This window comes from Escherichia sp. MOD1-EC5433 (genome assembly GCF_002966005.1).
GTDB lineage: Bacteria > Pseudomonadota > Gammaproteobacteria > Enterobacterales > Enterobacteriaceae > Escherichia > Escherichia ruysiae.
The window spans coordinates 1-57,671 of record NZ_PTRL01000012.1; the positions used below are offsets into that span (position 1 = coordinate 1).

Consider the following 57,671-nt stretch of genomic DNA (forward strand, 5'->3'; position numbering starts at 1 on the left):
ATTAAGCAGTAAGCCGGTCATAAAACCGGTGGTTGTAAAAGAATTCGGTGGAGCGGTAGTTCAGTCGGTTAGAATACCTGCCTGTCACGCAGGGGGTCGCGGGTTCGAGTCCCGTCCGTTCCGCCACCCTAATTAGGGGCGTAGTTCAATTGGTAGAGCACCGGTCTCCAAAACCGGGTGTTGGGAGTTCGAGTCTCTCCGCCCCTGCCAGAAATCATCCTTAGCGAAAGCTAAGGATTTTTTTTGTCTGAAATAACCCTCTCCGAAGTAAATCCTTCCACCGGCATCCTTGCCGGCCATTTTGATTAATACACATCATCCAGTACGTTAATTTTCAATAGATCGCGAATCAACGCATTTTTATCGCTATTTTGCAGCCATATGGCATAGAGCGGTCGTGAAAGAGTTGTGCTGTCGACAACGGTATGCAGTCCGCCTTTCTTACGTGCCCAACTCACCGGTAGCCATGTGCAACCATTAAGCATCGCAATCTGTTGCTGTGCCAGTTCAGCAGAACTGGTTGTTAGCATTGGAACTTCATCAGCACCGATCAAACCAGCCTCATGTTGTTGAAAATCCGGCCCCCATTCCAGACGGAGATAGTTAAGCTCACCTTTTAGCTTAGAAGGGGCACTGGTATAGAGTGCTAAAGTAAAATGCCCCAGTAACTGACTACTAAATTCATCCATTTTGGGTGCTTCAGTAGTAATAAGAAGATCAAGCTGGCGTTCATGCAACTGTTTTACCAGAGACTGCCGTTGGGCAATTCGCGCTTCGAACTGTAAGCCTGTATGGGCATCCTGATTTTGATACAAGCGTCCCAGCCACTGATTAAGCACACATTCCCACAACGAGGCGCTGGCACCGATAGAAAACTCATTATGTCGTGAGGTATGCGCTACCTCCTTACGAGCGGTCTGCCAGGTGCTCATGAGTGTTTCTGCATAAGGCAAAAGCTTTTCACCGGCTGCGGTTAAACGGATATTGTTTCTGTGACGGGTGAAAAGATTCACACCCAGCTGATTTTCTAGTTGTCTGATCCGAAAGCTCACTGCTGACTGGGTCAGATAGAGCGATTCAGCCGCTCGGCCAAAGTGACGCGTTCGGCTAACTTCCAGGAAAGTTTTTAACAATTCCGTATCCACAGTGCTCTCCGCAAAATTATTTGTCGTTATGATTTAAATGTTTTGTTTTACACTCTGTCAAGCGTAACTAATACTCCGCGCCATAACTAGCTCGGTCAAAGAATTAGGAGCGTGCAGGATGGCGGAAAGCTTTACGACGACTAATCGATATTTCGACAATAAACATTATCCACGTGGATTCTCTCGTCATGGTGATTTCACCATCAAAGAGGCACAACTGCTTGAACGTCATGGTTATGCCTTCAATGAGCTGGATCTCGGCAAACGCGAGCCGGTTACCGAGGAAGAGAAACTCTTCGTAGCAGTATGCCGTGGCGAACGTGAGCCAGTGACAGAAGCAGAACGCGTGTGGTCCAAGTATATGACGCGTATCAAGCGTCCAAAACGTTTTCACACTCTTTCCGGCGGTAAACCGCAGGTCGAAGGTGCTGAAGACTACACCGATTCCGACGATTAATAAAAAGGGCGAAATGCCCTTTTTTTACGTCAGCAGCTTTTGCAAATGGATGAGCAAACGGTCGATAGCCCGATAACTTACAGCCTCTTGTAAATGCTGACGTGTGATGGCGTCAGACTGATCAATATCAGCTATGGTTCTTGATACTTTCAGTAACCGCTGCCAGGCACGAATCGATAACCCCAGATGGATTAGCGTTTCTTCCAGCCACTGTGCGTCCTCGCTCTCAAGCTTGCAAAATTGTCGTATTTCCGGACTATCCAGCCAGGCATTCAGTTTATTCTGCCGCTTAAATTGGCGCTCTCTGGCGGCCATTACACGTTGTTTAACGGTGGCGCTGCTTTCCCCCTGAATGACCGCTTTGCTCAAAATACCGGGTGGCGGTAGCGGGATCTCCAGTGAGAGGTCAAAGCGGTCAAGAAAGGGACCGGAGAGTCGGTTGAGATAGCGCAGCGTTTGTTCCGGCGTGCAGCGGTTATGGTTCCCTTGATAATGTCCTGTTGGGCTGGGATTCATCGCCGCAACAAGCTGGAAACGGGCTGGATAGGTTATTTTTGCTCGTGTGCGTGAAAGATGGATTTGCCCTGACTCTATGGGTTCCCGCAAGGCATCCAGTGTACGCCGTTCAAATTCAGGTAGTTCATCAAGAAAAAGTACGCCGTTATGCGCCAGCGAAATTTCACCAGGCCCGGGAATTGCACCACCGCCCACCATCGCTGTTAACGACGCACTGTGGTGCGGTGAACGGAACGGGCGCTGCCGCCATTGTTTTTGCACTGATTCGGCATTTACCAGACTTAATATTGCGGCACTCTCCAGTGCCTCTTCATTGCTTAAATCTGGCAACAGGCCATTAATACGGCTGGCGAGCATTGTTTTACCTGTTCCCGGCGGCCCAATCAGTAAAAGGTTGTGTCCGCCAGCAGCAGTAATTTCCAGTCCTCGCTTTCCTTGCTCCTGACCCACAACATCACTGAGATCATGTTGTAATACACTGGATACGGCATCAGTTGATTTAGGACGTTCGAGAGAATGTTTACCTTCCAGAAACGCACAGACAGTTTGTAGATGATCAGCTATCAGACACCCTTCACCGTTAATTAGCCCCACTTCAGCTTCGTTGTCTTTCGCGACGATAATCTTTCTGCCTGACTTAATGGCTTCAGTTGCGCTGGATATTGCGCCTGGAACACCACGCAGAGCGCCCGTAAGCGCCAGTTCGCCCACTAATTCATATTCATCCAACTGATTCGCTGTAAGCTGTTCAGAGGCCGCCAGCAATGCAATGGCGATAGGTAAATCATATCGCCCTCCTTCTTTCGGTAGATCGGCAGGAGCAAGGTTAATGGTGATTTTTTTCGCCGGATATTCATATCCGCTATTGATAATGGCGCTGCGTACGCGATCGCGGGCTTCTTTTACCGTTGTTTCTGGTAAGCCCACCATTGTTAATCCTGGTAGACCTTTACTGATATGTACCTCAACAGTGATCGGGGGAGCGTTTACTCCCAGGGCGGCACGAGTATGAACAATTGACAGTGACATAAGTCCTCCTTAAGCCACCATTATGAACATAAGAGATCCCTGCTGTAGTCTGCGAAATTGTGTTATTTAGCGGCTGATTCCCGTTTATTTATGCAAAGTAATTTGAGTTGTATTAGTGATGGAATCACTCTCGCAAAAATAAAAAGCACAAAAAATAGTCACTCAAAGAGCGCGAGAATTATACGGAAATTGAATTTTTTTCACTCACAAATTTTCATATAAAAAACAATGGTTTTTATAGAAATTATTATGAGAGTCATAAGAATCGGATAAAAAATATCTTGTGCTATTCGCAAAATCTATGGTAACTCTTTAGGCATTCCTTCGAACAAGATGCAAGAAAAGACAAAATGACAGCCCTTCTACGAGTGATTAGCCTGGTCGTGATTAGCGTGGTGGTGATTATTATCCCACCGTGCGGGGCTGCACTTGGACGAGGAAAGGCTTAGAGATCAAGCCTTAACGAACTAAGACCCCCGCACCGAAAGGTCCGGGGGTTTTTTTTGACCTTAAAAACATAATCGAGGAGCAGACAATGAATAACAGCACAAAATTCTGTTTCTCAAGATTCAGGACGGGGAACTAACTATGAATGGCGCACAGTGGGTGGTACATGCTTTGCGGGCACAGGGTGTGAACACCGTTTTCGGTTATCCGGGTGGCGCAATTATGCCTGTTTACGATGCATTGTATGACGGTGGCGTGGAACACTTGCTGTGCCGGCATGAACAGGGCGCGGTAATGGCGGCTATCGGTTATGCCCGTGCTACCGGCAGAACTGGTGTGTGCATCGCCACATCTGGCCCTGGCGCAACCAACCTGATCACTGGTCTGGCAGATGCGCTGTTAGATTCCATCCCTGTCGTTGCGATCACCGGTCAGGTGTCCGCACCGTTCATCGGCACCGACGCATTTCAGGAAGTGGATGTCCTGGGATTGTCGTTAGCCTGTACCAAACACAGCTTCCTGGTACAGTCGCTGGAAGAGTTGCCGCGCATCATGACCGAAGCGTTTGATGTCGCCAGCTCAGGTCGTCCCGGTCCGGTTCTGGTCGATATCCCTAAAGATATCCAGTTAGCCAGCGGTGACCTGGAACCTTGGTTCACCACCGTTGAAAACGAAGTGACTTTCCCACATGCCGAAGTCGAGCAAGCGCGCCAGATGCTGGCAAAAGCGCAAAAACCGATGCTGTATGTTGGCGGCGGCGTGGGTATGGCGCAGGCGGTTCCTGCTCTGCATGAATTTCTCGCTGCCACAAAAATGCCTGCCACCTGCACGCTGAAAGGGCTGGGCGCAGTCGATGCGGATTATCCGTACTATCTGGGGATGCTGGGGATGCACGGCACCAAAGCGGCGAACTTCGCAGTGCAGGAATGTGACCTGCTGATCGCCGTGGGGGCTCGTTTTGATGACCGGGTTACCGGCAAACTTAACACGTTCGCGCCACACGCCAGCGTGATCCATATGGATATCGACCCGGCAGAAATAAACAAGCTGCGTCAGGCGCATGTGGCATTACAAGGCGATTTAAACACACTGTTGCCTGCGTTACAGCAATCGTTAAATATCGATGAATGGCAGCAATACTGCGCACAAATGCGTAGTGAACATGCCTGGCGTTACGATCATCCTGGAGATGCTATCTACGCGCCGTTGTTGTTAAAACAACTGTCGGATCGTAAACCTGCGGATTGCGTCGTGACCACTGATGTGGGGCAGCATCAGATGTGGGCTGCGCAGCACATCGCCCACACTCGCCCGGAAAATTTCATCACTTCAAGCGGTTTAGGCACTATGGGTTTCGGTTTACCGGCGGCGGTTGGCGCACAAGTTGCGCGACCGAACGATACCGTCGTCTGTATCTCCGGTGACGGCTCTTTCATGATGAATGTGCAAGAGCTGGGCACCGTAAAACGCAAGCAGTTACCGTTGAAAATCGTCTTACTCGATAACCAACGGTTAGGGATGGTTCGACAATGGCAGCAACTGTTTTTCCAGGAACGATATAGCGAAACCACCCTTACCGATAACCCCGATTTCCTCATGTTAGCCAGCGCCTTCGGCATCCCTGGCCAACACATCACCCGTAAAGACCAGGTTGAAGCGGCACTCGACACCATGCTGAACAGTGATGGGCCATACCTGCTTCATGTCTCAATCGACGAACTTGAGAACGTCTGGCCGCTGGTGCCGCCTGGCGCCAGTAATTCAGAAATGTTGGAGAAATTATCATGATGCAACATCAGGTCAATGTATCGGCTCGCTTCAATCCGGAAACCTTAGAACGTGTTTTACGCGTGGTGCGTCATCGTGGTTTCCACGTCTGCTCAATGAATATGGCTGCCGCCAGCGATGCACAAAATATAAATATTGAATTGACCGTTGCCAGCCCGCGTTCGGTCGACTTACTGTTTAGTCAGTTAAATAAACTGGTAGACGTCGCACACGTTGCTATCTGCCAGAGCACAACCACATCACAACAAATCCGCGCCTGAGCGCAAAAGGAATATAAAAATGACCACGAAGAAAGCTGATTACATTTGGTTCAATGGGGAGATGGTTCGCTGGGAAGATGCGAAGGTGCATGTGATGTCGCACGCGCTGCACTATGGCACCTCGGTTTTTGAAGGCATCCGTTGCTACGATTCGTATAAGGGACCAGTTGTATTCCGTCATCGTGAGCATATGCAACGTCTGCATGACTCCGCCAAAATTTACCGCTTCCCGGTTTCGCAGAGCATTGATGAGCTGATGGAAGCTTGCCGCGAAGTGATTCGTAAAAACAATCTCACCAGCGCCTATATCCGTCCGCTGATCTTCGTAGGTGATGTTGGCATGGGCGTTAACCCACCAGCGGGATACACCACCGACGTAATTATTGCCGCTTTCCCGTGGGGAGCTTATCTGGGCGCGGAAGCACTGGAACAGGGGATCGACGCGATGGTTTCTTCCTGGAACCGCGCGGCACCAAACACCATTCCAACCGCTGCGAAAGCGGGGGGTAACTACCTCTCTTCCCTGCTGGTTGGCAGCGAAGCGCGCCGCCACGGTTATCAGGAAGGTATCGCGCTGGATGTGAATGGTTACATCTCTGAAGGCGCAGGCGAAAACCTGTTTGAAGTGAAAGACGGCGTGCTGTTCACCCCGCCGTTCACCTCTTCCGCGCTTCCGGGTATTACCCGTGACGCCATCATCAAACTGGCGAAAGAGCTGGGAATTGAAGTGCGTGAGCAGGTGCTGTCGCGTGAATCACTGTATCTGGCGGATGAAGTGTTTATGTCCGGTACGGCGGCTGAAATCACGCCAGTGCGCAGCGTCGACGGTATTCAGGTGGGTGAAGGCCGTTGTGGCCCGGTCACCAAACGCATCCAGCAAGCCTTCTTCGGCCTCTTCACCGGCGAAACCGAAGATAAATGGGGCTGGTTGGATCAGGTTAATCAATAAATACAAAAAATGGGACGGCACGCACCGTCCCATTTACGAGACAGACACTGGGAGTAAATAAAGTATGCCTAAGTACCGTTCCGCCACCACCACTCATGGTCGTAATATGGCGGGTGCTCGTGCGCTGTGGCGCGCCACCGGAATGACCGACGCCGATTTCGGCAAGCCGATTATCGCTGTTGTGAACTCGTTCACTCAATTTGTACCGGGTCACGTCCATCTGCGCGATCTCGGTAAACTGGTCGCCGAACAAATTGAAGCGGCAGGCGGCGTTGCCAAAGAGTTCAACACCATTGCGGTGGATGATGGGATCGCCATGGGCCACGGGGGGATGCTTTATTCACTGCCATCTCGCGAACTGATCGCTGATTCCGTTGAGTATATGGTCAACGCTCACTGCGCCGATGCCATGGTTTGCATCTCTAACTGCGACAAAATCACCCCAGGGATGCTGATGGCCTCTCTGCGCCTGAATATTCCGGTGATCTTTGTTTCCGGCGGCCCGATGGAGGCCGGGAAAACCAAACTATCCGATCAGTTAATCAAGCTTGATCTGGTTGATGCGATGATCCAGGGGGCAGATCCGAAAGTTTCTGACTCCCAGAGCGATCAGGTTGAACGTTCGGCCTGTCCAACCTGTGGTTCCTGCTCCGGGATGTTCACTGCTAACTCGATGAACTGCCTGACCGAAGCTCTGGGTCTGTCGCAGCCAGGCAACGGCTCGCTACTGGCAACTCACGCGGACCGTAAGCAGCTGTTCCTCAATGCCGGTAAACGCATTGTTGAATTGACCAAACGTTACTACGAGCAAAACGACGAAAGCGCACTGCCGCGTAATATCGCCAGTAAAGCGGCGTTTGAAAACGCCATGACGCTGGATATCGCGATGGGCGGTTCTACCAACACGGTTCTTCACCTGCTGGCGGCGGCACAAGAAGCGGAAATCGACTTCACCATGAGTGATATCGACAAACTTTCGCGTAAAGTCCCGCAGTTGTGCAAAGTTGCGCCGAGCACCCCAAAATACCATATGGAAGATGTTCACCGTGCTGGTGGAGTGATCGGTATTCTCGGCGAACTGGATCGCGCAGGGTTACTGAACCGTGATGTGAAAAACGTGCTCGGCCTGACCTTGTCGCAAACGCTGGAACAATACGATGTCATGCTGACTCAAGATGATGCGGTGAAAAATATGTTCCGCGCTGGCCCGGCGGGAATCCGCACTACACAGGCATTCTCGCAGGATTGCCGTTGGGATTCTCTCGATGACGATCGCGCTAACGGCTGCATCCGCTCGCTGGAGCACGCCTACAGCAAAGACGGCGGCCTGGCGGTACTTTACGGCAACTTCGCGGAAAACGGCTGCATCGTTAAAACGGCGGGCGTCGATGACAGTATTCTCAAATTCACCGGCCCGGCGAAAGTGTACGAAAGCCAGGATGATGCTGTAGAAGCGATTCTTGGCGGCAAAGTTGTCGCTGGCGATGTGGTTGTTATTCGCTACGAAGGCCCGAAAGGCGGCCCTGGGATGCAGGAAATGCTCTACCCAACCAGCTTCCTGAAATCGATGGGTCTTGGCAAAGCCTGTGCGCTGATCACCGACGGTCGTTTCTCTGGCGGTACGTCTGGCCTTTCCATCGGTCACGTATCGCCGGAAGCGGCAAGCGGCGGTAGCATTGGCTTGATTGAAGATGGTGACCTGATCGCCATCGACATTCCGAACCGTGGCATTCAGTTGCAGGTAAGCGATGCCGAACTGGCGGCGCGTCGTGAAGCGCAGGAAGCCCGTGGCGACAAAGCCTGGACGCCGAAAAACCGTGAACGTCAGGTCTCCTTTGCTTTGCGCGCTTACGCCAGCCTGGCGACCAGCGCCGACAAAGGTGCGGTGCGCGATAAATCGAAACTGGGGGGTTAATAATGGCTGACTCGCAACCCCTGTCCGGTGCCCCTGAAGGTGCCGAATATTTAAGAGCGGTGCTACGTGCGCCGGTCTATGAAGCGGCACAGGTCACGCCGCTACAGAAAATGGAAAAACTGTCGTCGCGTCTTGATAACGTGATACTGGTGAAGCGCGAAGACCGCCAGCCAGTGCACAGCTTCAAGCTGCGCGGCGCATACGCCATGATGGCAGGTCTGACGGAAGAACAGAAAGCGCACGGTGTGATCACCGCCTCGGCGGGTAACCATGCGCAAGGTGTCGCGTTTTCCTCCGCTCGGTTAGGTGTGAAGGCGCTGATCGTCATGCCAACTGCTACCGCCGACATCAAAGTCGACGCGGTGCGCGGCTTCGGCGGTGAGGTGCTGCTTCACGGCGCGAACTTTGACGAAGCAAAAGCGAAAGCGATTGAATTGTCTCAGCAGCAGGGCTTCACCTGGGTGCCGCCGTTCGATCATCCGATGGTGATCGCCGGGCAGGGCACACTGGCGCTGGAACTGCTCCAGCAGGACGCCCATCTCGACCGCGTATTTGTGCCGGTTGGTGGCGGTGGCCTGGCGGCAGGCGTAGCGGTACTGATCAAACAACTGATGCCGCAAATCAAAGTTATCGCCGTAGAAGCAGAAGATTCCGCCTGTCTGAAAGCGGCGCTGGATGCTGGGCATCCCGTAGATCTGCCGCGCGTGGGGCTGTTTGCTGAAGGTGTTGCGGTAAAACGCATCGGCGATGAGACTTTCCGCCTGTGTCGGGAGTATCTCGACGACATCATCACTGTCGATAGCGATGCCATCTGCGCAGCGATGAAAGATCTGTTCGAAGATGTGCGCGCAGTGGCGGAACCCTCTGGCGCACTGGCTCTGGCGGGAATGAAAAAATATATCGCCCAGCACAACATTCGTGGTGAACGACTGGCGCATATTCTTTCTGGTGCCAACGTGAACTTCCACGGTTTGCGCTACGTCTCGGAACGTTGCGAACTGGGCGAACAGCGTGAAGCGTTGCTGGCAGTAACCATCCCAGAAGAAAAGGGTAGCTTCCTGAAGTTCTGCCAGTTGCTTGGCGGGCGTTCGGTCACCGAGTTCAACTACCGTTTTGCTGATGCGAAAAACGCCTGCATTTTTGTCGGCGTGCGCTTAAGTCGCGGCCTCGAAGAGCGCAAAGAAATTTTGCAGATGCTTAACGACGGCGGCTACAGCGTGGTTGATCTCTCCGACGACGAAATGGCGAAGCTGCATGTGCGTTATATGGTCGGCGGGCGTCCATCGCATCCGTTGCAGGAGCGCCTCTACAGTTTCGAATTCCCGGAATCGCCGGGCGCGCTGCTGCGCTTCCTCAACACGCTGGGTACGCACTGGAACATCTCGCTGTTCCACTATCGCAGCCACGGTACTGACTACGGGCGCGTACTGGCGGCGTTCGAGCTTGGTGACCATGAACCGGATTTCGAAACCCGGCTGAATGAGCTGGGCTACGATTGCCACGACGAAACTAATAACCCGGCGTTCAGGTTCTTTTTGGCGGGTTAATGGTTCGGCAAAATCTTCCAGAACGCTTCAATCAGCGGCTCATGTAGCCGCTTTTTCTGCGCACAAACGCCCAGCTCAAACGGCGTTTTCTCATCGCTGCGATCAAGAATCATCACGCGGTTACGTACTGGTTCAGGGCTATTATCCAGCACCACTTCTGGCAGCAGCGCCACGCCACAGCCAAGCGCCACCATTGATACCATCGCTTCATGCCCACCAACCGTGGCGTAAATCACCGGGTTACTGATTTTGTTACGTCGAAACCACAACTCAATGCGGCGGCGCACCGGCCCTTGATCGGCCATGATAAACGGCACCGTTGACCAGTCGGGCTTTTCGACTGATACCTGATTACGCACCGGGCAGGGCAGCGCAGGCGCGATCAGCACCACCGCCAGATTCTCCAGCATCGAAAATGCCACCGCACCTGGCAGAGTCTCTGGCTTACCGGCTATCGCCAGATCCGCTTCTCCGGTAACCACTTTTTCCATTGCATCCGCCGCATCACCGGTAGTGAGTTTAATCTCCACCGACGGGTGTTCCGCGCGGAAGCGATCAAGAATCGGTGGAAGATGACTGTAAGCGGCGGTCACCGAGCAGAAGATATGTAATTCTCCAGAGAGCGACGGCCCTTGCTGGTCGATGGTGTGGCGCAATTGCTGATACTGCAACAGAGTTTGCTGGGCGAAAACGCGCAGCTCTTCGCCCGCTTCCGTCAGCGTTACCGTGCGGTTATCGCGTACAAAAAGCGGTTGGCCGAGATCTTCTTCCAGCCGCTGAATCTGCCGTGAGAGCGTGGATGGGCTAACGTGCATCGCCCGTGCGCTACGGCCAAAATGGCGGCTTTCTGCCAGATGTAGAAACATTTTCAGGTCGCGTAAATCCACAGTCTTAACCCCCAGTCATGACGTTGCAGAAATTGCAATGTGACGTTGTGAATATATCAATTTCCGCAATAAATTTCCTGTTGTAATGTGGTGACATTCTCGCTCAACAGCGAACCGAACAATAAGAAGCACAACATCACGAGGAATCACCATGGCTAACTACTTCAATACACTGAATCTGCGCCAGCAGCTGGCACAGTTGGGTAAATGTCGCTTTATGGGGCGCGACGAATTCGCTGACGGCGCGAGCTACCTTCAGGGTAAAAAAGTGGTCATCGTCGGTTGTGGCGCGCAGGGTCTCAACCAGGGTCTGAACATGCGTGATTCTGGTCTGGATATCTCCTATGCCCTGCGAAAAGAAGCGATTGCCGAAAAGCGAGCGTCCTGGCGTAAAGCGACCGAAAACGGTTTTAAAGTTGGCACTTACGAAGAGCTGATCCCGCAGGCGGATCTTGTCGTTAACCTGACGCCAGACAAACAGCACTCCGACGTAGTGCGTTCTGTTCAGCCGCTGATGAAAGATGGCGCGGCGCTGGGTTACTCTCACGGTTTCAATATCGTAGAAGTGGGCGAGCAGATCCGTAAAGACATCACCGTAGTGATGGTTGCGCCGAAATGTCCTGGCACCGAAGTGCGTGAAGAGTACAAACGTGGATTCGGCGTACCGACGCTGATCGCCGTTCACCCGGAAAACGATCCGAAAGGTGAAGGCATGGCGATTGCTAAAGCCTGGGCGGCAGCAACCGGCGGTCATCGTGCCGGCGTTCTGGAATCCTCTTTCGTTGCGGAAGTTAAATCAGACCTGATGGGTGAACAAACTATCCTGTGCGGTATGTTGCAGGCTGGTTCTCTGCTGTGCTTCGACAAGCTGGTAGAAGAAGGCACTGATCCGGCATATGCAGAAAAACTGATTCAGTTCGGTTGGGAAACCATCACCGAAGCACTGAAACAGGGCGGCATCACCCTGATGATGGACAGGCTCTCTAACCCGGCGAAACTGCGTGCTTATGCGCTGTCAGAACAACTGAAAGAGATCATGGCGCCGCTGTTCCAGAAACATATGGACGACATCATCTCCGGCGAATTCTCCTCCGGCATGATGGCAGACTGGGCCAATGACGATAAGAAACTGCTGACCTGGCGTGAAGAGACCGGCAAAACCGCGTTCGAAACCGCACCGCAGTATGAAGGTAAAATCGGCGAGCAGGAGTACTTCGATAAAGGCGTGCTGATGATCGCGATGGTGAAAGCTGGCGTTGAGCTGGCATTCGAAACCATGGTTGATTCCGGCATCATCGAAGAGTCGGCTTACTATGAATCACTGCACGAGCTGCCGTTGATTGCCAACACCATCGCCCGTAAGCGACTGTACGAAATGAACGTGGTTATCTCTGATACCGCTGAGTACGGTAACTATCTGTTCTCTTACGCTTGTGTACCGCTGCTGAAACCGTTTATGGCGGAGCTGCAGCCTGGCGATCTGGGTAAAGCTATTCCGGAAGGGGCGGTAGATAACGCGCAACTGCGTGATGTAAATGATGCGATTCGCAGCCATGCGATTGAGCAGGTTGGTAAGAAACTGCGCGGTTATATGACGGATATGAAACGTATTGCTGTTGCGGGTTAAGTGTGCGCTGATGCCCTCTCCCACAGGGAGAGGGAGAAAACACTCAAGGCCTTCTCCCGGAGAAGGCCTTGCTGTTAGTTACGGTACAGCACCTTAATAATGTGATATCCGAACTGGGTATGCAGCGGGCCAGTCGGCTCCAGCACCGGACAAGAGAAAACCACTTTATCGAACGCCGGAACCATCTGACCCTGGCGGAATTCACCTAAATCACCACCGCGTTTGCCTGACGGGCAAATGGAGTGTTTCTTCGCCAGCTTGCCGAAATCGGCGCCGTTCTTGATCTGCTCCAGAAGTTCCAGAGCCAGTTTCTCTTCTTTTACAAGGATATGCAGTGCTGCTGCTGTTTTTGCCATGATCGTGCCTTGAATTAAAAAGTGTCAGTCAGGGAGAGGGGCTGGTACATATATGGCAAAAGCCCGGAAAATCCGGGCTTCGCAGGTCCCTCAAGGGGAGTAAACTTAGGGCCTCTATGGGCTACAGAGTCATTATCGAGGATGGTGATTTTATTGTCAATTTATGAGCGATATGGCATTGATTGACTTAATGACCGCCCTCTGTATGTCTGCAACCAATTCATGCGGCAAACATTGATTAAGATACCCTCTATAAGTCCTTGCTCTGTTTAATCGATTTCGACTGACTTGTTGTACCAGGTCGGCTTTGGCCCAACGTATCTGCTGATCAAAGAATTGCAGGTCATTGATAACATTACTGGCTATTTCAACATGCATTCCACGATTTAACTTGTCATGGTCGCGAGTGGTTGATAATGGAACGACGATACATGCATTGCCATTAATTTTTCCATTGAGCACGACAACCAGCCTGTTTTTTATCATCTCAGGTGGAATGCGGCCATCGTAATACGCCGTACTGATCTGTCCATTCTGGCTAACAGGATAGTTACCAAAGTTGCATTCCAGTATTTCACCAACCTTAGGGCTGAAATTAATCGCCACGAGTAAACCTCTCCTTAGTAAACTCTGAAAAATAATAACACAACGTTACGACCCGATATTTTCTAAGTCTAATGGATTCACGATGAATTCCGGTTTCGGCCTTTCCTCTCTGATTTAAACATCAGTCGTTATCCGGTTAGCGGTTTACACTCGGTCACATTCAAATGCGATTCTGCTACAATCCTCCCCCCGTTCGAAGATTGAGCAATACTCCTATGCGTCTAAACCCCGGCCAACAACAAGCTGTCGAATTCGTTACCGGCCCCTGCCTGGTGCTGGCGGGCGCGGGTTCCGGCAAGACTCGTGTTATCACTAATAAAATCGCCCATCTGATCCGTGGCTGCGGTTATCAGGCGAGACATATCGCGGCGGTGACCTTTACCAATAAAGCAGCGCGCGAGATGAAAGAGCGTGTCGGGCAGACGCTGGGGCGCAAAGAGGCGCGTGGGCTGATGATCTCCACTTTCCACACACTGGGGCTGGATATCATCAAACGCGAGTATGCGGCGTTGGGGATGAAAGCGAACTTTTCGCTGTTTGACGATACCGATCAGCTGGCTTTGCTCAAAGAGCTGACCGAAGGACTGATTGAAGATGACAAAGTTCTGCTGCAACAGCTGATCTCAACCATCTCTAACTGGAAGAATGATCTCAAAACTCCTGCGCAGGCGGCGGCAGAGGCAAAAGGCGAGCGGGATCGCATTTTTGCCCATTGTTATGGGCTGTATGATGCGCACCTGAAAGCGTGCAATGTTCTCGACTTCGACGATCTGATTTTATTGCCGACGTTGCTGCTGCAACGCAATGAGGAAGTACGCGAACGCTGGCAAAACAAGATTCGCTACCTGCTGGTGGATGAGTATCAGGACACCAACACCAGCCAGTATGAACTGGTGAAACTGCTGGTGGGTAGCCGTGCACGCTTTACTGTGGTGGGTGACGATGACCAGTCGATCTACTCCTGGCGCGGTGCCCGACCGCAAAACCTGGTGCTATTGAGCCAGGATTTCCCAACGTTGAAGGTGATTAAGCTTGAGCAGAATTACCGCTCTTCCGGGCGTATTTTGAAAGCGGCCAACATTCTCATCGCCAATAACCCGCACGTATTTGAAAAGCGTCTGTTCTCCGAACTTGGCTATGGCGCGGAACTAAAAGTTTTAAGCGCGAATAACGAAGAACATGAAGCCGAGCGCGTTACCGGCGAGCTGATTGCGCATCACTTCGTCAACAAAACACAGTACAAAGATTACGCCATTCTCTATCGCGGCAACCATCAGTCGCGGGTGTTTGAAAAATTCCTGATGCAAAACCGCATCCCGTACAAAATATCCGGCGGTACTTCATTCTTCTCCCGCCCTGAAATCAAGGATTTGCTGGCTTATCTGCGTGTACTGACTAATCCGGACGATGATAGTGCGTTCCTGCGTATCGTTAACACGCCGAAGCGAGAGATTGGCCCGGCGACGCTGAAAAAGCTGGGCGAGTGGGCGATGACGCGTAATAAAAGTATGTTTACCGCCAGCTTTGATATGGGGTTGAGTCAGACACTGAGTGGACGTGGTTATGAAGCGTTGACCCGATTTACTCACTGGCTGGCGGAAATCCAGCGACTGGCGGAGCGGGAGCCTATCGCCGCAGTGCGCGATCTGATCCACGGGATGGATTATGAATCCTGGTTATACGAAACGTCACCCAGCCCGAAAGCCGCCGAAATGCGCATGAAGAACGTTAACCAGTTATTTAGCTGGATGACGGAGATGCTGGAAGGTAGCGAACTGGATGAGCCGATGACGCTCACCCAGGTGGTGACGCGCTTTACTCTGCGCGACATGATGGAGCGTGGCGAGAGTGACGAAGAGCTTGATCAGGTGCAACTGATGACTCTGCACGCGTCGAAAGGGCTGGAGTTTCCCTATGTTTACATGGTCGGTATGGAAGAGGGATTTTTGCCGCACCAAAGCAGCATCGACGAGGATAATATCGATGAAGAGCGGCGGCTGGCCTATGTCGGCATCACCCGCGCTCAGAAAGAGTTGACCTTTACGCTGTGTAAAGAACGCCGTCAGTACGGCGAACTGGTGCGCCCGGAGCCAAGCCGCTTCCTGCTGGAGCTGCCGCAGGATGACTTGATTTGGGAACAAGAGCGCAAAGTGGTCAGCGCCGAAGAACGGATGCAGAAAGGGCAAAGCCATCTGGCGAATCTGAAAGCGATGATGGCAGCAAAACGAGGCAAATAGCCATTTGTCTTGCCTGGGGCTGGTTGGATTAGATGGTCACGGCACCGGAAAGCGGAATTATTGCCGGATAAGATGCGTCAGCATCGCATCCGGCACATTACACGTTAAAGCACTTCCAGCGGCCAGTGGACATAGCTCTGCCACTCAGTTTCCTGATCGATAATTTCTTTACCCAGCGGGTGCTGAGCCAGCCAACCTTGCGGCAGCGTCAGGGTCAACTGTTCATGGTTGGCTTGTAATGTAATCTCCGGCACTAAATCATCACGGCGACGGCTGGCAAAAATGATTGCCAGGCGCAGTAAACGGCAGAGTTGTTCCGCAACGCGCGGCGGTACGGCATTTTGTTGATGCAACGATGAGAGATCGACAGGATTCGTCTGGTTGAGTAATAGCGTCGCCAGCAGCTTTTTCTGCGCAGGCGTAAAACCGGGAAGATCCAGATTACGCACCAGATAAGCGGCATGTTGCGGCGCTTGTTTGAAATCAACGCTAAGGCCAATTTCATGAAGTTGACAGGCGCTGATTAGCAAATCGCGGCTAATCGCTTCAAGATGCCACTCTTTTTCTACCTGATCAAACAAGTTAGCGGCAACGTTGACCACGCGCTGCGCCTGATCAATATCAATCATAAAGCGGCGCTGAATATTACGCAGTGTACGACTGCGAATATCCTGCTCAACCGCCAGATGCAACATGCCGTAGACCAGGCCTTCACGTAGAGCACCGCCAGCCAGCGTCATACACTGAATATTCAGCTCGGTAAAAATAGCTATCAGGATCGCCAGACCACTCGGGAATACTAATGCGCGCTCCAGCGTTAACCCTTCAATCTCCAGCTCTTCCAGCCGACCGCAATGAATAGCGCGCTGTTTCAGTTGCTGCAACTTCGCAAGGGTAATGCGCTCATCCATTCCCTGCGCCATCATGATTTCCTGTAATGCTTGCACGGTGCCGGAAGCGCCAACGCACACTTTCCAGCCGTGATACCGCAATTCATCGGCAACCGGACGTAACACTTCGCGTGCCGCTTTTTCTGCAGCATCAAAATTTTCCTGCCCCAGATTACGATCGGCAAAATAGCGTTCCAGCCAGGTGACGCAGCCCATCGACAGGCTGAACAACGAGGTGGTTTGTGCACCCGTGCCGGTTACCAGTTCAGTGCTGGCGCCGCCAATATCCACGACCAGGCGCTGATCGGCTCCGCCGGTGGTGTGAGCAACACCCTGATAAATCAGGCGAGCTTCTTCTTCACCGCTGATCACCTGTACCGGACAACCTAGGATTTCCTGCGCTTTAGCAATAAAATCACCGGCATTGACGGCAAGTCGTAACGTCGCCGTAGCGACAACGCGAATTTGCGATGGTGGGATATCTTGCAGACGTTCAGCAAACAGGCGCAAACATTGCCAGCCGCGCTCCATTGCTTCATTAGACAGGGCATTTTCGCTGTTCAGGCCAGCAGCCAGACGCACTTTACGTTTAATTCGCGTCAGCGTCTGGATGCTTCCAGCCACCTCGCGCACTACCAGCATATGGAAACTATTTGAACCGAGATCAATAGCTGCATATAGCGACGAGGTGGAACCCATACTCTTCATCCTTCAATCTGTCTCTGCGTTGGCTGCATTCTTTCACCCAAATCACTTACTACAGTAAGCGCATCGGGATTCATTCTCTTGCCATCTTGATACAGTTTGAATGATTTTGAGTATGACATTATTTATTTAACCTGAACGACGACGATTACGTGGAGCGCCAGTACGACGCGGACCATTGCCTGTGCGCGGGCGCGTGAGGCGCAGCGGTTTTGGCAGATCGGTCATCAATGCGTCTGGATTGTATTTGCTTACCGGAATTGAGTGACCAATATAGGTCTCAATAGCAGGCAAATTCAATGCATACTCTTCACACGCCAGGCTGATAGAGTGACCGCTTGCGCCTGCGCGGCCAGTACGACCGATACGGTGAACGTAATCTTCACAGTCGTCGGGCAAATCGTAGTTAAAGACGTGCGTCACTGCCGGAATATGCAGACCACGAGCAGCAACGTCGGTAGCAACCAGAATATCCAGATCGCCACGGGTAAATTCATCAAGAATACGCAGGCGTTTTTTTTGCGCCACATCGCCCGTCAACAGACCGACACGATGGCCATCTGCCGCCAGGTGACCCCAGATATCTTCACAACGGTGTTTGGTGTTGGCGAAAATAATCGCTCTGTCTGGCCACTCTTCTTCGATCAGCGTTTGCAACAAACGCATCTTTTCTTCGTTAGAAGGGTAGAAAAGCTCTTCTTTAATACGGTGGCCCGTTTTCTGTTCCGGTTCCACTTCGATATATTCGGCGTTATTCATCTGCTCGAACGCCAGTTCACGTACACGGTACGAAAGCGTGGCGGAGAACAGCATGTTGAGGCGCTGGTTCGCTGGCGGCATACGGCGGAACAGCCAGCGGATATCTTTAATAAAGCCCAGATCATACATACGATCGGCTTCATCCAGCACCACCACTTGAATGGCACCAAGGTTAATGTGGTTCTGCTTGGCGTAGTCAATTAAACGACCTGTGGTGCCAATCAGGATGTCAACGCCGCTTTCCAGCACTTTCAGCTGTTTGTCGTAGCCATCGCCACCGTAAGCCAGCCCCAGTTTCAGTCCGGTAGCTTGTGCCAGTGGCTCCGCGTCGGCGTGGATCTGCACGGCAAGTTCACGCGTCGGTGCCATAATTAAGGCACGCGGTTGATTCACCTTGCGATCGGCAATTGCGGGATGAGAGAGAAGGTAATGAAACGAAGACGTAAGAAACGCCATCGTTTTCCCGGTACCAGTTTGCGCCTGCCCGGCTACGTCACGACCTTCCAGCGTTAGCGGAAGAGCCAGTGCCTGAATGGGCGTACAGTTATGAAACCCTTTTTTTTCAAGGGCTTCTACAACTTTCGGATGCAGGGCGAAGTCGGAAAACTTCTGTTCTGTTAAATGTGTTTTGCTCATAGTGTGATAGAATATCAGCTTACTATTGCTTTACGAAAGCGTATCCGGTGAAATAAAGTCAACCTTTAGTTGGTTAATGTTACACCAACAACGAAACCAACACGCCAGGCTTATTCCTGTGGAGTTATATATGAGCGATAAAATTATTCACCTGACTGACGACAGTTTTGACACGGATGTACTCAAAGCGGACGGGGCAATCCTCGTCGATTTCTGGGCAGAGTGGTGCGGTCCGTGCAAAATGATCGCCCCGATTCTGGATGAAATCGCTGACGAATATCAGGGCAAACTGACCGTTGCAAAACTGAACATCGATCAAAACCCTGGCACTGCGCCGAAATATGGCATCCGTGGTATCCCGACTCTGCTGCTGTTCAAGAATGGCGAAGTGGCGGCAACGAAAGTCGGCGCGCTGTCTAAAGGTCAGTTGAAAGAGTTCCTCGACGCCAATCTGGCATAAGGGAACGTCATGTTCGGGTGCCCTGTCGCTAAAAACTGGACGCCCGGCGTGAGCCATGCTAACTTAATGTTGACTTCGTATTAAACTTACCTTATTAAGTTTGAATCTTGTAATATCCAACGCTTCCCGTTTTTATCTAATGCGAAGTGAACAGATTTCTGGTTTGTCACTCAATCCGTCTTGTCGTTTCAGTTCTGCGTACTTTCCTGTGACCAGACAGCGAAAAGACATGAGTCGATGACCGTAAACAGGCATGGATGATCCTGCCATACCATTCACAACATTAAGTTCGAGATTTACCCCAAGTTTAAGAACTCACACCACTATGAATCTTACCGAATTAAAGAATACGCCGGTTTCTGAGCTGATCACTCTCGGCGAAAATATGGGGCTGGAAAATCTGGCTCGTATGCGTAAGCAGGACATTATTTTTGCCATCCTGAAGCAGCACGCAAAGAGTGGCGAAGATATCTTTGGTGATGGCGTACTGGAGATATTGCAGGATGGATTTGGTTTCCTCCGTTCCGCAGACAGCTCCTACCTCGCCGGTCCTGATGACATCTACGTTTCTCCCAGCCAAATCCGCCGTTTCAACCTCCGCACTGGTGATACCATCTCTGGTAAGATTCGCCCGCCGAAAGAAGGTGAACGCTATTTTGCGCTGCTGAAAGTTAATGAAGTTAACTTCGATAAACCTGAAAACGCCCGCAATAAAATCCTCTTTGAGAACTTGACCCCGCTGCACGCAAACTCTCGTCTGCGTATGGAACGTGGTAACGGTTCTACTGAAGATTTGACCGCTCGCGTGCTGGATCTGGCTTCGCCAATCGGTCGTGGTCAGCGTGGTCTGATTGTGGCACCGCCGAAAGCCGGTAAAACCATGCTGCTGCAGAACATTGCTCAGAGCATTGCTTACAACCACCCGGATTGTGTGCTGATGGTTCTGCTGATTGACGAACGTCCGGAAGAAGTAACCGAGATGCAGCGTCTGGTTAAAGGGGAAGTTGTCGCTTCTACCTTTGACGAACCGGCATCTCGTCACGTTCAGGTTGCGGAAATGGTGATCGAGAAGGCAAAACGTCTGGTTGAGCACAAGAAAGACGTTATCATTCTGCTTGACTCTATTACTCGTCTGGCGCGTGCTTACAACACCGTCGTTCCTGCTTCCGGTAAAGTGTTGACCGGTGGTGTGGACGCTAACGCACTGCATCGTCCGAAACGCTTCTTCGGTGCGGCGCGTAACGTGGAAGAGGGCGGCAGCCTGACCATCATCGCAACGGCGCTCATCGATACGGGTTCCAAAATGGACGAAGTTATCTACGAAGAGTTTAAAGGCACCGGTAACATGGAGCTGCACCTCTCTCGTAAGATCGCTGAAAAACGCGTCTTCCCGGCTATCGACTACAACCGTTCTGGTACGCGTAAAGAAGAACTGCTCACCACTCAGGAAGAGCTGCAGAAAATGTGGATCCTGCGCAAAATCATTCACCCAATGGGCGAAATCGACGCAATGGAATTCCTCATTAACAAGCTCGCGATGACCAAGACGAATGACGATTTCTTTGAGATGATGAAACGCTCATAAATTTGTCTTATGCTAAAAACGCCACGTGTTTACGTGGCGTTTTGCTTTTATATCTGTAATCTTAGCAGCATTCCTGTGATAGTGGGAAAATTCCTGGTTTTTGCGGGTGTTTTATACGATTTTCGTCGCGAGTGGTTGGTTTTTACACAAGTCTGATTGGTTCAGAAAGTAGTTTCCCTTCTGAATAAAGGTCTTCGTGGGTATACTTCTGCTAATAATTTTCTCTGAGAGCATGCATTGTGAATTTACTGACAGTGAGTACTGATCTCATCAGTATTTTTTTATTCACGACACTGTTTCTGTTTTTTGCCCGCAAGGTAGCAAAAAAAGTCGGTTTAGTGGATAAACCTAACTTCCGCAAACGTCACCAGGGATTGATACCGCTCGTTGGGGGTATTTCAGTTTATGCAGGGATTTGCTTTACGTTCGGAATTGTCGATTATTACATTCCGCATGCATCTCTCTACTTGGCTTGCGCTGGCGTCCTGGTGTTCATTGGCGCGCTGGATGACCGTTTTGATATCAGCGTAAAAATCCGAGCCACCATACAGGCCGCTGTTGGCATCATTATGATGGTGTTCGGCAAACTTTATCTCAGTAGCCTTGGCTATATTTTTGGCGACTGGGAGATGGTACTCGGACCGTTTGGGTATTTCCTGACGTTGTTTGCAGTCTGGGCGGCAATTAATGCTTTCAATATGGTTGATGGCATTGACGGTTTGCTGGGCGGCTTATCCTGCGTCTCATTTGCGGCAATTGGCATGATTTTGTGGTTCGACGGGCAAACCAGCCTCGCTATCTGGTGCTTTGCGATGATCGCCGCCATCCTGCCTTACATCATGCTCAACCTCGGTATTCTGGGACGTCGCTATAAAGTCTTTATGGGCGATGCGGGCAGTACACTGATTGGTTTTACCGTAATCTGGATCCTGCTGGAAACCACCCAGGGCAAAACGCATCCGATTAGCCCGGTGACTGCATTATGGATAATCGCCATTCCGCTAATGGATATGGTAGCAATTATGTATCGTCGTCTGCGTAAAGGCATGAGCCCGTTCTCTCCTGACCGCCAGCACATTCATCATTTAATCATGCGTGCCGGCTTTACTTCTCGTCAGGCATTTGTGCTGATTACCCTTGCTGCTGCACTGCTTGCCTCCATTGGCGTGCTGGCAGAATATTCTCATTTTGTCCCTGAATGGGTCATGCTGGTGCTCTTTTTGCTAGCATTCTTCCTCTATGGCTATTGCATTAAGCGCGCCTGGAAGGTTGCTCGCTTTATTAAGCGTGTGAAACGCCGACTGCGCAGAAACCGTGGTGGCAGCCCCAACTTAACCAAATAAACGAGGATGTAATGACGCAACCAATGCCTGGGAAACCAGCCGAAGACGCTGAAAATGAACTGGATATTCGTGGGTTGTTTCGTACCTTGTGGGCTGGGAAGCTGTGGATTATTGGCATGGGGCTGGCGTTTGCGTTAATTGCGCTGGCATATACATTTTTCGCCCGCCAGGAGTGGAGCGCGACGGCGATTACCGATCGTCCAACGGTGAATATGCTGGGGGGATACTACTCACAGCAGCAGTTTTTGCGTAACCTGGACGTCCGTTCGAACATGGCTCCAGCCGACCAACCATCGGTCATGGACGAAGCCTATAAAGAATTTGTTATGCAGCTGGCGTCGTGGGACACCCGTCGCGATTTCTGGCTGCAGACGGATTATTACAAACAGCGGATGGTCGGTAACAGTAAAGCTGATGCGGCTCTGCTGGATGAAATGATCAACAACATTCAGTTTATTCCCGGTGATTTCACCCGCGCGATCAATGATAACGTTAAATTGATTGCCGAAACTGCCCCTGATGCCAATAATCTGCTGCGTCAATATGTCGCATTCGCCAGTCAGCGCGCTGCCAGCCATCTGAATGATGAGCTGAAAGGCGCATGGGCAGCACGCACTATCCAAATGAAAGCCCAGGTGAAACGTCAGGAAGAAGTGGCGAAAGCGATCTACGACCGCCGGGTAAACAGCATTGAGCAGGCGCTCAAAATCGCCGAGCAACATAATATTTCTCGTAGTGCGACAGATGTCCCTGCGGATGAATTGCCTGATTCAGAAATGTTTTTGCTGGGTCGCCCTATGCTGCAGGCGCGATTAGAAAACTTACAGGCCGTCGGTCCGGCCTTTGATCTCGACTATGATCAGAATCGGGCCATGTTAAATACCCTTAATGTAGGTCCAACCCTGGATCCGCGTTTTCAGACCTATCGCTATTTGCGTACGCCGGAAGAACCGGTAAAACGCGATAGCCCACGTCGTGCCTTCCTGATGATTATGTGGGGCATTGTCGGGGGGCTGATCGGGGCTGGTGTCGCATTAACCCGCCGTTGCTCGAAATAGCAACACAGCTGCGGTGAGCGCAAAGGCGCTCGCCGCTTATTCAAAGAGAATCGATGTGAAAGTACTGACTGTATTTGGTACGCGCCCGGAAGCCATCAAGATGGCGCCGCTGGTGCATGCGTTGGCAAAAGATCCTTTTTTTGAGGCTAAAGTTTGCGTCACTGCGCAGCATCGGGAGATGCTCGATCAGGTGCTGAAACTCTTTTCCATTGTACCTGACTACGATCTCAACATAATGCAGCCAGGGCAGGGCCTGACAGAGATAACCTGTCGAATTCTTGAAGGATTAAAACCTATTCTTGCCGAGTTCAAACCAGACGTGGTGCTGGTACACGGCGATACCACCACGACGCTGGCCACCAGTCTGGCGGCGTTTTATCAGCGTATTCCTGTTGGTCACGTAGAGGCTGGACTGCGTACGGGCGATCTCTATTCACCCTGGCCGGAAGAGGCTAACCGCACGCTGACCGGTCATCTGGCGATGTACCATTTCTCCCCTACTGAAACATCGCGGCAAAACCTGCTGCGTGAAAATGTCGCTGATAGCCGAATCTTTATCACCGGCAATACCGTTATCGACGCCTTGCTGTGGGTGCGCGACCAGGTGATGAGCAGCGATACGCTGCGTTCTGAACTGGCGGAAAATTACCCGTTTATCGACCCCAATAAGAAGATGATTCTGGTGACCGGTCACAGACGTGAGAGCTTCGGTCGTGGTTTTGAAGAAATTTGCCACGCACTGGCAGAAATCGCCACCACTCATCAGGACATCCAGATTGTCTATCCGGTACATCTCAACCCGAACGTCAGAGAACCGGTAAACCGCATTCTGGGGCATGTGAAAAATGTCATTCTGATCGATCCCCAGGAGTATTTACCGTTTGTCTGGCTGATGAACCACGCCTGGTTGATTTTGACTGACTCTGGCGGTATTCAGGAAGAAGCGCCTTCACTGGGTAAACCGGTGCTGGTGATGCGCGATACCACTGAACGTCCGGAAGCGGTGACTGCGGGTACGGTGCGTCTGGTCGGCACGGATAAGCAACGAATTGTCGAGGAAGTGACGCGTCTTTTAAAAGACGAAAATGAATATCAAACTATGAGCCGCGCCCATAACCCGTATGGTGATGGTCAGTCATGCTCTCGCATTTTGGAAGCGTTAAAAAATAATCGGATATCACTATGAGTTTTGCGACCATTTCTGTCATTGGACTGGGTTACATTGGGCTGCCAACGGCGGCAGCGTTTGCCTCCCGGCAAAAACAGGTGATTGGTGTCGATATCAACCAACAAGCGGTTGATACCATCAATCGTGGCGAAATCCATATCGTCGAGCCTGATTTGGCGAGTGTGGTAAAAACTGCCGTAGAAGGTGGTTTTTTACGAGCGAGCACAACGCCGGTTGAGGCGGATGCCTGGCTGATTGCTGTACCTACGCCGTTTAAAGGCGATCATGAACCGGATATGACTTACGTCGAATCGGCTGCCCGCTCCATTGCGCCAGTACTGAAAAAAGGCGCGCTGGTGATCCTTGAGTCCACCTCGCCGGTGGGCTCAACTGAGAAGATGGCAGAATGGTTAGCAGAGATGCGTCCAGATCTGACTTTCCCGCAGCAAGTGGGCGAGCAGGCGGACGTCAACATTGCTTACTGCCCGGAACGCGTGTTGCCGGGGCAGGTGATGGTCGAGTTGATTAAAAATGACCGTGTGATTGGCGGTATGACACCGGTTTGTTCTGCGCGCGCCAGCGAACTGTACAAAATTTTCCTCGAAGGTGAGTGTGTCGTCACTAACTCGCGGACGGCAGAAATGTGTAAGCTGACTGAAAACAGCTTCCGCGATGTGAATATTGCTTTTGCTAACGAACTATCGCTGATTTGTGCTGATCAGGGGATTAACGTCTGGGAACTGGTTCGCCTGGCGAATCGCCATCCACGAGTCAATATTCTTCAGCCTGGGCCTGGCGTGGGCGGTCACTGTATTGCAGTTGATCCGTGGTTTATCGTGGCGCAGAACCCGCAGCAGGCGCGGCTTATCCGTACCGCGCGCGAAGTGAACGACAACAAACCTTTCTGGGTTATCGATCAGGTCAAAGCGGTGGTTGCCGACTGCCTGTCCGCTACGGATAAACGCGCCAGCGAGCTGAAAATTGCCTGCTTTGGTCTGGCGTTTAAACCGAATATTGATGATCTACGCGAAAGTCCGGCAATGGAAATCGCTGAGCTGATCGCTCAATGGCACAGTGGTGAAACGCTGGTTGTTGAACCGAATATTCACCAGTTGCCGAAAAAACTGACCGGGCTTTGCACTCTGGCGCAGCTTGACGACGCGCTGGCAACGGCAGATGTGCTGGTGATGCTGGTCGATCACAGTCAGTTCAAAGCCATTAGCGGCGAACATGTTAAACAGCAGTATGTCGTGGATACCAAAGGGGTCTGGCGCTGATTACAGTGAATGACTGTTTTGAGGGAGTCACACAATGCCCATTCGCGCCAGAATTGAACCACTAACCTGGGAAAACACCTTCTTTGGTGTCAACAGCGCCATTGTGCGCATTAGTCCTGACGCACCACTCCTGACGTCAGACGCCTTAGCGCCGTGGTCACGGGTGCAGGCCAAAATTGCCGCATCAAATACCGATGAGCTGGACGCCTTGCAACAACTGGGATTCTTACTGGTTGAAGGTGAAGTTGATTTGGTACTGCCCGTGAACAACGCAAGTGATAGCGACGCAGAAGTGGCACAAGAGACAGATATTCCAGTGCTACGCCAGTTAGCCAGTGAGGCATTTGCGCAAAGCCGTTTTCGTGCGCCGTGGTATGCGCCTGACGCCAGTGGCCGCTTTTATGCACAGTGGATTGAAAACGCCGTACGCGGCACTTTTGATCATCAATGCCTGATTTTACGCTCAGCGTCTGGTGATATTTGTGGCTATGTTTCTCTACGAGAATTGAATGCCACTGATGCGCGCATTGGCTTGCTGGCAGGCCGTGGCTCCGGTGCACAGCTGATGCAAGCGGCACTAAACTGGGCGTATGCTCGCGGTAAAAAAACATTGCGGGTGGCGACCCAGATGGGCAACACCGCCGCGCTTAAACGATACATACAAAGTGGTGCGAATGTAGAAAGCACCGCGTACTGGTTATACAGGTGATCACATGATTCCATTTAACGCACCGCCGGTGGTAGGAACCGAACTCGACTATATGCAGTCGGCAATGGGTAGCGGCAAACTGTGCGGCGATGGCGGTTTTACCCGTCGCTGCCAGCAGTGGCTGGAGCAACGTTTTGGTAGTGCCAAAGTGCTGCTGACGCCGTCCTGCACCGCTTCGCTGGAGATGGCGGCGTTGCTGCTCGATATCCAGCCGGGCGATGAAGTGATCATGCCGAGCTACACCTTTGTCTCCACCGCCAACGCCTTCGTGCTGCGTGGAGCAAAAATCGTCTTTGTGGATGTCCGCCCGGACACCATGAACATCGACGAAACGCTTATTGAATCGGCGATCACCGACAAAACGCGCGTTATCGTGCCGGTACATTACGCGGGCGTGGCCTGTGAAATGGACACCATTATGGCGCTGGCGAAAAAGCATAACCTGTTTGTGGTGGAAGATGCCGCGCAGGGCGTGATGTCCACTTACAAAGGGCGTGCGCTGGGAACCATTGGTCATATTGGCTGCTTTAGCTTCCATGAAACCAAAAACTACACGGCGGGCGGTGAAGGTGGTGCGACGCTGATTAACGATAAAGCGTTGATTGAACGTGCCGAGATCATCCGTGAAAAAGGCACTAACCGCAGCCAGTTCTTCCGTGGTCAGGTCGATAAATATACCTGGCGTGATATTGGTTCCAGCTATCTGATGTCCGATCTGCAAGCTGCGTACCTGTGGGCGCAACTGGAAGCCGCCGAACGTATCAACCAGCAACGTCTGGCGTTGTGGCAAAACTACTACGATGCGTTAGCACCTCTGGCGAAAGCCGGGCGTATCGAATTGCCGTCGATTCCAGATGGCTGCGTGCAGAACGCGCATATGTTCTACATTAAGCTGCGGGATAATGATGACCGGAGCGCATTGATTAACTTCCTGAAAGAAGCGGAAATTATGGCGGTGTTCCATTATATTCCTCTACACGCAAGCCCTGCGGGTGAACGCTTTGGTGAGTTCCACGGCGAAGATCGCTACACCACCAAAGAGAGCGAGCGCCTGCTGCGCCTTCCTCTGTTCTACAATTTGTCGCCCGTCAATCAACGCACGGTAATTGCGACCTTGTTGAACTACTTCTCCTGATATGTCGCTGGCAAAAGCGTCCTTATGGACGGCGGCCAGTACGCTGGTCAAGATTGGCGCCGGATTACTGGTCGGTAAGTTGCTGGCGGTATCATTTGGTCCGGCTGGGCTGGGACTGGCGGCAAATTTCCGCCAGTTGATTACCGTGCTCGGCGTGCTTGCTGGGGCGGGCATCTTTAACGGCGTAACCAAATACGTTGCCCAGTACCATGATAATCCGCAGCAGTTGCGCCGAGTGGTCGGTACTTCATCCGCGATGGTGCTTGGCTTTTCCACGCTGATGGCGCTGGTTTTTGTGCTGGCAGCTGCGCCAATCAGCCAGGGATTGTTTGGTAATACCGACTATCAAGGGCTGGTGCGTTTAGTGGCGTTGGTGCAAATGGGGATCGCCTGGGGCAACCTGTTACTGGCGTTGATGAAAGGCTTTCGCGATGCCGCAGGTAATGCGTTATCGCTGATTGTCGGCAGCTTGATTGGCGTTATCGCCTATTACGTCAGTTACCGTTTGGGCGACTATGAAGGCGCGTTGCTGGGTCTGGCGTTGATTCCTGCGCTGGTGGTGATTCCTGCCGTCATCATGTTAATTAAGCGTGGTGCAATCCCGTTAAGCTATCTGAAACCCAGCTGGGATAATGGTCTGGCTGGGCAGCTGAGTAAGTTCACGTTCATGGCGATGATTACGTCGGTGACCTTGCCCGTTGCTTACATCATGATGCGTAAACTGCTGGCGGCGCAATACAGCTGGGATGAAGTGGGGATCTGGCAAGGGGTGAGCAGTATTTCCGATGCCTACCTGCAATTTATTACGGCATCGTTCAGCGTATATTTGCTGCCCACGTTGTCGCGGCTAACGGAAAAGCGCGATATCACCCGGGAAGTGGTTAAATCGCTGAAATTCGTCTTACCGGCAGTGGCGGCGGCGAGTTTTACCGTCTGGCTGCTGCGTGATTTTGCTATCTGGCTGTTGTTGTCGAATAAATTTACCGCCATGCGCGATCTCTTTGCCTGGCAGTTGGTAGGCGATGTATTGAAAGTGGGCGCTTATGTCTTTGGTTATCTGGTGATCGCCAAAGCATCGCTGCGGTTTTATATTCTGGCGGAAGTCAGCCAGTTCACTTTGTTGATGGTATTTGCCCACTGGTTGATCCCTGCGCATGGTGCTCTGGGCGCGGCGCAGGCTTATATGGCAACTTATATCGTCTATTTCTCTCTTTGTTGTGGCGTGTTTTTACTCTGGCGTAGGCGGGCATGACTGTACTGATTCACGTACTGGGATCGGATATCCCTCACCATAACCAAACCGTTTTGCGGTTTTTCAATGACGCGCTGGCCGCGACGAGCGAGCACGCGCGCGAGTTTATGGTTGCTGGCAAGGATGACGGCTTAAGTGACAGCTGTCCGGCGCTTTCTATGCAATTTTACCCTGGTAAAAAATCCCTGGCAGAAGCGGTCATCGCAAAGGCGAAAGCCAACCGTCAGCTGCGATTTTTCTTCCACGGTCAGTTCAACACCGCGCTATGGCTGGCGTTGCTGAGTGGTGGTATCAAACCCAGCCAGTTTTACTGGCATATCTGGGGTGCAGATCTCTATGAGGTTTCCAGCGGGCTAAAATTTAAACTGTTTTATCCCATCCGCCGACTGGCACAAAAGCGAGTTGGCTGCGTATTTGCCACTCGCGGTGATTTGAGCTTTTTTGCTAAAACGCATCCTAAGGTGCGGGGCGAACTGATTTACTTCCCAACCCGAATGGATCCTTCTCTCAATACGATGGCGAACGATCGGCAACGTGAAGGGAAAATGACCATTCTGGTGGGGAACTCCGGCGATCGTAGCAATGAACACATCGCCGCCTTAAATGCTGTTCATCAGCAGTTTGGCGATACGGTAAAAGTGGTGGTGCCGATGGGATATCCGCCCAACAACGATGCGTATATTAACGAAGTTCGTCAGGCAGGACTGAAACTGTTCAGCGAAGAAAATCTGCAAGTTCTGAACGAAAAACTGGATTTTGACGCCTATCTGGCGCTACTTCGTCAGTGCGATCTCGGCTACTTTATTTTTGCCCGCCAGCAGGGCATTGGTACGCTGTGCTTACTGATTCAGGCGGGTATTCCTTGTGTGCTCAACCGGGAAAATCCGTTCTGGCAGGATATGACAGAACAGCATTTGCCGGTGCTGTTTACTACCGACGATCTCAACGAGGATATTGTGCGTGAAGCGCAGCGCCAGTTGGCGTCGGTGGATAAAAACAACATTGCCTTCTTTAGCCCGAACTATCTGCAAGGCTGGCAGCGGGCGCTGGCTATTGCCAGCGGGGAGGACGCATGAGCCTGTTGCAATTTAGCGGCCTGTTTGTTGTCTGGCTGCTTTGCTCACTGTTTATTGCTACGCTGACCTGGTTTGAGTTTCGCCGCGTGCGCTTTAACTTCAATGTCTTCTTTTCATTGCTGTTTTTGCTCACCTTTTTCTTTGGCTTTCCGCTGACCAGCGTGCTGGTATTTCGCTTTAATGTCGGCGTTGCGCCGCCAGAAATTCTCCTTCAGGCGCTACTCTCTGCTGCTTGCTTCTACGCGGTTTACTATGTCACCTACAAAACCCGCCTACGCAAACGCGTTGCTGATGTACCGCGCCGCCCGCTGTTTACCATGAACCGCGTGGAGACCAATCTTACGTGGGTGATCCTGATGGGTATTGCGCTGGTGAGCGTCGGCATCTTCTTCATGAACAACGGTTTTTTGCTGTTCCGGCTTAACTCCTACAGCCAGATCTTCTCCAGTGAAGTCTCCGGCGTGGCGCTAAAACGCTTCTTTTACTTTTTCATCCCGGCGATGCTGGTGGTCTACTTTCTGCGGCAGGACAGCAAAGCGTGGCTGTTTTTCCTCGTCAGCACGGTCGCATTTGGCTTGCTGACTTATATGATTGTCGGCGGTACTCGCGCCAATATCATCATCGCATTCGCTATCTTCCTGTTTATTGGCATTATTCGCGGCTGGATTTCGTTGTGGATGCTGGCGGCGGCAGGCGTGCTGGGGATTGTTGGCATGTTCTGGCTGGCGCTAAAACGCTATGGAATGAACGTGAGCGGCGATGAGGCGTTCTACACGTTTCTCTATCTCACCCGCGACACCTTCTCGCCGTGGGAGAATCTGGCGTTGCTGTTGCAGAACTACGACAACATCGACTTCCAGGGGCTGGCACCGATTGTCCGCGATTTCTATGTCTTTATTCCTTCCTGGTTGTGGCCGGGACGCCCGAGTATGGTGCTGAATTCTGCCAACTATTTCACCTGGGAAGTGCTGAACAATCACTCCGGCCTGGCAATCTCGCCTACGCTTATTGGTTCACTGGTTGTTATGGGCGGCGCGCTGTTTATTCCTCTGGGGGCGATTGTAGTTGGACTGATCATTAAATGGTTCGACTGGCTGTATGAGCTGGGCAACCGCGAAACCAATCGTTATAAGGCCGCGATATTGCACAGTTTCTGCTTCGGGGCGATCTTTAATATGATTGTACTGGCGCGCGAAGGGCTGGATTCGTTTGTCTCACGCGTGGTCTTTTTTATCGTGGTCTTCGGCGCATGTCTGATGATCGCAAAACTGTTGTACTGGCTTTTTGAAAGCGCCGGACTCATTCATAAACGCACAAAATCATCGCTCCGGGCGCGGGTTGAAGGATAACAATGAATAACAACACCACGGCACCGACCTATACGCTACGTGGCTTACCGTTGATCGGTTGGCGTGATATGCAGCACGCCCTCGATTATCTGTTCGCTGACGGGCAGCTTAAGCAGGGAACGCTGGTTGCCATTAATGCCGAAAAAATGCTGACCATTGAAGATAACGCCGAGGTCAGGGAGTTAATTAACGCTGCCGAATTTAAATATGCCGATGGTATTAGCGTTGTGCGTTCGGTACGGAAAAAGTACCCACAGGCACAGGTTTCCCGCGTTGCCGGAGCCGATCTCTGGGAAGAGCTGATGGCGCGCGCAGGAAAAGAAGGGACGCCAGTATTTCTTGTTGGCGGTAAACCTGAAGTGCTGGCGCAGACCGAAGCTAAATTGCGCGACCAGTGGAATGTGAATATCGTTGGTAGCCAGGACGGCTATTTCAAACCCGAGCAGCGTCAGGCACTATTTGAACGCATTCGTGACAGTGGAGCGCAAATAGTCACCGTTGCGATGGGATCTCCCAAGCAGGAGATCTTCATGCGCGACTGTCGTCTGGTGCATCCAGATGCGCTGTATATGGGCGTTGGCGGGACTTACGATGTCTTTGTTGGTCATGTGAAACGCGCACCGAAAATCTGGCAAAAACTGGGGCTGGAGTGGCTCTATCGCCTGCTTTCGCAGCCAAGTCGCATTAAACGCCAGCTCCGTTTACTGCGCTATTTACGCTGGCATTACACCGGTAACCTCTAATTTTCCTTTCTGTAAAGCGACGGAGTGGTCACTCCGTCGCCTGCCTGCTGTTTTATTACACAAAGCATTCAAATTTTTAATGCTTCATTTGCCATTTCTTCTAAATTACGAAAACATTCGCAACACTCGATGTACCCATAACGATAACCGGTAACACCGGAAAAACATGCAAACACAACACGAGGATTTATGGCAGATAACAAACCAGAGCTACAGCGTGGGCTGGAAGCTCGACATATCGAACTCATCGCCCTGGGGGGCACCATTGGCGTTGGCTTGTTTATGGGGGCTGCCAGTACCCTGAAATGGGCAGGGCCATCCGTATTGTTGGCCTATATCATCGCCGGGCTGTTCGTCTTTTTTATCATGCGTTCAATGGGCGAAATGTTGTTCCTCGAACCGGTTACCGGTTCGTTCGCCGTTTACGCGCATCGTTATATGAGCCCGTTCTTTGGCTATCTTACCGCCTGGTCTTACTGGTTTATGTGGATGGCTGTGGGGATTTCAGAAATTACCGCCATCGGCGTCTACGTCCAGTTCTGGTTCCCGGAGATGGCACAGTGGATACCAGCATTGATCGCGGTGGCGCTGGTGGCGCTGGCGAATCTGGCGGCGGTGCGGTTGTATGGCGAAATCGAGTTCTGGTTCGCGATGATCAAAGTCACCACAATCATCGTGATGATCGTCATTGGCCTGGGCGTGATTTTCTTTGGCTTTGGTAATGGCGGGCAGTCGATTGGTTTTAGCAATCTCACAGAGCATGGCGGTTTCTTTGCGGGTGGCTGGAAAGGGTTCCTGACCGCGCTGTGTATCGTGGTGGCGTCCTACCAGGGCGTGGAGCTGATTGGCATCACCGCCGGTGAAGCGAAGAATCCGCAGGTGACGCTGCGCAGTGCCGTAGGCAAAGTGCTGTGGCGGATCCTGATTTTCTACGTAGGCGCGATTTTCGTTATCGTCACCATCTTCCCGTGGAATGAAATTGGCAGCAACGGTAGTCCGTTCGTACTGACTTTCGCCAAAATTGGCATTACCGCAGCGGCGGGCATTATCAACTTTGTGGTGCTGACTGCGGCGCTCTCTGGCTGTAACAGCGGCATGTACAGTTGCGGACGTATGCTTTACGCGCTGGCGAAAAACCGTCAGTTACCGGCGGCGATGGCGAAAGTTTCTCGTCACGGCGTACCGGTTGCGGGTGTGGCGGTATCAATAGCCATTCTGTTGATTGGTTCATGCCTGAACTACATCATCCCCAATCCACAGCGTGTGTTTGTTTACGTCTACAGCGCCAGCGTTCTTCCGGGGATGGTGCCGTGGTTTGTGATCCTGATTAGTCAGCTGCGTTTTCGTCGTGCGCACAAAGCGGCGATTGCCAGCCATCCGTTCCGCTCCATTCTCTTCCCGTGGGCCAATTACGTAACAATGGCATTCCTGATTTGCGTTTTGATCGGTATGTACTTTAATGAAGATACCCGTATGTCGCTGTTTGTCGGCATCATCTTCATGCTGGCGGTGACGGCGATTTATAAAGTTTTTGGCCTTAATCGCCACGGTAAAGTGCATAAACTGGAGGAATAAGCAGCAAAATGCACAAACCGTAACCAAACGCGCATTTTATTTAAAAAGGGACTAGACAGAGGGGTGGGAAGTCCGTATTATCCACCCCCGCAACGGCGCTAAGCGCCCGTAGCTCAGCTGGATAGAGCGCTGCCCTCCGGAGGCAGAGGTCTCAGGTTCGAATCCTGTCGGGCGCGCCATTTAGTCCCGGCGCTTGAGCTGCGGTGGTAGTAATACCGCGTAACAAGATTTGTAGTGGTGGCTATAGCTCAGTTGGTAGAGCCCTGGATTGTGATTCCAGTTGTCGTGGGTTCGAATCCCATTAGCCACCCCATTATTAGAAGTTGTGACAATGCGAAGGTGGCGGAATTGGTAGACGCGCTAGCTTCAGGTGTTAGTGTCCTTACGGACGTGGGGGTTCAAGTCCCCCCCCTCGCACCACGACTTTAAAGAATTGAACTAAAAATTCAAAAAGCAGTATTTCGGCGAGTAGCGCAGCTTGGTAGCGCAACTGGTTTGGGACCAGTGGGTCGGAGGTTCGAATCCTCTCTCGCCGACCAATTTTGAACCCCGCTTCGGCGGGGTTTTTTGTTTTCTGTGCATTCCATCACTCACCCTTCGCAATAAACGCCCGTAGTAACTCATTGCCACACGGTATTATTTCGCCCTTAACTTCATCGAAGGACGACTTCAGGCAAGGAGCGACTATGCTGCAACAGGTTCCGACGCGTGCTTTTCACGTAATGGCGAAACCGAGCGGTTCAGATTGTAATCTGAACTGTGACTACTGTTTTTATCTCGAAAAACAATCCCTTTACCGCGAACAACCTGTCACGCATATGGACGATGACACGCTTGAAGCGTATGTCCGTCACTATATTGCTGCCAGCGAACCCCAAAACGAAGTGGCTTTTACCTGGCAGGGCGGCGAACCAACGTTACTCGGGCTGGAGTTTTACCGCCGTGCAGTGGCGCTACAGGCGAAATATGGTGCTGGCAGGAAGGTAAGTAACAGCTTCCAGACTAACGGCGTGCTGCTCGATGATGAATGGTGTGCATTTCTGGCAGAAAATCATTTCCTGGTCGGTTTATCGCTGGATGGTCCGGCTGAGATCCATAATCAATATCGCGTGACCAAAGGCGGCAGACCAACGCATAAGCTGGTGATACGCGCACTTAAATTACTGCAAAAATATCGCGTTGATTATAACGTTCTGGCGTGCGTCAACCGTACCAGCGCGCAGCAACCGTTACAGGTTTATGATTTTTTACGTGATGCGGGCGTGGAGTTCATCCAGTTTATTCCGGTAGTGGAACGTCTGACTGATGAAACAGCAGCCCGCGATGGACTGAAATTACATGCGCCTGGCGATATTCAGGGTGAGTTGACGGAATGGTCGGTGCGCCCCGATGAGTTCGGTGAATTTCTGGTGGCGATATTCGACTACTGGATCAAACGTGATGTCGGCAAGATTTTCGTAATGAATATCGAATGGGCGTTCGCCAATTTTGTCGGCGCGCCGGGCGCAGTTTGCCATCATCAGCCAACCTGTGGGCGCTCGGTGATTGTTGAACATAACGGCGATGTTTACGCCTGCGATCACTATGTTTATCCGCAATATCGACTGGGGAATATACTTCAGCAGACAGTTGCAGAAATGATCGATTCCCCGCAACAGCAGGCGTTTGGTGAAGATAAATTCAAGCAGTTACCGGCGCAGTGCCGCAGTTGCAACGTGTTAAAAGCGTGCTGGGGAGGTTGCCCGAAACACCGCTTTATGCTCGATACCAGCGGCAAACCGGGGCTGAATTACTTATGTGCCGGGTATCAGCGTTATTTCCGCCATCTACCGCCATATCTTAAAGCAATGGCTGATTTGCTGGCGCACGGCCGCCCGGCCAGCGACATTATGCAGGCACATTTGATGGTAGTGAGTAAGTAAAAAGCGGCCATTTGGAGGCCGCTGCGGTTGCTTGCCGGTGCCTACATGATCGTGCAAATTCAATAAATTGCAGCGTTCTGTAGGCTGGATAAGCTGCATCAGCATCGCATCCGGCAAAGGTAGCTGCTTAGTCAGATTTAATCTGCGCGCGTGGCGGATATTTTTTCAGGATCTCCATATACGCATGCATTTCGGTCTGTAGCGGTACTCCCATCGGAATATGTCGCACGCCGATGGAGTCGCTTTCCTGCGGATCGGTATAGAGATTAAATACCGCAGAGCCCGCCGTTTGCATTACTGTACCGGTGAATCCTCCCTGATATCCGCTCTGGGTATAGGCATATGGCTGCTGAATAAGAACATGATATTTGAACTCATCCATACGCACGGCAGCAAGTTGACCATTCAGGAAATAGTGCTCGGCTTTACGATTGGACTGACCGTTTGTTCCGAGGAAGAAAGAAGTCTGATCCACGCCATCGATAAAGGTGGTTTTCGGCACTAAATTTGCCACTTTCGCCCCAGGATGACCCGCCAGATCCAGCGCGGTTGGGAAAATATCCGCCAGATCGACAATACCGTCAGATTTACGCGGCTGGATCATGCCTTTCCAGTACACGAAAGTCGGTACGCGGACGCCGCCTTCCCAGGTCGAACCTTTAGAGCCACGGAACGGTGTGCGACCGTGTGGCGGCACTTCGGCTTCCGGGCCATTATCGGAGGTAAAGATAATCAGCGTGTTATCGAGCTGACCGTTTTTCTCCAGTGCTTTATACAGGTTGGCGAACACATCGTTCATCTCAACCATACAGTCGCCGTAAGAGGTGCGCGCCGGAGAACTTCCCGCATATTTTGCGTTCGGGTAGTTATCAAAGTGACAGCCGCGAGTGCCGTAATAGAGGAAGAAAGGTTTGTCGCTTTTTGCCATTTTATCGAGGAAATTAACGCCATATTCCATCCAGCGTTGATCCAGATCTTCCATATATTTCGGCGTAATGTCGGCAATGGCTTTTTGCTCACCGCCGCGCACGGCATGAACGTCATCTTTGCTGAACGGTAATTGTTTGATGTATTCAGAACGATCCGGGCTCAGGGCGACTTCCGGATTTACGTGAACATCGCGCCATTCGGTATACATATCGGACACTGAGTTGAAGCCACGGAAATCATCGAAGCCGACGTTCTGCGGCTGCGACTCTTTGTTTTCCCCCATGTGCCATTTCCCGATGGCTTGAGTGACATAGCCTTGATCATGCAGCAGTTGCGGTAGTGTCGTTAACCCTTGCAGACCGCCAGGTTGTCCGTACATCGGCGGCATCAAAATGCCGTGGTGGATGGAATACTGTCCAGTGAGAATCGTTGCGCGGGTTGGTGAAGAACTGGGTTGTGAATAAGCAGACGTTAAAATCAGCCCCTGGCCGGCAACGGCGTCAATGTCTGGCGTTGGGTTACCCACCGCCACGCCGCCGCCGTTAAAGCCAACGTCCATCCAGCCCACATCGTCCAGCAAGAAAACAACCACGTTCGGTTTCTTACCGGTTTTTTTCTCAAGTTCTGCCAGTTTCTGCTGGGTTTCTTTATCCTGCGCCGGGTGCTGCATTACCGGCATCATATTATCGGCAATTTGGGTTGCCGGTTTAACCAGATATTGATTTGGGTGATCGTATCCGGCAAAGCCTTTGCGTGCGGTGGCAGTTGACGGGGTATCTGCTGCACTGGCCATAAGGGGAATAGCAGTGGCAACAGCAATAACAAGAAGTTTGGGTGAAAAAGAAATTTCCATGCGAAATGCTCCGGTTTCCTGTCATCAAAACGACGACGTAATTAAGCATTGATAATTGAGATCCCTCTCCCTGATAAAATAATTATATAAATAATTTATGGAAATATATTATTTATATACCGTGGAAATAAATATGAATATCAGGAGAGCATTTTCAATCCTACCTCCAGTGTGGCGGATATGTAAGGCTGGTTTATTATATAATATTGATTATTGATGCTATTTTGATTTTGAATTCAATTAATATTTATATTGCCTATTTAACGACTTTAACTATTCATGAAGTATATAACCAAAGGCTGCCAGATTTGAGATAACATTCACCAATGTAATTATTGCAAGTGAATGAAAACAGGGTGCAGAATTATCTCATAACAAGTATTAAAGGATGTTATTTCCTTGTCCTATATGGCATAATGATTGAGTAGATGCTCATTCCATTTCTTATGTTCGCCTTAGTGCCTCATAAACTCCGGAATGACGCAGAGCCGTTTACGGTGCTTATCGTCCACTGACAGATGTCGCTTTTGCCTCATCAGACACCATGGACACAACGTTGAGTGAAGCACCCACTTGTTGTCATACAGACCTGTTTTAACGCCTGCTCCGTAATAAGAGCAGGCGTTTTTTTATCCCTTCAGGAAAGGCCCGGAGGCTCTGTGCCTCCAGGTGAGAAAGGATTACTGTGGCGGGTTATTCTGTAACGTTAGCATTAAACCGTCGCGGCGCATCGCGGCGGCTTCTTCCGGTTTGTGCAGTCTGTCCAGCACGTCGGCAAGCCATGCATAATCATAAGCGTCCGGGCGTTGTTTCAGCGCCGCGCGGAAGGCGAGGGATGCTTCCTGCCATTCGCCATGCTTCATCAGCGACTGACCCAATGTGCTCCATAACAGCGGGCGGTCGCCCACGTTTTTGATCTGTTGGCGCAACACTTTTTCCAGTTGTTCTGGATTATTGGTTTTCAGGCGTGGGATCGGCAGTAGCAAACGATCGTCATACTGGTGTTTCAGGCCGTCGATGATAATTTGCTGGGCGGTGTCATGGTCATCACACTCAATAAGGTGTTCCGCCATTGCCACCTGCAACGCCACCTGATGACGCGTTTTCCGGCTTTGATTTTTCCACCAGTTACGCAAGCCTTCACTACCGTCATCAGCCCGCGCCTGATCCATCAGGCCAATCCATGCCTGTTGTTCCAGTGCTGCGCGGTGTTCTTCATCGCTAACGTGGGCTTTCGCCATTGATGGGATGATGTCCAGTAGCGAACTCCATGCGCCCGTGCGGATATAAGCCTGTTCAGCCAGACGTAATACTTCTGGATGGCGTGGCGTTACTTCCAACAACTTATCCACGCCGTGGCGTGCCGCATGGTTTTCATTACGCGCCAGTTGCAGGCGAACGCGGGCGATTTCTACCGGAATAGTATCATTGCCCGCCAGTTCTGCCGCGCGTTCCAGATGCTGATTGGCGCGCGATTCATCACCACGCTGTTGCGCGGCTTCGGCAGCCAGCAAATAGTTCACTACGGGTTGCTCAGCATGATCGGCATTTTTCGCCATCAGCTTTTCGACTTGCTGATAATCGCCTTCCGCCAGTTTCAGCAGCGCCTGCTCGGTCTGTTTACGCGCGCGGCGACGCTTACGGCCGACAAACCAACCGCGAGTGTGTGCGCCTGTGCGGAAAATCCGTCGCAGTAACCATTCGATAGCAAACAGCACCACCATCGCCAGAATCAAAATGATTGCCAGTCCCGTGACGCTGGTTTCGATATTGTAGTTATCCGTTTGGATCAGCACGTAACCCTGGTGTCCGGCAATCATTGGGCCGACGACGATGCCTGCAATCAGCAACACAAAGAGCAATAACACTTTTAGCATGGTTATTCTCCTTGCGGCGCGGCTGCCGGTGTATCAGCTTGCGGTGCAGGTGCAGCCTCCGCTACTGGTGTTACTGGTTGCGCCAGCAGATTGCGCACGCGAGTCTGCATCAGTTCTTCCAGCATTGCCTGGCTTTGCAGGGTTTCCGGGAGATCCATCGAGATATTTTGCTGACTTAACTGATCCACCTCGTCGAGGAACGCTTTGGTGGTGGCATCGTCAGTATCGTAGTAAGCACGTACCCAGGTGGAGACGTTCTCCAGCGCCTGGCGGTAAGTCTCTTGCTGATGACGTGGCACAGCTTGTGCAGCGACCAGCAGGCGAGAGCGAATATTTTCGCGCAGATAGATATCCTGATTCGGCGCTAACAGCGGTACGGCGGTGTCATCACGACGGCGAATCGTAATGAAGTTGTCCATAAAGTTCTGCCAGCTTTTTTGCAGATTGATGCGCCATTCGCTGATGGAGCTGGAAAGCTCTTCACCATCGGAATCCATCGGCGAACCGTCACTGTCATTATCGGCCAGACGCAGGTTATCAACCTGATTAGAAAGTTGATTCAGCTTGAGGATGATGCCGTCATAATCTACCTGCGAGACCGCAGAAAGGCTGGCGATATCATCGGTAATTGCCCGGCGAACGGTAATCAGACTCGGGTCATTCATATCCGCCAGGCTGGCGTCTGCGCTTTTCAGCAATGCCGCAGCGGTAGTGACGTCCTGATCGCTCCACAGCTTACGTCCGGCGAGCTTCACCAGGAAATCAGCCTGCGCCAGCAGCCAGGTTTTGGCGTCACTACCTGAAATAGTGGCGACCTTTTGTTGAACTTCATCCAGCTTTTTGGCCAGCGTTTCTTGCTGACGATTTGCCTGCTCTAACTGCGTAGCCTGTTGTTTTATGATGCTTTCCAGCTCGGCTTTTTGGCTCTCCTGGGCTTTTTGCAGAGCCGCGAGTTGGTTAGCCAGAACATCGCTGGTGGCCGTCTGACTGACGGCCTGTTGTTTACCCCAGCCATACAAACCGACACCTGCAGCCAGAGCAATAGCGATAGCCACCGCACTTAAAATTAGAGCAGTACTGTTATTACTCTTTTTTTCTACTGTGACAGATTGTGGCGTGGTGTCCACGACCTCCCTGGTCTCTTCAACCACGGCGGAGGTTTTTTCTTGTTCCGTCATTATGGCTTCCTGTTATGAGAGTTATTGTAATGCCCGTAAAAGCGCATCGTTGTCTGCGTTATCGGCGACCTTAATATCTTGCCAGCCCAGTTCCCGGGCGAGTTTCGCCAGACGCTCGCTGACAACCAGTAGTCGACAGCGTAGTAACCAGTGCTCACGATACCATCGTGGAATCAGCGACCAGAGCTGTTGCAGCATTTCACCGCTGGTAACAACGACAGTTGTCACTTCGCGAGACTGCCAGCGCATCGCTTCTTCTGCACCATCGTAATGAATGGCGCATCGTTGATAACATTCGCAAAAAATGACTTCAGCACCGCGTGCCATCAGGGTATCCCCGATCAGCTCACGACCGCCGTTGCCACGTAAAATTAACGCACGTTTGCCTGCAATATTTTGTAATTCAGGTAATTGTAGCAAGACTTCGCTGATTTCCCGATCCTGCGGATAACGAACTTCGTGTCCGCTCACGGTATGCAGCGCCAGTGCGGTAGTGCGACCAATGGCGAAATAAGCGGGTAGGGCGGGCCACTTGAGACCTTGCTGATGCAGCTGTGACTGTGCAAAAGCAACGGCATGTTGCGAAAGGGCAAATACCAGATCGCCTTCGCTCAGTGCTGCCAACTGGTCGGCAAGTTGTGGCAGTTGCCGACCCGGAGAAAACTCAATCAGCGGAAAATGCCAGGCCACCAGTCCCAGTGCGCGCAGACGGCTCACTAACTCTTCTCCTGCGGGAGATGGGCGGGTGACCAGGATACTCATGCTGGCGCATCTCCGCTGTAGACTTCGGCGAGGATCTCGCGCGCGCCGTTATTCAGCAGCTCTTCCGCCAGCGAAATGCCCATTTGCTCGGCATCCTGCGGCGAACCACGGCGCTCACCGCGAATAATCTGCGAACCGTCCGGTGCGCCAACCAGCGCACGCAGCCAGATTTCGCCATTGATAAGTTCGGCATAGCTACCAATCGGCACCTGACAACCGCCTTCGAGGCGGGTATTCATGGCGCGTTCGGCGGTGACGCGTAGCGCAGTTTCGTGGTGATTCAGCGCGGCGAGTACCTCGCGGGTGCGCGAATCATCAAGGCGGCATTCAATGCCTACAGCACCTTGTCCTACTGCCGGAAGAGAAATTTCAGGCGGCAGCGCAGCACGAATGCGAGACTCCAGTCCTAAACGTTTTAAGCCAGCTACGGCAAGAATAATGGCATCGTATTCGCCATTATCCAGTTTACTCAGACGAGTACCGACATTGCCGCGCAGAGAACGGATAATGAGATCCGGACGGCGTTCAGCCAGTTGGCACTGGCGGCGTAAGCTGGAAGTTCCGACGATGCTGCCTGCGGGTAACGCATCCAGACTGTCATAGTTATTGGAAACAAAGGCATCGCGAGGATCTTCGCGCTCGCAAATGGTGACCAGCCCCAGTCCTTGCGGAAATTCAACCGGCACATCTTTCATTGAATGCACGGCGATATCGGCACGGTTTTCCAGGAGCGCGACCTCCAGCTCTTTCACAAATAAGCCTTTTCCGCCAACCTTCGCCAGCGGCGTATCAAGAATCACATCGCCGCGCGTTACCATCGGCACCAGTTCAACCACCAGCCCTGGATGGCTCGCCATCAATTTGTCTTTGACATAATGTGCCTGCCAGAGTGCAAGTGGGCTTTGGCGTGTGGCAATTCTTAAAACATTGTCTAACATGCTTGTTACCGTCATTATCATCCATGGTCCATCCTAACATCCTTGCCGGAGCGATGTCAGTGTTGTGGTGAAACGTCGATGCCTGTGCAAAACGTAAAATGTAGCCAGGCGCTGGTTCCTGACAGGCGCTTCAAGCCGTCGTAATACGGAATTTACAGAGAATAAACGGTGCTACACTTGTATGTAGCGCATCTTTCTTTACGGTCAACCGGCAAGGTGTTAAATTGATCACGTTTTAGACCATTTTTTCGTCGTGAAACTAAAAAAACCAGGCGCGGAAAGTGGTACGGTTACCTTTGACATACGAAATATCCCGAATGCCGCGTGTTTCCGTTGATGTTGGCGGAATCACAGATATGACGGGTAGCAAATCAGGCGATACGTCTTGTACCTCTATATTGAGACTCTGAAACAGAGACTGGATGCCATAAATCAATTGCGCGTGGATCGCGCGCTTGCTGCTATGGGGCCTGCATTCCAACAGGTCTACAGTCTGCTGCCGACATTGTTGCACTATCACCATCCGCTAATGCCGGGTTACCTTGATGGTAATGTTCCCAGAGGCATTTGCCTTTACACGCCTGATGAAACCCAACGCCACTACCTGAACGAACTGGAACTGTATCGTGGAATGTCAGTACAGGATCCGCCAAAAGGCGAGCTTCCGATTACTGGCGTATACACCATGGGCAGCACCTCGTCTATAGGGCAAAGCTGTTCCTCCGACCTGGATATCTGGGTCTGCCATCAATCCTGGCTCGATAGCGAAGAGCGCCAGTTACTACAACGTAAATGCAGCCTGCTGGAAAGTTGGGCCGCCTCGCTGGGCGTGGAAGTCAGCTTCTTCCTGATTGATGAAAACCGTTTCCGCCATAATGAAAGTGGTAGTCTGGGGGGCGAAGATTGTGGCTCTACCCAGCATATACTGCTGCTTGACGAATTTTATCGTACCGCCGTGCGTCTCGCTGGTAAGCGTATTCTGTGGAATATGGTGCCGTGCGACGAAGAGGAGCATTACGATGACTACGTAATGACGCTCTACGCGCAGGGCGTGCTCACGCCTAATGAATGGCTGGATCTCGGTGGCTTAAGCTCGCTTTCCGCTGAAGAGTACTTTGGCGCCAGCCTTTGGCAACTCTACAAAAGCATCGATTCTCCATACAAAGCGGTGCTGAAAACACTGCTGCTGGAAGCTTATTCCTGGGAATATCCAGACCCACGCCTGCTGGCGAAAGATATCAAACAGCGTTTGCACGATGGCGAGATAGTGTCATTTGGTCTCGATCCTTACTGCATGATGCTGGAGCGCGTTACTGAATATCTGACGGCAATTGAAGATTTCACCCGTCTGGATTTAGTGCGTCGCTGCTTCTATTTAAAAGTGTGCGAAAAACTCAGCCGCGAACGCGCTTGCGTAGGCTGGCGTCGTGAAGTATTAAGCCAACTGGTAAAAGAGTGGGGATGGGACGAAGCCCGTCTGGCGATGCTTGATAATCGCGCCAACTGGAAGATTGATCAGGTGCGTGAAGCGCACAACGAGTTGCTTGATGCGATGATGCAGAGCTACCGTAATCTGATCCGCTTTGCCCGTCGCAATAACCTTAGCGTTTCCGCCAGCCCGCAGGATATCGGCGTGCTGACGCGTAAACTGTACGCTGCGTTTGAAGCATTACCGGGGAAAGTGACGCTGGTAAACCCGCAGATTTCACCGGATCTTTCCGAGCCAAACCTGACCTTTATTTATGTGCCGCCGGGTCGTGCCAACCGTTCAGGTTGGTATCTGTATAACCGTGCGCCGACAATCGAGTCGATCATCAGTCATCAGCCGCTGGAATATAACCGCTATCTGAATAAGCTGGTGGCCTGGGCGTGGTTTAATGGCTTGCTGACATCACGGACGCATCTGTTTATTAAAGGCAACGGCATTGTCGATCTGCCTAAGTTGCAGGAGATGGTGGCTGATGTGTCGCACCATTTCCCGTTGCGTTTACCTGCGCCGACGCCGAAGGCGCTCTACAGCCCCTGTGAGATCCGCCATCTGGCGATTATCGTCAACCTGGAATATGACCCGACGACAGCGTTTCGTAACCAGGTAGTACATTTCGATTTCCGTAAGCTGGATGTCTTCAGCTTTGGCGAAGAGCAAAAATGCCTGGTGGGTAGTGTTGACCTGTTGTATCGCAATTCATGGAACGAAGTGCGCACGCTACATTTCAACGGCGAGCAGTCGATGATTGAAGCCCTGAAAACCATCCTTGGCAAAATGCATCAGGACGCCGCGCCGCCGGATAGCGTAGAAGTCTTCTGCTACAGTCAGCATCTGCGCGGATTAATCCGTACTCGCGTGCAACAACTGGTTTCTGAGTGTATCGAACTGCGTCTTTCCAGCACTCGCCAGGAAACCGGGCGCTTCAAGGCGCTGCGTGTTTCTGGTCAAACCTGGGGCTTGTTCTTCGAACGCCTGAATGTGTCTGTGCAGAAACTGGAAAATGCTATTGAGTTTTATGGTGCTATTTCGCATAACAAACTGCATGGTTTGTCAGTGCAGGTTGAGACCAATCACGTCAAATTACCGGCAGTAGTGGATGGCTTTGCCAGCGAAGGGATAATCCAGTTCTTCTTCGAAGAAACGCATGATGAGAACGGTTTTAATATCTACATTCTCGATGAAAGCAATCGGGTTGAGGTGTATCACCACTGCGAAGGTAGCAAAGAGGAGCTGGTGCGTGACGTCAGCCGCTTCTACTCGTCATCGCACGACCGTTTCACTTACGGCTCCAGTTTCATCAACTTCAACCTGCCGCAGTTCTATCAGATTGTGAAGGTCGATGGTCGCGAACAGGTCATTCCGTTCCGTACCAAATCTATCGGCAACATGCCGCCAGCCAATCAGGATAATGACACGCCGCTGTTACAGCAGTATTTTTCGTGATGAGTATGCCGGAAAGCGAGGCTTATCCGGCATGAAATCTTAACGGAAGCTCACCGTCTCTCCCGCCTGCTGCGTCGCCGCCTGTTCCAGCAAATCCCAGAAGGTTTCGCCGCTGCGATCGCAAATCCACTCGTCGCCTTTCAGATCAAAGTGGTAGCCGCCCTGTTTGGTTGCCAGCCATACTTGGTGCAGTGGTTCCTGGCGGTTGATAATAATTTTGCTGCCATTTTCAAAGGTAATGGTCAGTACGCCGCCGTTGATTTCGCAGTCGATATCGCTGTCGCCATCCCAATCGTCCAGGTGTTCTTCAATGGTTAGCCACAGTTGGTCAGCCAGGCGATGAAATTCACTGTCGTTCATTGTTGTATCCTGTTTTTAGGTGATGGCGGCAGTATAGCGGCATGGGGTCAGGGCTTCAAAGTTTGCCCGTCTGCTGCATTCCGGCATGATTCCTCCGTCACCGGAATAATAATGTCTCTGTTTTGAATCTCACGCACATCTTCCTCTCTGAAGTGTGTTTTCGCCGGGCAGGGGAATGACGTAACCCTTACCTCTGTATCGATCCAGGTATAAACATTGCGATAGTACATAAAGCCATCCTGGCGCGAGGTGTCGATCACGAAACTACCAGCAAAACATAAATCCTCTCTTGTAAGCGTTATACTCGCAGCAATTCCTCACTTTTCAGACTTCATAAAGAGTCGCTAAACGCTTGCTTTTACGTCTTCTCCTGCGATGATAGAAAGCAGAAAGCGATGAACTTTACAGGCAATCCATAATGAAAAACGTGTTTAAAGCACTCACTGTATTACTTACTCTTTTCAGCCTGACGGGCTGCGGTCTGAAAGGTCCGCTCTATTTCCCGCCCGCAGATAAAAACGCGCCACCGCCGACCAAACCGGTAGATACGCAAACACAATCCACGTTGCCGGATAAAAACGACCGCGCCACTGGCGATGGCCCATCTCAGGTGAATTACTAAAAGTCAGTTTCTGTACCCGCGTGAATGGAGTAGATAATGCAGTTCTCGAAAATGCATGGCCTTGGCAACGATTTTATGGTCGTCGACGCGGTAACGCAGAATGTCTTTTTTTCACCGGATCTGATTCGTCGCCTGGCGGATCGGCACCTGGGTGTGGGTTTTGACCAGCTACTGGTGGTTGAGCCGCCGTACGATCCAGAACTGGATTTCCACTATCGCATTTTCAATGCTGACGGTAGTGAAGTGGCGCAGTGTGGCAACGGTGCACGCTGCTTTGCCCGCTTTGTACGCCTGAAAGGGCTGACCAATAAGCGCGATATTCGCGTCAGCACCGCCAATGGTCGGATGGTACTGACCGTCACTGATGACGATCTGGTACGGGTAAATATGGGGGAACCAAATTTCGAACCTTCCGCCGTGCCATTTCGCGCCAACAAAGCGGAAAAGACCTATATCATGCGCGCCGCCGAGCAGACAATCTTATGCGGCGTGGTGTCGATGGGAAATCCGCACTGCGTGATTCAGGTCGATGATGTCGATACTGCGGCGGTAGAAACACTGGGGCCAGTTCTGGAAAGCCACGAACGTTTCCCGGAGCGCGCCAACATTGGTTTCATGCAAGTGGTTAAGCGCGAGCATATTCGTTTACGCGTTTATGAGCGTGGGGCAGGTGAAACCCAAGCCTGCGGCAGCGGCGCGTGTGCGGCGGTAGCGGTAGGGATTCAGAAAGGTTTGCTGGCCGAAGAAGTTCGTGTGGAACTCCCTGGTGGTCGCCTTGATATTGCCTGGAAAGGTCCGGGTCATCCGTTATATATGACGGGTCCGGCAGTACATGTTTACGACGGATTTATTCATCTATGAAGCAACCAGGGGAAGAACTACAGGAAACACTCACGGAGCTTGATGACCGGGCGGTTGTCGATTACCTGATTAAAAATCCTGAGTTTTTTATCCGCAATGCGCACGCAGTAGAGGCAATTCGAGTGCCGCATCCGGTACGTGGCACCGTTTCGCTCGTCGAATGGCATATGGCTCGCGCGCGTAACCATATTCATGTTCTGGAAGAGAACATGGCGCTGTTGATGGAACAGGCTATCGCCAACGAAGGCCTGTTTTATCGCTTACTCTATTTGCAGCGCACTCTTACTGCCGCCAGCAGTCTCGACGACATGCTAATGCGCTTTCATCGGTGGGCACGCGATCTTGGCCTGGCGGGTGCGAGTCTGCGCCTGTTCCCGGATCGTTGGCGTTTAGGCGCGCCGTCGAACCATACCCATCTGGCATTAAGCCGTCAGGCTTTCGAACCTCTGCGTATTCAGCGTCTGGGGCAGGAACCGCATTATCTGGGGCCGCTTAACGGGCCTGAATTGCTGGTGGTGCTGCCGGAAGCGAAAGCGGTGGGATCGGTGGCGATGTCGATGCTGGGAAGTGATGCTGATCTTGGTGTGGTGCTGTTCACCAGCCGTGATGCCAGTCACTATCAACAAGGGCAGGGAACGCAGTTACTCCATGAAATTGCGCTGATGATGCCGGAGCTTCTGGAGCGTTGGATTGAACGCGTATGACCGATTTACATACCGATGTGGAACGCTACCTACGTTATTTGAGCGTGGAGCGTCAACTTAGCCCGATTACCCTGGTTAACTACCAGCGCCAGCTTGAGGCGATCATCAATTTTGCCAGCGAAAACGGCCTGCAAAGCTGGCAACAATGTGATGTGACGATGGTGCGTAATTTTGCTGTACGCAGTCGCCGTAAAGGGCTGGGAGCGGCAAGCCTCGCGTTACGGCTTTCTGCGCTACGTAGCTTTTTTGACTGGCTGGTTAGCCAGAACGAACTCAAAGCTAACCCGGCAAAAGGTGTTTCGGCACCGAAAGCGCCGCGTCATCTGCCGAAAAATATCGATGTCGATGATATGAATCGGCTGCTGGATATTGATATTAACGATCCCCTCGCTGTACGCGACCGGGCAATGCTGGAAGTGATGTACGGCGCGGGGCTGCGTCTTTCCGAACTGGTGGGGCTGGATATCAAACATCTCGACCTGGAGTCCGGCGAAGTGTGGGTGATGGGAAAAGGCAGCAAAGAGCGCCGCCTGCCGATTGGTCGTAACGCCGTGGCGTGGATTGAGCACTGGCTTGATTTACGCGACCTGTTTGGCAGTGAAGACGACGCACTTTTCCTGTCGAAACTGGGCAAACGCATCTCTGCGCGTAACGTACAAAAACGCTTTGCCGAATGGGGCATCAAACAGGGGCTGAATAATCACGTTCACCCGCATAAATTACGTCACTCGTTCGCTACGCATATGCTGGAGTCGAGCGGCGATCTTCGTGGTGTGCAGGAGCTGCTGGGTCATGCCAACCTCTCCACCACGCAAATCTATACTCATCTTGATTTTCAACACCTTGCCTCGGTGTACGATGCGGCGCATCCACGCGCCAAACGGGGGAAATAATGCGTTTTTACCGGCCTTTGGGGCGCATCTCGGCGCTCACCTTTGACCTGGATGATACCCTTTACGATAACCGTCCGGTGATTTTGCGCACCGAGCGAGAGGCGCTTACCTTTGTACAAAATTATCATCCGGCGCTGCGCAGCTTCCAGAATGAAGATCTGCAACGCCTGCGCCAGGCGGTACGGGAAGCGGAACCCGAGATTTATCACGACGTGACGCGCTGGCGTTTTCGCTCGATTGAACAAGCGATGCTCGATGCCGGGCTGAGTGCCGAAGAGGCCAGTGCAGGCGCACATGCTGCGATGATCAACTTTGCCAAATGGCGCAGTCGGATCGATGTTCCGCAGCAAACCCACGACACCTTAAAACAGCTGGCGAAGAAATGGCCGCTGGTGGCGATCACCAACGGTAACGCACAGCCGGAACTGTTTGGTTTGGGCGACTACTTTGAGTTTGTGCTGCGCGCTGGCCCACACGGACGCTCGAAGCCGTTCAGCGATATGTACTTTCTGGCGGCAGAAAAACTCAATGTGCCGATCGGCGAGATCTTACATGTAGGTGACGATCTTACCACCGACGTGGGTGGGGCGATCCGCAGCGGAATGCAGGCCTGTTGGATCAGACCGGAAAATGGCGATCTGATGCAAACCAGGGACAGCCGTTTACTGCCGCATCTGGAAATTTCCCGGTTGGCATCTCTGACCTCGCTGATATAATCAGCAAATCTGTATATATACCCAGCTTTTTGGCGGAGGGCGTTGCGCTTCTCCGCCCAACCTATTTTTACGCGGCGGTGCCAATGGACGTTTCTTACCTGCTCGAAAGCCTTAATGACAAACAGCGCGAAGCGGTGGCCGCGCCACGCAGCAATCTTCTGGTGCTGGCGGGCGCGGGCAGTGGTAAGACGCGTGTACTGGTGCATCGTATCGCCTGGCTGATGAGCGTGGAAAACTGCTCACCGTATTCGATTATGGCGGTGACGTTTACCAACAAAGCGGCGGCGGAGATGCGCCATCGTATCGGGCAACTGATGGGCACCAGTCAGGGCGGCATGTGGGTCGGCACCTTCCACGGGCTGGCGCACCGCCTGCTGCGTGCGCACCATATGGACGCCAACCTGCCGCAGGATTTCCAGATCCTCGATAGCGAAGACCAACTGCGCCTGCTTAAACGTCTGATCAAGGCGATGAATCTCGACGAGAAGCAGTGGCCGCCACGTCAGGCAATGTGGTACATCAACAGCCAGAAAGATGAAGGACTGCGTCCGCATCATATTCAAAGCTACGGTAATCCGGTGGAGCAAACCTGGCAGAAGGTGTATCAGGCGTATCAGGAAGCGTGTGATCGCGCGGGTCTGGTGGACTTCGCGGAACTGCTGCTACGTGCACATGAGCTGTGGCTTAACAAGCCACATATCCTTCAGCACTATCGCGAACGTTTCACCAACATTCTGGTGGACGAATTCCAGGATACCAACAACATTCAGTATGCGTGGATCCGCCTGCTGGCGGGCGATACCGGCAAAGTAATGATTGTTGGTGATGACGACCAGTCAATCTATGGCTGGCGTGGGGCGCAGGTCGAGAATATTCAGCGTTTCCTCAATGATTTCCCCGGTGCCGAAACTATTCGTCTGGAGCAAAACTACCGCTCTACCAGCAATATTCTGAGCGCCGCCAACGCCCTGATTGAAAACAACAATGGGCGTCTGGGTAAAAAACTGTGGACCGATGGTGCGGACGGTGAGCCGATTTCCCTCTATTGCGCCTTTAACGAACTCGATGAAGCGCGTTTCGTGGTTAACCGCATCAAAACCTGGCAGGACAACGGCGGGGCGCTCGCTGAGTGCGCTATCCTCTACCGTAGCAACGCCCAGTCGCGTGTACTGGAAGAAGCTTTATTGCAGGCCAGTATGCCGTATCGCATTTACGGCGGGATGCGCTTCTTCGAACGTCAGGAAATCAAAGATGCGCTCTCGTATCTACGCCTGATTGCCAACCGCAACGATGATGCGGCATTTGAGCGCGTGGTCAATACGCCAACGCGGGGTATTGGTGACCGGACGCTGGACGTAGTGCGCCAGACATCGCGCGATCGCCAGTTAACTCTCTGGCAGGCGTGTCGTGAACTGTTGCAGGAAAAAGCTCTCGCTGGTCGTGCTGCCAGCGCCTTGCAGCGGTTTATGGAACTGATCGACGCCTTAGCGCAAGAAACTGCCGATATGCCGCTGCATGTACAGACTGACCGGGTAATTAAAGACTCCGGCCTGCGCACCATGTACGAGCAGGAGAAAGGCGAAAAAGGCCAGACGCGTATCGAAAACTTAGAGGAACTGGTGACGGCAACGCGCCAGTTCAGCTACAACGAAGAAGACGAAGATTTAATGCCGCTACAGGCGTTCCTCTCTCACGCGGCGCTCGAAGCAGGTGAAGGGCAGGCGGATACCTGGCAGGACGCGGTACAGTTGATGACGCTTCACTCGGCGAAAGGTCTGGAGTTTCCGCAGGTGTTTATTGTCGGTATGGAAGAGGGCATGTTCCCAAGTCAGATGTCGCTGGATGAAGGCGGGCGTCTGGAAGAAGAACGCCGTCTGGCCTACGTTGGTGTAACCCGCGCGATGCAGAAACTGACGCTGACTTACGCGGAAACCCGCCGCCTGTACGGCAAAGAAGTTTACCATCGCCCATCGCGCTTTATCGGTGAGCTGCCGGAAGAGTGTGTGGAAGAGGTACGCTTGCGCGCTACGGTAAGCCGTCCGGTCAGCCATCAGCGTATGGGTACGCCGATGGTCGAGAACGACAGCGGCTACAAACTCGGCCAGCGCGTGCGCCACGCTAAGTTTGGTGAAGGCACTATCGTCAATATGGAAGGCAGCGGCGAACATAGCCGTTTGCAGGTGGCGTTCCAGGGCCAGGGAATCAAATGGCTGGTGGCGGCTTACGCCCGGCTGGAGACGGTGTAACGTTGCCGGATGCGGTGCTGTGCACCTTATCCGGCCTACAAAATCATGCAGATTCAATAAATTGCGGCCGGATAAGGCGTTTACGCCGCATCCGGCATCAGCACCATATTCAGTATCTGACACAAAACTATCATTCTAACTTTTCCGCTCGACGGAAATCATGGTAACAAAAGGATAGCGTTGCCACGGGAGTGCTCCGCCTTTCATATACATATGCGAGATCGTGCCATCAAGATAAAGCAGCTGCTCGACGTCCAGTTTTGCTTTGGCATAGCAGGCAAAATCATAAAAATTTGTCGCCTGCTGGCTCAACAAAAACACAGCGTTCCCTTGTTTATTTATCCCTACACCGTTACGAATTTTACGCGAGGCAACATTCGGGTGAATGCGCGGATTAATTACGCCGTTTTCTAACAACATTGGCCCTGACTGCACTGCGAACTGAATCTCTTTACTGGCTTTAAATGCCTGCAGCGGAACGATAGCGGCTTTATCTCCCGCGACATAAAACACGCCGCCAGGACGGATAAAGAAGTTCCCTTCCCCTGAGGCGAGATTTAGCGCCACCTTCTGCTGACCGTTTTCGATGTACAAACCGAGCGGCGCATAGCTTTCATCATAGATGCCGCCGTTCATCACCATCTGAATTTGCCCTTGGCTATTAATATCCGCCAGCAGCGCATGTAACGTTCCCCACGCTTCGCCATTGGCTTTTTGCCAGTACATTTTCACCCGCTCTGTCTGAGGGTTAACGGTATACGCCTGTACTGTCAGCGACGGATCTGAGAGCGCGCAGTCATCAGCAGCAACAGCAAACAAGGGGAGTAAGACGAGGGCGAGAAAAATCCGTTTGAGATTCAAGGTGATCATTCCTTTACCAATGAGTAGCCGATGCGCCATTATAGGTCCTGGCTGTGTGATTTTTTTATCCTGTTAACGACCTTGACGAGTACCAAAAAGCGCGAAGTTCAACTATTGTTCTGTGGTGTTCCGTTGCGTGTTGACGGCAAAATTTTGCTGGCGTAACATGCGCGCACGATCACTCTAAGAGGACATTCGCCTTGGACACACCCAGTAGATACTGGCTCATTATCCTGTCATCCAGGATCAACTCCTAAGGCTATCCCCTTTTGCTGATAGCCTTAGCGGTTGTCAGCGACCTCAATTTTTCCCGTCGCGCTGAGTCAGGCTGTTTAATGGTCTGAAACCCAATTTGTTTCTGTGTGCCCACCGAACTGTCCGATATTTTAAGCATTGGGAGTCCCGGTCATGCTGAGCGCATTTCAACTGGAAAATAACCGACTGACCCGGCTGGAAGTCGAAGAGTCACAACCCCTTGTAGATGCAGTATGGATTGATCTTGTCGAACCGGATGACGACGAGCGACTGCGCGTACAATCTGAACTTGGCCAGAGCCTGGCAACCCGCCCGGAACTGGAAGACATCGAAGCATCGGCGCGTTTCTTTGAAGACGATGATGGCCTGCATATTCACTCCTTCTTCTTCTTTGAAGATGCGGAAGATCACGCCGGTAACTCCACTGTGGCATTTACCATCCGTGATGGTCGCCTGTTTACTCTGCGTGAGCGCGAGCTGCCTGCATTCCGTCTGTATCGTATGCGCGCCCGTAGTCAGTCAATGGTTGACGGTAACGCCTACGAGCTGCTGCTGGATCTGTTCGAAACCAAAATCGAACAGCTGGCGGATGAAATTGAAAACATCTACAGCGATCTGGAGCAGTTGAGCCGGGTAATTATGGAGGGGCATCAGGGCGATGAGTACGACGAGGCGCTCTCCACACTGGCGGAACTGGAAGATATCGGCTGGAAAGTTCGTCTGTGTCTGATGGATACCCAGCGCGCGCTCAACTTCCTGGTACGCAAGGCGCGTTTACCTGGCGGGCAACTGGAGCAGGCGCGTGAAATCCTGCGAGATATCGAATCCCTGCTGCCGCATAACGAATCCCTGTTCCAGAAGGTAAACTTCCTGATGCAGGCGGCGATGGGCTTTATCAACATCGAGCAGAACCGCATCATCAAAATCTTCTCGGTGGTATCCGTCGTGTTCCTGCCGCCAACACTGGTCGCTTCCAGCTACGGGATGAACTTTGAGTTTATGCCAGAACTGAAGTGGAGTTTCGGCTACCCAGGCGCGATTATCTTTATGATTCTCGCGGGTCTGGCACCGTATCTGTACTTTAAGCGGAAGAACTGGTTGTAAAAAACGAGAGCGGTGGCTTAGCCTGGCTAAGCCACCTGTTATTTAGAGGCTCCAGGTATCAATACCCTTTACTTCTTTTTCATAGAACCATTTATTTGTGCTAACAGCAACATAGCCTGCTACAGCGAATCCCAGTACATTAACGCCAATTAATGCACCAATCAATAGTGAGAGAATGCCAAGTAATAGAACTATAATTGCTTTTTTCCATAATCCCAGGACAAATAAATATATCCAGGAGAAGAAAAAAGCAATGAAATTCATTTGAATAGTTAATCGTTGCCTTATTTTTAATGCTTTAAATGCTGTTTTATATTCTGGTGTTGCCCCCCAGAATCCAGGAAAACCATATTGGTCATAAAAATTAAATCGGTATTTCCATTTTTCACTTAATGAACCATCGTTCATATATCCCTTACTCATAAATACTCCGTAACTATTATTTTGATGAATCAGTAGGTGCAAGTATTAGCATACTGAAAGTGGTAAAATAGCAAATTAAGAAAATCATTGAACCATTGCCTGAACAATCAAAATGTTCGGCAATCATGGTGATGATAGAGATGGTATAGACAGCTAATGTGCAAAAAATATACGTTTTTATATACGTGAAACCACTATCACGGAGTCGTTGGCAATTCATATTGATGACGAGATAATGGAGAAGAATGGTAGATATTATAACAAAAAATCCTGATCCGGCCTCGCCAGAAAAAGCAATAAGTAAGACACAAACTAAATTTGTTAAAATAAATGAAAACAAATAACGGCGTCTGGAAATTCTGCCTTTAGATGTAGGTATAAATATACGTAACATTGATTTTACATCCCTGTGTGATTCTCCTGCCAGCATGGCAATATGCCCACTCTCATGCAAGAGCAGGCACATTTTTTCAGAATATATTTATTTTTTATTTGGACGTTCTACGCTGCGTATAAATCGCATCCATCACAAAAATTGCCAGCGCCACCCAAATAAAGGCGAAAGTCACCATCTTATCGGCACCCGGTGTTTCACCATAAAACGTCATGGCCAGCAGGAACATCAGCGTCGGGCCAATGTACTGGAAAAAGCCTAACGTTGAGAGACGCAGGCGCGTGGCGGCGGCGGTAAAACACAACAGCGGTACAGTGGTGACAACACCAGCGGCGATCAGCAGTAAATTCAGCGACATTGGGTTTTTCCCCATATGGCTGGTAGAACTATCAGCAATAGCAAACAGGTAAATCGCCGCCACGGGTAGCAGCCACATGGTTTCGATTAACATGCCTGTTTGAGCTTCAACCGCAATCTTCTTGCGTACCAGGCCGTAGAAGGCAAAACTAAATGCCAGTCCCAGTGCGATGATTGGCAGCGAACCAAAGGTCCAGAGCTGGACCAGCACACCACAAATCGCCAGAATCACTGCCAGCCATTGCATCCGGCGGAATCGCTCGCCGAGGAAAATCATCCCCAGTAATATATTCACCAGTGGATTAATAAAGTATCCAAGACTGGCCTCCAGCATATGGTGATTGTTCACTGCCCAGATAAACAGTAACCAGTTGCCACCAATTAGCACAGCAGAGACTGCCAGCATAAATATTTTCTTCGGCGTCTGAATCAGGGTTTTTAAATAGGACCACTGGCGGCTGATGCTCATCAACACCACCATAAAGAAAAACGACCAGATTACACGATGCGTCAGGATCTCATCAGCAGGTACGTAATAAATCAGTTTGAAGTACGCAGGTGCAATACCCCAAATAAAATAAGCGGCAAGAGCGAGTAATACGCCCTGCCGCGTTTGTTTTGTATCCATTGGAAAACTCATTTTTTGTTGTTAATTACAGTTTACCTGCTCAGATGGCTGACAAAGTGCGCTTTGTTCATGCCTTACCCAACCTACAAAAGAATGCAAATTCAATACATTGCATTTCTCTGGTAGGCCTAATAAGCGTAGCGCATCAGGCAATTTGCGTTTGTCATCAGTTTCAGCAGTTTACCTGCTTTTAGATTTTCAACCTACCATATAGGTGGCGGTAGCACTGGCAATATAAAGCTGTTCTTCATTGTGCAGTTCGACACGGGCGACGGCGACTTTATTACCCGCACGTAACAGGCTACTGGTGGCTGTAAAACGCTCACCCCTGCCTGGACGCAGATAATCGACGCGAAGATCAATGGTGCCCATCCGCGATAGTCGCTGGCGTAGTTCATCTTCATTAATGGTTTCGTGACGCGTTAAAGTGCTGCCTACACATACCAGACCAGCGGCGACATCCAGCGCCGACGCAATCACCCCGCCGTGCAAAATACTTTGCGCCCAGTTACCGACCATCATTGGCTGATTATTAAAAGCCAGCTGCGCAAATTCTTTTTCGTAACGCTCCAGTTCCATCCCCAATGCCCGGTTAAACGGCATGTGATAGACAAACATTTCACCCACTAATTTCAGGGCTTGTTCAGCGGTCAGTACAGCAGACATATCATCCTTACACTTCGTTGGTTAACGAAATGTTGATTTTATGCTTCTTTGTTGTTGGTTTCTACTTTAGGAAGGGATAACTAACGGCAATTGAGTTAAGTATGTAAAATAGCCCGCAGAAAAAATATTCATCTAATCAATAATTCGTTACGGAGAACACGATCGATGCGGACTCTACTGGGCTGCTTGTTGCCAGTGTGTATGCTGCCGATAGTGGCAAATGCACAAGAAGCAACGGTGAAAGATGTGCATGATGCGCCTGCAGTACGTGGCAGCATCATCGCCAATATGTTGCAGGAACATGATAATCCTTTCACCCTTTATCCTTATGACACCAACTACATCATCTATACCCAGACCAGCGATCTGAATAAAGAAGCGATTGCGAGTTACGATTGGGCAGAAAACGCGCGTAAGGATGAAGTGAAGTTCCAGTTAAGTCTGGCGTTTCCGCTTTGGCGTGGGATTTTGGGGGCAAACTCTGTTCTGGGTGCATCTTACACCCAAAAATCCTGGTGGCAGCTTTCTAATAGCGAAGAGTCATCGCCGTTTCGTGAAACTAACTATGAACCGCAACTGTTCCTCGGTTTTGCTACCGATTACCGCTTTGCTGGCTGGACACTGCGCGATGTGGAGCTGGGGTACAATCATGACTCTAACGGGCGTTCCGACCCGACGTCCCGTAGCTGGAACCGTATCTACACCCGCCTGATGGCAGAAAACGGCAACTGGCTGGTGGAAGTCAAACCGTGGTATGTGGTGGGTAATACTGACGATAACCCGGATATCACCAAATATATGGGTTACTACCAGCTTAAAATCGGCTATCACCTCGGTGATGCGGTGTTGAGTGCGAAAGGACAGTACAACTGGAATACCGGTTACGGTGGTGCGGAGTTAGGCTTAAGTTACCCGATCACCAAACATGTGCGTCTTTATACTCAGGTTTACAGCGGTTACGGCGAATCGCTCATCGACTATAACTTTAACCAGACCCGCGTCGGTGTGGGGGTTATGCTAAACGACCTGTTCTAATGCGAGTTGATTGAAAGGCAAACCTGGAATCCAGCATCCAGGATTATCCTGCCAGAGACTAAAAGCATTGCAGTTTCTCGCGCAGGCGCTGAAAATAGCGCCTGTTTTTATTTCAGGCAATCGGGGTGAATGTGGCGCAGGCGGAAGTGTTGAATCTGGAGTCCGGAGCTAAGCAGGTTTTACAAGAAACCTTTGGCTACCAACAGTTTCGCCCCGGCCAGGAAGAAATTATCGACACCGTACTTTCCGGTCGCGATTGCCTCGTCGTCATGCCAACTGGCGGCGGAAAATCCCTGTGCTATCAAATCCCTGCGTTGTTATTGAACGGTCTTACTGTCGTTGTTTCACCACTGATTTCCTTGATGAAAGACCAGGTGGATCAACTGCAAGCCAACGGTGTAGCGGCGGCGTGCCTTAACTCGACGCAAAACCGAGAGCAGCAGCTTGAAGTGATGACAGGCTGCCGCACCGGGCAAATTCGCCTGCTGTATATCGCGCCGGAACGCCTGATGCTGGATAACTTCCTTGAACACCTGGCGCACTGGAATCCTGTCTTATTAGCCGTTGATGAAGCGCATTGTATTTCCCAATGGGGGCACGATTTCCGCCCGGAATATGCTGCGCTCGGTCAGTTACGCCAGCGTTTCCCGACGCTGCCGTTTATGGCG

54 protein-coding genes, 6 tRNA genes and 1 pseudogene (1 of these 61 running past the window's edge) are annotated in these 57,671 nt (G+C 51.5%); 42 read left to right on the top strand and 19 right to left on the bottom strand.

Annotated features, from left to right (window positions below; translation table 11 throughout):
• The first annotated feature begins 49 nt into the window (after nt 1-49).
• Both C3D30_RS19265 and C3D30_RS19270 read left to right on the top strand, forming a co-directional pair.
• Nucleotides 50-126: transfer RNA gene (locus C3D30_RS19265), tRNA-Asp, on the top strand.
• A gap of 8 nt (nt 127-134) precedes the next feature.
• Nucleotides 135-210: transfer RNA gene (locus C3D30_RS19270), tRNA-Trp, on the top strand.
• A 95-nt stretch (nt 211-305) separates the two neighbouring features.
• Here the strand turns inward: C3D30_RS19270 and hdfR are convergent.
• A complete protein-coding gene (hdfR, locus tag C3D30_RS19275) occupies nt 306-1,145 on the bottom strand; it encodes an HTH-type transcriptional regulator HdfR (protein ID WP_000379263.1) in 840 nt (279 codons plus the stop codon).
• A 118-nt stretch (nt 1,146-1,263) separates the two neighbouring features.
• On the opposite strand from hdfR, the gene maoP reads away from it, so the two are divergent.
• Complete coding sequence (gene maoP / locus C3D30_RS19280; RefSeq protein WP_000841001.1) at nt 1,264-1,602, top strand: macrodomain Ori organization protein MaoP; 339 nt, start codon at nt 1,264-1,266, stop codon at nt 1,600-1,602.
• A gap of 24 nt (nt 1,603-1,626) precedes the next feature.
• Here the strand turns inward: maoP and C3D30_RS19285 are convergent, their stop codons facing one another.
• A complete protein-coding gene (locus C3D30_RS19285) occupies nt 1,627-3,147 on the bottom strand; it encodes a YifB family Mg chelatase-like AAA ATPase (protein ID WP_000059004.1) in 1,521 nt (506 codons plus the stop codon).
• Nucleotides 3,148-3,497: 350 nt separating this feature from the next.
• Here C3D30_RS19285 and ilvL point away from each other — a divergent pair, with 350 nt between their 5' ends.
• The 7 genes from ilvL to ilvA all read left to right on the top strand — a co-directional run bounded on the left by ilvL (nt 3,498) and on the right by ilvA (nt 10,053).
• Nucleotides 3,498-3,596 carry an ilv operon leader peptide gene (ilvL, locus tag C3D30_RS19290; RefSeq protein ID WP_001311244.1) on the top strand — a complete coding sequence of 33 codons (99 nt, stop codon included), beginning with the start codon at nt 3,498-3,500 and terminating at the stop codon, nt 3,594-3,596.
• A gap of 86 nt (nt 3,597-3,682) precedes the next feature.
• On the top strand, nt 3,683-3,733 hold the full coding sequence (gene ilvX / locus C3D30_RS19295; RefSeq protein WP_001387183.1) for a peptide IlvX: 51 nt from the start codon (nt 3,683-3,685) through the stop codon (nt 3,731-3,733).
• Nucleotides 3,734-3,735: 2 nt separating this feature from the next.
• Nucleotides 3,736-5,382 carry an acetolactate synthase 2 catalytic subunit gene (ilvG, locus tag C3D30_RS19300; protein WP_105287280.1) on the top strand — a complete coding sequence of 549 codons (1,647 nt, stop codon included), beginning with the start codon at nt 3,736-3,738 and terminating at the stop codon, nt 5,380-5,382.
• A complete protein-coding gene (ilvM, locus tag C3D30_RS19305; protein ID WP_000983255.1) occupies nt 5,379-5,642 on the top strand; it encodes an acetolactate synthase 2 small subunit in 264 nt (87 codons plus the stop codon). The genes ilvG and ilvM overlap by 4 nt, the downstream gene beginning before the upstream one ends.
• Before the next feature lie 19 nt (nt 5,643-5,661).
• A complete protein-coding gene (gene ilvE / locus C3D30_RS19310) occupies nt 5,662-6,591 on the top strand; it encodes a branched-chain-amino-acid transaminase (RefSeq protein ID WP_105287281.1) in 930 nt (309 codons plus the stop codon).
• 64 nt (nt 6,592-6,655) lie between these two features.
• The gene (gene ilvD / locus C3D30_RS19315) at nt 6,656-8,506 is read left to right on the top strand and encodes a dihydroxy-acid dehydratase (protein ID WP_001127416.1); all 1,851 of its coding nucleotides are present in this window, start codon (nt 6,656-6,658) and stop codon (nt 8,504-8,506) included.
• A gap of 2 nt (nt 8,507-8,508) precedes the next feature.
• On the top strand, nt 8,509-10,053 hold the full coding sequence (ilvA, locus tag C3D30_RS19320; RefSeq protein WP_000785603.1) for a threonine ammonia-lyase, biosynthetic: 1,545 nt from the start codon (nt 8,509-8,511) through the stop codon (nt 10,051-10,053).
• Here ilvA and ilvY read toward each other — a convergent pair.
• On the bottom strand, nt 10,050-10,940 hold the full coding sequence (gene ilvY, locus C3D30_RS19325; RefSeq protein ID WP_000365756.1) for an HTH-type transcriptional activator IlvY: 891 nt from the start codon (nt 10,938-10,940) through the stop codon (nt 10,050-10,052). The two genes, ilvA and ilvY, sit on opposite strands and share 4 nt — an antisense overlap.
• A gap of 151 nt (nt 10,941-11,091) precedes the next feature.
• Here ilvY and ilvC point away from each other — a divergent pair, with 151 nt between their 5' ends.
• A complete protein-coding gene (gene ilvC / locus C3D30_RS19330) occupies nt 11,092-12,567 on the top strand; it encodes a ketol-acid reductoisomerase (protein ID WP_000024944.1) in 1,476 nt (491 codons plus the stop codon).
• A gap of 74 nt (nt 12,568-12,641) precedes the next feature.
• Here ilvC and ppiC read toward each other — a convergent pair whose 3' ends face one another.
• Nucleotides 12,642-12,923 (bottom strand): peptidylprolyl isomerase PpiC, encoded by a 282-nt coding sequence (gene ppiC / locus C3D30_RS19335; protein ID WP_001140258.1) that lies wholly within the window; start codon nt 12,921-12,923, stop codon nt 12,642-12,644.
• 156 nt (nt 12,924-13,079) lie between these two features.
• A complete protein-coding gene (locus tag C3D30_RS19340) occupies nt 13,080-13,529 on the bottom strand; it encodes a type II toxin-antitoxin system PemK/MazF family toxin (RefSeq protein WP_000996704.1) in 450 nt (149 codons plus the stop codon).
• A 215-nt stretch (nt 13,530-13,744) separates the two neighbouring features.
• On the opposite strand from C3D30_RS19340, the gene rep reads away from it, so the two are divergent.
• The gene (gene rep / locus C3D30_RS19345) at nt 13,745-15,766 is read left to right on the top strand and encodes a DNA helicase Rep (protein WP_001238878.1); all 2,022 of its coding nucleotides are present in this window, start codon (nt 13,745-13,747) and stop codon (nt 15,764-15,766) included.
• Nucleotides 15,767-15,870: 104 nt separating this feature from the next.
• Here rep and gppA read toward each other — a convergent pair whose 3' ends face one another.
• Nucleotides 15,871-17,355 (bottom strand): guanosine-5'-triphosphate,3'-diphosphate diphosphatase, encoded by a 1,485-nt coding sequence (gppA, locus tag C3D30_RS19350; RefSeq protein WP_000535974.1) that lies wholly within the window; start codon nt 17,353-17,355, stop codon nt 15,871-15,873.
• Between the two features lie 135 nt (nt 17,356-17,490).
• Nucleotides 17,491-18,756: an ATP-dependent RNA helicase RhlB gene (gene rhlB / locus C3D30_RS19360; protein WP_000047511.1), complete on the bottom strand. Its 1,266-nt coding sequence runs from the start codon at nt 18,754-18,756 to the stop codon at nt 17,491-17,493.
• 130 nt (nt 18,757-18,886) lie between these two features.
• Here rhlB and trxA point away from each other — a divergent pair, with 130 nt between their 5' ends.
• The 19 genes from trxA (at nt 18,887) to C3D30_RS19455 (ending at nt 35,408) form a co-directional block, all read left to right on the top strand.
• Nucleotides 18,887-19,216: a thioredoxin TrxA gene (trxA, locus tag C3D30_RS19365; RefSeq protein ID WP_001280776.1), complete on the top strand. Its 330-nt coding sequence runs from the start codon at nt 18,887-18,889 to the stop codon at nt 19,214-19,216.
• 139 nt (nt 19,217-19,355) lie between these two features.
• On the top strand, nt 19,356-19,457 hold the full coding sequence (rhoL, locus tag C3D30_RS19370) for a rho operon leader peptide RhoL (protein WP_010345119.1): 102 nt from the start codon (nt 19,356-19,358) through the stop codon (nt 19,455-19,457).
• An 84-nt stretch (nt 19,458-19,541) separates the two neighbouring features.
• Nucleotides 19,542-20,801, top strand: a complete 1,260-nt coding sequence (gene rho, locus C3D30_RS19375; protein WP_001054527.1) for a transcription termination factor Rho — start codon at nt 19,542-19,544, stop codon at nt 20,799-20,801.
• Between the two features lie 239 nt (nt 20,802-21,040).
• Entirely contained in the window at nt 21,041-22,144 is a 1,104-nt protein-coding gene (gene wecA, locus C3D30_RS19380) for a UDP-N-acetylglucosamine--undecaprenyl-phosphate N-acetylglucosaminephosphotransferase (protein ID WP_001050953.1), read from the top strand.
• Between the two features lie 11 nt (nt 22,145-22,155).
• Entirely contained in the window at nt 22,156-23,202 is a 1,047-nt protein-coding gene (wzzE, locus tag C3D30_RS19385; protein ID WP_000193459.1) for an ECA polysaccharide chain length modulation protein, read from the top strand.
• A 55-nt stretch (nt 23,203-23,257) separates the two neighbouring features.
• Nucleotides 23,258-24,388 carry a non-hydrolyzing UDP-N-acetylglucosamine 2-epimerase gene (wecB, locus tag C3D30_RS19390; protein WP_105287282.1) on the top strand — a complete coding sequence of 377 codons (1,131 nt, stop codon included), beginning with the start codon at nt 23,258-23,260 and terminating at the stop codon, nt 24,386-24,388.
• Nucleotides 24,385-25,647, top strand: coding sequence for a UDP-N-acetyl-D-mannosamine dehydrogenase (gene wecC, locus C3D30_RS19395; protein ID WP_105285833.1), 1,263 nt, complete (start codon nt 24,385-24,387; stop codon nt 25,645-25,647). Before wecB ends, wecC begins: the two co-directional genes overlap by 4 nt.
• Before the next feature lie 34 nt (nt 25,648-25,681).
• Nucleotides 25,682-26,356, top strand: a complete 675-nt coding sequence (rffC, locus tag C3D30_RS19400) for a dTDP-4-amino-4,6-dideoxy-D-galactose acyltransferase (protein WP_001122571.1) — start codon at nt 25,682-25,684, stop codon at nt 26,354-26,356.
• 4 nt (nt 26,357-26,360) lie between these two features.
• A complete protein-coding gene (gene rffA, locus C3D30_RS19405) occupies nt 26,361-27,491 on the top strand; it encodes a dTDP-4-amino-4,6-dideoxygalactose transaminase (RefSeq protein WP_000612064.1) in 1,131 nt (376 codons plus the stop codon).
• A 1-nt stretch (nt 27,492) separates the two neighbouring features.
• Nucleotides 27,493-28,743 (top strand): lipid III flippase WzxE, encoded by a 1,251-nt coding sequence (wzxE, locus tag C3D30_RS19410; protein ID WP_000050248.1) that lies wholly within the window; start codon nt 27,493-27,495, stop codon nt 28,741-28,743.
• The gene (gene rffT, locus C3D30_RS19415; RefSeq protein ID WP_105287283.1) at nt 28,740-29,819 is read left to right on the top strand and encodes a TDP-N-acetylfucosamine:lipid II N-acetylfucosaminyltransferase; all 1,080 of its coding nucleotides are present in this window, start codon (nt 28,740-28,742) and stop codon (nt 29,817-29,819) included. The genes wzxE and rffT overlap by 4 nt, the downstream gene beginning before the upstream one ends.
• Nucleotides 29,816-31,168: an ECA oligosaccharide polymerase gene (gene wzyE / locus C3D30_RS19420; RefSeq protein ID WP_105287284.1), complete on the top strand. Its 1,353-nt coding sequence runs from the start codon at nt 29,816-29,818 to the stop codon at nt 31,166-31,168. The genes rffT and wzyE overlap by 4 nt, the downstream gene beginning before the upstream one ends.
• A 2-nt stretch (nt 31,169-31,170) precedes the next feature.
• Complete coding sequence (gene wecG / locus C3D30_RS19425) at nt 31,171-31,911, top strand: lipopolysaccharide N-acetylmannosaminouronosyltransferase (RefSeq protein ID WP_105287285.1); 741 nt, start codon at nt 31,171-31,173, stop codon at nt 31,909-31,911.
• A 189-nt stretch (nt 31,912-32,100) separates the two neighbouring features.
• Entirely contained in the window at nt 32,101-33,486 is a 1,386-nt protein-coding gene (gene thrP / locus C3D30_RS19430; RefSeq protein WP_000774732.1) for a bifunctional threonine/serine APC transporter ThrP, read from the top strand.
• Nucleotides 33,487-33,588: 102 nt separating this feature from the next.
• A tRNA-Arg gene (locus C3D30_RS19435) sits at nt 33,589-33,665 on the top strand.
• A 58-nt stretch (nt 33,666-33,723) separates the two neighbouring features.
• Nucleotides 33,724-33,799 (top strand) — tRNA-His (locus tag C3D30_RS19440).
• A 20-nt stretch (nt 33,800-33,819) separates the two neighbouring features.
• Nucleotides 33,820-33,906: transfer RNA gene (locus C3D30_RS19445), tRNA-Leu, on the top strand.
• 42 nt (nt 33,907-33,948) lie between these two features.
• A tRNA-Pro gene (locus C3D30_RS19450) sits at nt 33,949-34,025 on the top strand.
• 147 nt (nt 34,026-34,172) lie between these two features.
• Nucleotides 34,173-35,408: an anaerobic sulfatase maturase gene (locus tag C3D30_RS19455; RefSeq protein ID WP_105287286.1), complete on the top strand. Its 1,236-nt coding sequence runs from the start codon at nt 34,173-34,175 to the stop codon at nt 35,406-35,408.
• 127 nt (nt 35,409-35,535) lie between these two features.
• On the opposite strand, the gene aslA is transcribed toward C3D30_RS19455, so the two are convergent.
• The 5 genes from aslA to hemC form a co-directional block, all read right to left on the bottom strand.
• Entirely contained in the window at nt 35,536-37,191 is a 1,656-nt protein-coding gene (gene aslA, locus C3D30_RS19460) for an arylsulfatase AslA (RefSeq protein ID WP_105287287.1), read from the bottom strand.
• A 680-nt stretch (nt 37,192-37,871) separates the two neighbouring features.
• The gene (gene hemY, locus C3D30_RS19465; RefSeq protein ID WP_000921807.1) at nt 37,872-39,068 is read right to left on the bottom strand and encodes a protoheme IX biogenesis protein HemY; all 1,197 of its coding nucleotides are present in this window, start codon (nt 39,066-39,068) and stop codon (nt 37,872-37,874) included.
• Between the two features lie 2 nt (nt 39,069-39,070).
• On the bottom strand, nt 39,071-40,246 hold the full coding sequence (hemX, locus tag C3D30_RS19470) for a uroporphyrinogen-III C-methyltransferase (RefSeq protein WP_105287288.1): 1,176 nt from the start codon (nt 40,244-40,246) through the stop codon (nt 39,071-39,073).
• Between the two features lie 21 nt (nt 40,247-40,267).
• A complete protein-coding gene (gene hemD / locus C3D30_RS19475; RefSeq protein WP_105287289.1) occupies nt 40,268-41,008 on the bottom strand; it encodes a uroporphyrinogen-III synthase in 741 nt (246 codons plus the stop codon).
• A complete protein-coding gene (hemC, locus tag C3D30_RS19480; RefSeq protein WP_032147775.1) occupies nt 41,005-41,946 on the bottom strand; it encodes a hydroxymethylbilane synthase in 942 nt (313 codons plus the stop codon). The genes hemD and hemC overlap by 4 nt, the downstream gene beginning before the upstream one ends.
• Before the next feature lie 385 nt (nt 41,947-42,331).
• Here hemC and cyaA point away from each other — a divergent pair, with 385 nt between their 5' ends.
• The gene (gene cyaA, locus C3D30_RS19490; protein ID WP_000281706.1) at nt 42,332-44,878 is read left to right on the top strand and encodes a class I adenylate cyclase; all 2,547 of its coding nucleotides are present in this window, start codon (nt 42,332-42,334) and stop codon (nt 44,876-44,878) included.
• Nucleotides 44,879-44,917: 39 nt separating this feature from the next.
• Here the strand turns inward: cyaA and cyaY are convergent, their stop codons facing one another.
• Nucleotides 44,918-45,238 (bottom strand): iron donor protein CyaY, encoded by a 321-nt coding sequence (cyaY, locus tag C3D30_RS19495; protein WP_000999936.1) that lies wholly within the window; start codon nt 45,236-45,238, stop codon nt 44,918-44,920.
• 47 nt (nt 45,239-45,285) lie between these two features.
• Nucleotides 45,286-45,477: pseudogene (locus tag C3D30_RS20685) on the bottom strand (DKNYY family protein); the annotation flags it as partial.
• A gap of 179 nt (nt 45,478-45,656) precedes the next feature.
• On the opposite strand from C3D30_RS20685, the gene lptM reads away from it, so the two are divergent.
• The 6 genes from lptM to uvrD all read left to right on the top strand — a co-directional run bounded on the left by lptM (nt 45,657) and on the right by uvrD (nt 51,280).
• On the top strand, nt 45,657-45,860 hold the full coding sequence (gene lptM / locus C3D30_RS19500) for an LPS translocon maturation chaperone LptM (RefSeq protein WP_000799886.1): 204 nt from the start codon (nt 45,657-45,659) through the stop codon (nt 45,858-45,860).
• A gap of 36 nt (nt 45,861-45,896) precedes the next feature.
• A complete protein-coding gene (dapF, locus tag C3D30_RS19505; RefSeq protein WP_105287290.1) occupies nt 45,897-46,721 on the top strand; it encodes a diaminopimelate epimerase in 825 nt (274 codons plus the stop codon).
• Nucleotides 46,718-47,425 (top strand): DUF484 domain-containing protein, encoded by a 708-nt coding sequence (locus tag C3D30_RS19510; RefSeq protein WP_021549970.1) that lies wholly within the window; start codon nt 46,718-46,720, stop codon nt 47,423-47,425. Before dapF ends, C3D30_RS19510 begins: the two co-directional genes overlap by 4 nt.
• Nucleotides 47,422-48,318, top strand: coding sequence for a tyrosine recombinase XerC (gene xerC, locus C3D30_RS19515; RefSeq protein WP_016158862.1), 897 nt, complete (start codon nt 47,422-47,424; stop codon nt 48,316-48,318). Before C3D30_RS19510 ends, xerC begins: the two co-directional genes overlap by 4 nt.
• The gene (yigB, locus tag C3D30_RS19520) at nt 48,318-49,034 is read left to right on the top strand and encodes a 5-amino-6-(5-phospho-D-ribitylamino)uracil phosphatase YigB (protein WP_001213582.1); all 717 of its coding nucleotides are present in this window, start codon (nt 48,318-48,320) and stop codon (nt 49,032-49,034) included. The genes xerC and yigB overlap by 1 nt, the downstream gene beginning before the upstream one ends.
• Nucleotides 49,035-49,117: 83 nt before the next feature.
• The gene (gene uvrD, locus C3D30_RS19525; RefSeq protein ID WP_000383446.1) at nt 49,118-51,280 is read left to right on the top strand and encodes a DNA helicase II; all 2,163 of its coding nucleotides are present in this window, start codon (nt 49,118-49,120) and stop codon (nt 51,278-51,280) included.
• Nucleotides 51,281-51,415: 135 nt separating this feature from the next.
• Here the strand turns inward: uvrD and C3D30_RS19530 are convergent, their stop codons facing one another.
• The gene (locus C3D30_RS19530) at nt 51,416-52,180 is read right to left on the bottom strand and encodes a phosphodiester glycosidase family protein (protein ID WP_021549971.1); all 765 of its coding nucleotides are present in this window, start codon (nt 52,178-52,180) and stop codon (nt 51,416-51,418) included.
• A gap of 161 nt (nt 52,181-52,341) precedes the next feature.
• On the opposite strand from C3D30_RS19530, the gene ysgD reads away from it, so the two are divergent.
• Both ysgD and corA read left to right on the top strand, forming a co-directional pair.
• Nucleotides 52,342-52,398: a YsgD/CorL family protein gene (gene ysgD, locus C3D30_RS20690; protein ID WP_212723238.1), complete on the top strand. Its 57-nt coding sequence runs from the start codon at nt 52,342-52,344 to the stop codon at nt 52,396-52,398.
• Nucleotides 52,399-52,549: 151 nt separating this feature from the next.
• Nucleotides 52,550-53,500 (top strand): magnesium/cobalt transporter CorA, encoded by a 951-nt coding sequence (corA, locus tag C3D30_RS19535; RefSeq protein WP_000947145.1) that lies wholly within the window; start codon nt 52,550-52,552, stop codon nt 53,498-53,500.
• A 42-nt stretch (nt 53,501-53,542) separates the two neighbouring features.
• Here the strand turns inward: corA and C3D30_RS19540 are convergent, their stop codons facing one another.
• The 4 genes from C3D30_RS19540 to yigI all read right to left on the bottom strand — a co-directional run bounded on the left by C3D30_RS19540 (nt 53,543) and on the right by yigI (nt 55,968).
• On the bottom strand, nt 53,543-53,923 hold the full coding sequence (locus C3D30_RS19540) for a DUF2628 domain-containing protein (protein WP_000033710.1): 381 nt from the start codon (nt 53,921-53,923) through the stop codon (nt 53,543-53,545).
• A gap of 16 nt (nt 53,924-53,939) precedes the next feature.
• A complete protein-coding gene (locus C3D30_RS19545) occupies nt 53,940-54,317 on the bottom strand; it encodes a hypothetical protein (protein ID WP_238145714.1) in 378 nt (125 codons plus the stop codon).
• 94 nt (nt 54,318-54,411) lie between these two features.
• The gene (rarD, locus tag C3D30_RS19550) at nt 54,412-55,302 is read right to left on the bottom strand and encodes an EamA family transporter RarD (RefSeq protein ID WP_105287291.1); all 891 of its coding nucleotides are present in this window, start codon (nt 55,300-55,302) and stop codon (nt 54,412-54,414) included.
• Between the two features lie 198 nt (nt 55,303-55,500).
• A complete protein-coding gene (yigI, locus tag C3D30_RS19555) occupies nt 55,501-55,968 on the bottom strand; it encodes an acyl-CoA thioesterase YigI (protein ID WP_001277144.1) in 468 nt (155 codons plus the stop codon).
• Nucleotides 55,969-56,133: 165 nt separating this feature from the next.
• Between yigI and pldA the strand changes: the two genes are divergently transcribed.
• The gene (pldA, locus tag C3D30_RS19560; protein WP_001259596.1) at nt 56,134-57,003 is read left to right on the top strand and encodes a phospholipase A; all 870 of its coding nucleotides are present in this window, start codon (nt 56,134-56,136) and stop codon (nt 57,001-57,003) included.
• 131 nt (nt 57,004-57,134) lie between these two features.
• Nucleotides 57,135-57,671: the start of an ATP-dependent DNA helicase RecQ gene (gene recQ / locus C3D30_RS19565; protein WP_105287303.1), read on the top strand. The gene runs 1,293 nt beyond the window's last position; 537 of the gene's 1,830 nt are visible here — the first part of the coding sequence; its start codon is at nt 57,135-57,137; its stop codon lies beyond the right edge, outside the window.

Bases quoted from the DNA above. Each gene is read 5' to 3' on its own strand.
- C3D30_RS19540 (WP_000033710.1), bottom strand. From the start codon at position 53,923: ATGAGTAAGGGATATATGAACGATGGTTCATTAAGTGAAAAATGGAAA.
- wzyE (WP_105287284.1), top strand. From the start codon at position 29,816: ATGAGCCTGTTGCAATTTAGCGGCCTGTTTGTTGTCTGGCTGCTTTGC.
- wecG (WP_105287285.1), top strand. From the start codon at position 31,171: ATGAATAACAACACCACGGCACCGACCTATACGCTACGTGGCTTACCG.
- wzxE (WP_000050248.1), top strand. From the start codon at position 27,493: ATGTCGCTGGCAAAAGCGTCCTTATGGACGGCGGCCAGTACGCTGGTC.
- ilvE (WP_105287281.1), top strand. From the start codon at position 5,662: ATGACCACGAAGAAAGCTGATTACATTTGGTTCAATGGGGAGATGGTT.
- ilvA (WP_000785603.1), top strand. From the start codon at position 8,509: ATGGCTGACTCGCAACCCCTGTCCGGTGCCCCTGAAGGTGCCGAATAT.
- wecC (WP_105285833.1), top strand. From the start codon at position 24,385: ATGAGTTTTGCGACCATTTCTGTCATTGGACTGGGTTACATTGGGCTG.
- rhlB (WP_000047511.1), bottom strand. From the start codon at position 18,756: ATGAGCAAAACACATTTAACAGAACAGAAGTTTTCCGACTTCGCCCTG.
- rffA (WP_000612064.1), top strand. From the start codon at position 26,361: ATGATTCCATTTAACGCACCGCCGGTGGTAGGAACCGAACTCGACTAT.
- dapF (WP_105287290.1), top strand. From the start codon at position 45,897: ATGCAGTTCTCGAAAATGCATGGCCTTGGCAACGATTTTATGGTCGTC.
- ilvD (WP_001127416.1), top strand. From the start codon at position 6,656: ATGCCTAAGTACCGTTCCGCCACCACCACTCATGGTCGTAATATGGCG.
- aslA (WP_105287287.1), bottom strand. From the start codon at position 37,191: ATGGAAATTTCTTTTTCACCCAAACTTCTTGTTATTGCTGTTGCCACT.
- C3D30_RS19455 (WP_105287286.1), top strand. From the start codon at position 34,173: ATGCTGCAACAGGTTCCGACGCGTGCTTTTCACGTAATGGCGAAACCG.
- cyaY (WP_000999936.1), bottom strand. From the start codon at position 45,238: ATGAACGACAGTGAATTTCATCGCCTGGCTGACCAACTGTGGCTAACC.
- C3D30_RS19510 (WP_021549970.1), top strand. From the start codon at position 46,718: ATGAAGCAACCAGGGGAAGAACTACAGGAAACACTCACGGAGCTTGAT.
- rffC (WP_001122571.1), top strand. From the start codon at position 25,682: ATGCCCATTCGCGCCAGAATTGAACCACTAACCTGGGAAAACACCTTC.
- ppiC (WP_001140258.1), bottom strand. From the start codon at position 12,923: ATGGCAAAAACAGCAGCAGCACTGCATATCCTTGTAAAAGAAGAGAAA.
- ilvL (WP_001311244.1), top strand. From the start codon at position 3,498: ATGACAGCCCTTCTACGAGTGATTAGCCTGGTCGTGATTAGCGTGGTG.
- trxA (WP_001280776.1), top strand. From the start codon at position 18,887: ATGAGCGATAAAATTATTCACCTGACTGACGACAGTTTTGACACGGAT.
- rarD (WP_105287291.1), bottom strand. From the start codon at position 55,302: ATGGATACAAAACAAACGCGGCAGGGCGTATTACTCGCTCTTGCCGCT.
- maoP (WP_000841001.1), top strand. From the start codon at position 1,264: ATGGCGGAAAGCTTTACGACGACTAATCGATATTTCGACAATAAACAT.
- xerC (WP_016158862.1), top strand. From the start codon at position 47,422: ATGACCGATTTACATACCGATGTGGAACGCTACCTACGTTATTTGAGC.
- yigB (WP_001213582.1), top strand. From the start codon at position 48,318: ATGCGTTTTTACCGGCCTTTGGGGCGCATCTCGGCGCTCACCTTTGAC.
- C3D30_RS19530 (WP_021549971.1), bottom strand. From the start codon at position 52,180: ATGGCGCATCGGCTACTCATTGGTAAAGGAATGATCACCTTGAATCTC.
- ilvG (WP_105287280.1), top strand. From the start codon at position 3,736: ATGAATGGCGCACAGTGGGTGGTACATGCTTTGCGGGCACAGGGTGTG.
- rffT (WP_105287283.1), top strand. From the start codon at position 28,740: ATGACTGTACTGATTCACGTACTGGGATCGGATATCCCTCACCATAAC.
- pldA (WP_001259596.1), top strand. From the start codon at position 56,134: ATGCGGACTCTACTGGGCTGCTTGTTGCCAGTGTGTATGCTGCCGATA.
- corA (WP_000947145.1), top strand. From the start codon at position 52,550: ATGCTGAGCGCATTTCAACTGGAAAATAACCGACTGACCCGGCTGGAA.
- hemY (WP_000921807.1), bottom strand. From the start codon at position 39,068: ATGCTAAAAGTGTTATTGCTCTTTGTGTTGCTGATTGCAGGCATCGTC.
- rhoL (WP_010345119.1), top strand. From the start codon at position 19,356: ATGCGAAGTGAACAGATTTCTGGTTTGTCACTCAATCCGTCTTGTCGT.
- hemC (WP_032147775.1), bottom strand. From the start codon at position 41,946: ATGTTAGACAATGTTTTAAGAATTGCCACACGCCAAAGCCCACTTGCA.
- thrP (WP_000774732.1), top strand. From the start codon at position 32,101: ATGGCAGATAACAAACCAGAGCTACAGCGTGGGCTGGAAGCTCGACAT.
- ilvM (WP_000983255.1), top strand. From the start codon at position 5,379: ATGATGCAACATCAGGTCAATGTATCGGCTCGCTTCAATCCGGAAACC.
- yigI (WP_001277144.1), bottom strand. From the start codon at position 55,968: ATGTCTGCTGTACTGACCGCTGAACAAGCCCTGAAATTAGTGGGTGAA.
- C3D30_RS19545 (WP_238145714.1), bottom strand. From the start codon at position 54,317: ATGTTACGTATATTTATACCTACATCTAAAGGCAGAATTTCCAGACGC.
- ilvC (WP_000024944.1), top strand. From the start codon at position 11,092: ATGGCTAACTACTTCAATACACTGAATCTGCGCCAGCAGCTGGCACAG.
- hemX (WP_105287288.1), bottom strand. From the start codon at position 40,246: ATGACGGAACAAGAAAAAACCTCCGCCGTGGTTGAAGAGACCAGGGAG.
- gppA (WP_000535974.1), bottom strand. From the start codon at position 17,355: ATGGGTTCCACCTCGTCGCTATATGCAGCTATTGATCTCGGTTCAAAT.
- rho (WP_001054527.1), top strand. From the start codon at position 19,542: ATGAATCTTACCGAATTAAAGAATACGCCGGTTTCTGAGCTGATCACT.
- wzzE (WP_000193459.1), top strand. From the start codon at position 22,156: ATGACGCAACCAATGCCTGGGAAACCAGCCGAAGACGCTGAAAATGAA.
- hemD (WP_105287289.1), bottom strand. From the start codon at position 41,008: ATGAGTATCCTGGTCACCCGCCCATCTCCCGCAGGAGAAGAGTTAGTG.
- C3D30_RS19285 (WP_000059004.1), bottom strand. From the start codon at position 3,147: ATGTCACTGTCAATTGTTCATACTCGTGCCGCCCTGGGAGTAAACGCT.
- uvrD (WP_000383446.1), top strand. From the start codon at position 49,118: ATGGACGTTTCTTACCTGCTCGAAAGCCTTAATGACAAACAGCGCGAA.
- lptM (WP_000799886.1), top strand. From the start codon at position 45,657: ATGAAAAACGTGTTTAAAGCACTCACTGTATTACTTACTCTTTTCAGC.
- rep (WP_001238878.1), top strand. From the start codon at position 13,745: ATGCGTCTAAACCCCGGCCAACAACAAGCTGTCGAATTCGTTACCGGC.